We start from the raw sequence: 57,671 nt of genomic DNA on the forward strand, positions 1-57,671 counted from the left end.
CACCGAATTTTGCGGACAATACTGTCGCGATCGCTGCTGTCAATGTTGTTTTGCCGTGATCCACGTGGCCAATTGTGCCTACGTTGACGTGCGGCTTGGTGCGTTCGAACTTACCTTTTGCCATTTTATTCTTCCTTCAAAAAGAACGATTTATCAACATAATAAACCCCACCCCGGCAAGGGGAAGGGTTTTGATACTAATTACTTAGACTTGGAAGTGACGATTGCGTCGATCACATTCTTCGGTGCTTCAGAGTAGTGCTTGAATTCCATGGAGTACGTTGCGCGACCTTGAGTAGCAGAACGCAGGGATGTGGAATAACCAAACATTTCAGACAAAGGCACTTCAGCTTTGATGATCTTACCACCGCCGCCAGCGATTTCGTCCATACCTTGAACCATACCACGACGTGAAGACAAATCACCCATGACTGTACCAGCGTAGTCTTCAGGTGTTTCAACTTCAACCGCCATCATTGGTTCCAGAATAACTGGACTTGCTTTACGGCAGCCATCTTTGAACGCCATCGAACCCGCCATACGGAACGCGTTTTCGTTGGAGTCAACGTCATGGTAAGAACCGAAGAACAGAGTCACTTTAACGTCAACTACTGGGTAACCAGCCAATACACCGGAAGTCAGTGTTTCGCGAACACCTTTTTCAACTGCAGGGATGTATTCGCGTGGAACTGTACCGCCTTTGATCGCGTCAACGAATTCAAAGCCTTTACCTGGTTCTTGCGGTTCGATCTTCAGAACAACGTGACCGTACTGACCACGACCACCGGATTGCTTAACGAATTTACCTTCGATTTCTTCGCAAGTTTTGCGGATAGTTTCGCGGTATGCAACTTGTGGTTTACCAACTGTCGCTTCAACGTTGAATTCACGCTTCATACGGTCAACGATAATATCCAGATGCAACTCACCCATACCGGCGATAATGGTCTGACCAGATTCTTCGTCAGTACGTACGCGGAAAGATGGATCTTCAGCAGCCAGACGGTTCAATGCCAGACCCATTTTCTCTTGGTCAGCCTTGGTTTTTGGCTCAACTGCCTGAGAAATAACTGGTTCTGGGAATATCATGCGTTCCAGAACAACGATCGCTTTTTCATCACACAGCGTATCACCAGTAGTTGTGTCTTTCAGACCAACAACCGCAGCGATATCACCTGCCATCATTTCTTTGATTTCTTCGCGTTGGTTCGCGTGCATTTGAACCAGACGGCCGATACGTTCTTTTTTCTCTTTCACAGAGTTATAAACGCTGTCGCCAGAATTCAATGTACCGGAGTAGCAACGAATGAAGCACAATTGACCAACGAATGGATCCGTTGCAATTTTGAACGCCAGCGCAGAGAACTTCTCGTTATCTTCAGCTTTACGAACAACTGGCTCGTCATCTTCATTCACACCAGGAACTGGTGGAATATCCAATGGGGATGGCAGATATTCAACAACCGCATCCAACATCGCCTGTACGCCCTTGTTCTTAAATGCAGTACCGCACATCATAGGAACGATTTCGGACGCGATAGTACGCTGACGCAATGCCTGCTTGATATCGGCTTCAGACAAATCACCTTCTTCAAGGTATTTGTTCATCAGCTCTTCACTGGCTTCAGCAGCAGCTTCCACCATGTTTTCGCGCCATTTTTGCGCTTCAGCCAACAGATTTTCAGGAATGTCACGGTACTCGAATTTCATACCTTGAGATGCTGCATCCCAGATGATCGCTTTCATCTTAACCAAATCGATCACGCCTTCGAACAAGTCTTCAGCGCCGATAGGTACTTGCAGAGGCACTGGATTTGCCTTCAGACGAGCACGCATTTGATCGTACACTTTGAAGAAGTTCGCGCCAGTACGGTCCATCTTGTTGACGAATGCCAAACGTGGGACTTTGTACTTGTTAGCCTGACGCCATACTGTTTCTGACTGAGGCTGAACACCACCTACCGCGCAGTAAACCATGCACGCGCCATCCAGAACACGCATAGAACGCTCAACTTCAATCGTGAAGTCAACGTGGCCAGGTGTATCAATGATGTTGATGTGATGTTCTGGGAAGTTATTTGCCATGCCCTTCCAGAAACATGTCGTCGCAGCAGAAGTAATAGTAATACCGCGCTCTTGCTCTTGTTCCATCCAGTCCATGGTAGCAGCGCCATCATGCACTTCACCGATTTTGTGATTTACACCGGTGTAGAACAGAACACGTTCAGTTGTCGTCGTTTTACCTGCATCAATGTGAGCAGAAATACCGATATTACGGTAACGCTCAATGGGGGTCTTACGGGCCATAGATATTCCTAAATCTTTTAATGGACAAAACCGAGCGCAATTTTCTGTAAAAATCGCGCCCGGCCTGATTCAAAATACTTGCCAGAACCATTGCATAAAAGTCATACAACGGCTCCTTACTCTTACTCTTAGAAGCGGAAGTGAGAGAAGGCTTTGTTGGCTTCTGCCATACGATGCACTTCATCACGTTTCTTCATTGCACCGCCGCGACCTTCTGCGGCTTCCAACAACTCACCACCCAAACGTTGTGGCATGGATTTTTCGCTACGCTTGTTAGCAGCTTCACGCAACCAACGCATAGACAAAGCTAAACGGCGAACTGGGCGCACTTCAACAGGCACCTGGTAGTTAGCGCCACCAACACGGCGGGATTTAACTTCAACCAGTGGCTTGGCATTGTTAATTGCCAGCGCAAACACTTCCAGAGGATCTTTACCAGATTTTTGCTGGATGTGATCGAATGCACCGTAGATAATGCCTTCAGCAACAGACTTCTTGCCGGACAACATCAATACGTTAACAAATTTTGCTACTTCAACATTACCAAATTTTGGATCTGGCAATACGTCCCGTTTCGGGACCTCACGACGACGTGGCATTTCAATTCCTTTCAATCTTCAGTTGAGCCATGAGCAACATTTCACTCATTACTCGCGACAGACCATCATAGTCAGTCACTTACTCGGCTTATTCCAAACCGACACTGATCCGTAATAGTTTACGGAGATTAAATTACGAGATAATTACTTCTTCACTGCCTTAGCGCGCTTAGAACCATATTTGGAACGAGCTTGCTTACGGTCTTTAACGCCTTGTGTATCCAAAGCACCACGAACCATATGGTAACGAACACCTGGCAAATCCTTTACACGACCACCGCGCAGCAACACTACGCTATGTTCTTGCAAGTTATGGCCTTCACCGCCAATGTACGAAATAACTTCGAAACCATTAGTCAGGCGAACTTTGGCAACTTTACGCAAAGCCGAGTTAGGCTTTTTTGGAGTTGTCGTATAAACGCGGGTGCAAACGCCACGTTTCTGCGGGCTGTTTTCCAGCGCCGGCGATTTGCTCTTAACCACTGCAGAAACACGTGGTTGGCGAATCAGTTGATTGATGGTTGGCATCGTTTTTAATCCAACAAAATACAACGTTAAATACAAACCCGGAAACGGTTGCCCGGGAACTAAAAATCAATAATTGGTGCCTGATTTTGCAGGCTTTACTCGTTTCCGGCTTACTGACTGCTTGTTTTTTCAGCAAATTTTTTACCTAAAAAGCAAAAAAATAAAGCCGGAAAATACAAACCCAAAATCGAGAACTCGCAATTTTATGCGGTTAACAACAAACGTGTCAACGCATTTTATGTGGATAATCTGGTGTTGATCTTGCCAGCGCAGATCTATCAGAATAGGAAAATTCCCTGAAAGATCAAGGACAATGCAAATTTATCAGCATGCTCCGGCGCAAATTCTGCAGAGATGAAAGCCTGACCTGGCGTAATGCCATGCGCAGGCAGGGGACAAATCCTTTATATTAGTGCCCTTATCGGACGATGCGACTATAACAGCGCGCGTTCTTCACACTGATCATGCAAGTTTCTACATCATGCGTTCCTTGTTGCGCCCGGCGCCTATTTTTTTAATCGCCAGCTATCTGCTTCTTTCCCTCATTCCTTTTTTTTCGCTGCTGTTAGGTGTTGCGACGGAGAAGACTGCCCTGCTATTGAGCATGGAGCTGGCCTGCTGGATAGGATTTTGGGCTGTGCTTCAGCATCCTCGCTGGTTTCATTATTTGCTGCTGCCAGCTTTTTTAGCGTTTCCAGTGGAAATGTATCTGCGCCTGTATTTTGGGCAAGGCATCTCTACGCACCACCTTGGCATCATCGTTGAAACCAGCCCTAAAGAAGCACTGGAATTTCTGGGCAATAAAATCTGGCTCTTATTGCTGGTTGTTCTTGCAGTCTCGGCCTGGTGGTGGAGCTTACTGAGGATTGCGCAACAGCATCCGGCATTGCACTGGAAGCATGGTTCGCGCTGGCTGGCGATGGGATTATTACTGATCGGCATCGGCGCATGGTGGTATGGAGAGCATATCGGTTTTCAGGCAAACCAACCCGGCAAAGTAAAATCTGCATCAGCCAGCACATCAAGCCTCCCGAAAAGCAGCACCACACCCTCATCAGCATCGACCGACAGCACCGAAGATGAGGACGATGAAGAGCCGGATAACGCTTCGATCAGCTCGCCTGTCATTGCGGCGAGCAACGCGATGAACAAGAACAGCGTTGCCAGCAGGTTCCCGATCTTGGCAGACATTCATACCTTGCTGGCAAAACACGCCGCCAAATTGCCAACCTGGGCCAAAATTCCGTATGAGGAGGAAACATTCATCCGTAGCTGGCCTTTTGGTCTCGTCTTGCGAGGCATTGATTTTTGGAATGAACGCGACTACCTGGCGAGGCTATCAGAAAAAAGCCACAATTTTAAGTTTCAGGCGCACCTTGACGGCAATCCTGCACTGCCGCAAACCATTGTCATGGTCATCGGTGAGTCTTCACGTTACGATCGCTGGAGTCTGAATGGCTATGAGCGCGACACCAATCCACTCCTGAAGCAGGAGAAAAATCTGGTTGCACTGAGCGATGTTGTGACAGCGGTATCCGCAACGCGCTTGTCGGTGCCGGTGATTGTGTCCCGTAAACCGGCAGCACAGAGTTTGCAGGCAGGCTTTTCAGAAAAGTCTTTTTTAACAGCGTTCAAAGAAGCCGGCTTCAAAACTTTCTGGCTATCGAATCAGATGAGTTTCGGTCAGTTTGATACGCCGACCTCGGTATATGCGAACGAAGCAGATGTGACACAGTTTTTAAATCTGGGCGGCTTCACCAATCGCTCGAATTACGATCAGGTATTGCTGGAGCCGATGCAACATGCGTTGCAGGACGCCGCACCGAAGAAGCTGATTGTCTTGCACACGCTGGGCAATCACTGGAATTACAGTCATCGCTATCCACAGGAATATGACCGCTGGAAACCATCCTTGTTTGGCATTACCAATCCGGCTTACACCGATCTGAAAAACAAACTGGCGCTCAATAATAGCTACGACAATTCCGTACTGTATGTCGACTGGATGCTGTCCGAAGTGATACAGCAACTTAAAAACAGCGGGCAGATGACATCGCTGATGTACACCTCTGACCACGGACAGACTTTATATGACGGCAGTTGCAATCTGGCTTTTCATGGCCACAATACGCAATACGAATTCCACATTCCGGCATTTGTCTGGTATTCGGATCAGTACCAGACAATGTATCCGGGCAAAATCAGCCAGCTTAAGCGACACCAGCACGCCCGACTGTCCACTGAAAATATTTTTCACAGCCTGCTTGATATGGCGAATATCCGCTACCCGGACGAGCATCTGGATCGCAGCATACTCAGTAAGCAGTTATCACCCCATATCCGCTACGTTGATAGTTACGGATGGACTAATTACGATAACGCCAGCTTCAAAGGAGACTGCCGGGAAGTCATGGCCAACAAATCCAATGCGCCTGCCAAATCCAATAAAAAATAGCTTATTTTGGGGGAGTATAGGATATCAATTGCAGGTAGCCATGACAAAACAAGCACAATACAAGCAATACCATACATACTCACCCGTAGTATAAGAGTCGGTTAAAAGCCAATATCAGGCGATGGCGGGTAGCAGGATCAAATCCGAAAGTGACGCAATCGCCTGCTAGTGCAGCGCGCAGCAAGCGCTGCACAAACCTGGTATCCAGCCAAAAGCTGGCACATTCATTGCATTGATGACAGGTTCTCACTTACACTGCTGACATGTCTCGCGAGCTCCCACCCACCCTGACGCTAAGCCAACAGCCACAGTCATGCGCCCACGTTGCCGGGGCGTGGTTAGTGCATATGCTGTCAGATAAAAAAACGATGCAAGCCGTCAAACAGCAATTAAGGCAGATCGCCGGTCAGAAAGAGCTGCACTGGGATTTACGCCAGATCAGCGCGCTGGACCATATCGGCGCACAAATTTTGTGGCGTGCCTGGGGCAAAAAACGACCATTGCATCTGCAATTACAGCCTGTGCATGAAGGTATTTTTGAGCGCATAGAACAAGTCAGTCAACGCGGCGTTCCGCGCGAACCCAAACCACGCCTGACGCGCGTGATGCAGCTCGGTGGGCTGATGCTGGGCTTATTCCATCACCTGCACGGTTTTACGGCGTTACTCGGACAACTGATGCTTGATCTGCTGCGCTTGATTCGCCATCCGTTACGCGCGCCATGGAAAGAAATTTCCGCCAACATCTATCATACCGGTGCGCAGGCCGTGGGCATCACGGCACTGGTCGGGGTGCTGATCGGCGTGGTGCTATCGTATTTATCGGCACAACAATTACGCACGTTTGGTGGCGACTTGTTTATCGTCAATCTGCTGGGGATGAGTATCGTGCGTGAACTAGGCCCGATGCTGGCGGCGATTCTGGTCGCTGGACGTTCCGGCTCTGCAATCACGGCCCAGCTTGGCGTAATGCGGGTAACCGAAGAACTCGATGCCATGCGGGTCATGGGAATACCGCATGGTTTCCGGCTGATTTTGCCCAAAGTGCTGGCGCTGGCGCTGGCAATGCCGTTGCTGGTGATCTGGACCGACATCATGGCACTGATTGGCGGCATGATCTCTGCCCAAGCGCTGCTGGGCATGTCACCAGAATTTTTCATCTACAAATTACCGGAAGCCGTGCCACTGGTGAATTACTGGATTGGACTGGGCAAGGGACTGACATTCGGCATCCTGATTGCGCTGATTGCCTGCCACTACGGCCTGCGCATCAAGCCGAATACAGAAAGCCTGGGTCAGGGCACGACGAACTCGGTGGTCGTGGCGATTACTGTCGTGATTATTGCAGATGCGATTTTTGCGATCATCTTCAGCAAGACGGTGTACTGATGACGCCAGATCACATCATCGACATTCGCGGCTTACGAACGCAATTTGGGCGCACTGTGGTGCACGATCAGTTGCACCTGCAAGTCAGGCGCGGAGAAATACTCTCGATTGTGGGCGGTTCCGGCACGGGAAAAACCGTGCTCATGCGGCAAATGCTGGGGTTGGAAGCCCCCGCCCGTGGCACTATCGACGTGTATGGCGACGATATTCACTCAGGCAATGCTGAACATCTGGACTATCTGCGCAAACGTTCCGGCATGTTATTTCAGCATGGTGCCTTGTACTCTGCTCTGAGCGTGTTTGATAACGTCGCCCAACCCATGCGGGAACTTGGCACCTTGTCGGAAGAATTGATCACTGATCTGGTCTATCTGAAATTACATATGGTCGATATCGCCTTTGAACATGCGCGCAAAATGCCGGCCGATCTGTCTGGCGGCATGGTCAAACGGATTGCGCTGGCGCGTGCGCTGGCACTCGATCCCGAGCTGCTGTTTCTGGATGAGCCGACAGCAGGACTGGATCCGGACCGGTCGGACAGCTTTGTCGCGCTGATCCAGTCATTGCATCAGCAATTGCGGCTGACCGTCATTATGGTGACGCATGATCTCGATAGTCTGTTCGCACTGTCTGACAGAATCGCCGTTCTGGCAGAGAAAAAAGTCGTCGTCATCGGTACGCCTCAGGAAGTCGTACAGTTTCATCATCCGTTTATCGACAGTTTCTTCCGGGGCGGACGCGGTTTGCGCGCCATGGAAGTATTACCTCCCTCATCGCAGCAGGAAAGCTAAGTTATGGAAAACAGATCACATGCGCTGATGGCCGGATTTTTCACAATTGCGCTGATGAGCATGGCGATTGTGCTGGGAATCTGGCTGGGACGCGACAAGATCCAGCGTGTGCCTTATGAAATCGTCACCAACATGACCGTCTCAGGACTGAATCTGCAAGCGGCCGTGCGCTATAAAGGCATTAAAGTCGGTAACGTCACCGACATCAGTTTTGACCCCAAAGTACCGGGTCAACTGGTACTGCGGCTGGAAGTCATTCCCGACACGCCCATCACCAAAGCCACCTTTGCCACCCTTGGTTATCAGGGCGTGACCGGGATTGCGTTTATCCAGCTCGATGAAGACCTGCAAGCAGGTACCGGCGCAACATTATTGACGGCCGATGCCAGCGGACAGGCGCAGCGCATCAGCCTGCGCGCCAGCAGCCTGCAGACACTGGAGCAAAAAGGCATGGCGATTCTCAAGCAGACTGAAGATATCACCCGCAAACTCAATATCATGCTCGATCCGGATAACAAGCAATCCGTGGCGGCAGCGATTAACCATATCGGGCAAGCCGCCGCCGCATGGCAGACGGTTCCATCGCAACTGGCACCGACATTGAACAAGCTACCTGTATTGCTTGATCAGACCCAGTCCACGCTCAGCTCCGTCCAGCATCTGTCCTCAGAAGCCAATACGCTGGCAGCAAATCTGACACAACTGAGCCAGCGGGTGCAAGCGCAGGATGGCCCGCTGGTCAGGTTCAATATGGCGATTGACCAGATGACGTATAGTCTGACGCAAGAGACGTTGCCGCGCATTCAAAACGTCACCGGTGAAGCCCGCAGCAGCCTGCGTTCGCTGAACCGTGCAACCGACCAGTTGAGCGAACGCCCGCAAAGTATTTTATTTGGCAATCCGGCACCATTACCCGGCCCAGGCGAAGCTGGCTTTGTGGCTCCCCGCTAAATTAGAACGCTAAATTAGCACACTAAATTAGGCCGATAATTTAGCCCGACCAGTTGCTCCCTATAAGTTGCCCCGACAAGGATCATCATGCCCTTTCAAGCTCTGCCTCCTTTTTCAACACCGCCTCGCTGGTGTGCTGTCATTGCTTTCCTGTGCGCTGCGCTCATGTTGTCCGCTTGCAGCGGAAACCCCACTGCCCAGCGCCAGCAATATGATTTTGGCCTGTTGCCGGTACACACCGTCAGCGCACCTGCGGCGGCATCAACTTCAGCAGCCACCAGCGTGCAAATCAGTCTGGCAGAGATCAACGCACCAGCAGCGCTCGACAGCACCGCGATGCTGTACCGCCTGCAATACGATAACGGACAGCAATTAAAACCTTATGCTCTGCATCGTTGGAGCATGACGCCAGCGGCTTTACTATCGCAAAGATTAAAGGCGCAGATGGCGACCAGCGGTATTCAGGTAGCACAACAGGGCGAGGCTGCACAAAGCTGGCCGCTGCTGAGAATTGATCTGGATGAGTTTTCGCAGGTTTTTTCCAGCGCCAGTCACAGCAATGCGCATATCGATCTGCGTGCTTCGATCAGCAAAAACAATATACTGATCGCGCAACGCCGTTTTCAACAGCAAGTCAGCGCGCGCAGCGCTGATGCACCCGGTGGTGCCGCTGCCATGCAACAGGCCACTGACCAGCTGATTCAGGAACTGAACATCTGGATACGCAGCCTGCCTCTGAAATAAAAAGTACTCATGAGCTCCAGCAACACGCTTGTACCAGAAGAACTCGATCCTGCGATTTCTTTACATAGTTCGCCTTTTGCCAGAGCCAGTCTGGTGGCTTACCTGTTCCTGATTCTGTATGCCAGCTGGTATCCGTTCAGTGGCTGGCAAGCCAATAATCTGTCGGCATTACCCGATGTGATCCGTCAGTGGCCACGTTACTGGACTATGTTTGACGCCAGTATCAACGTCATCGGCTACATCCCTTTCGGTGTGCTGATTGTGTTTTCGCTCTACCCCCTGATTCCCCGCTGGTGGGCAGCACTACTCGCCGTCACCGGCGGTGTCTTGGTATCAGCAACAGCGGAGTTGGTACAGTATTTTTTACCCAGCCGCGTTACCTCGCTGCTGGATTTTCTGACCAATGCCTCAGGAGCCCTGATCGGGGCAGTACTCGGCGCTTTGCTGACACCGCTGATACTTGAAAAGGGACGTTTACAATTATTGCGCAAGCAATGGGTGCATCATGAATCGAGCCGGGAACTGCTGGTCCTGGGCTTATGGCCAATGGCGCAACTTTACCCGCAAGCCTATCTGTACGGTCTGGGGCAACTATTTCCAATATTGTCGCAATATCTGAGCGATTTTTTTGATATGGATATCGATATCAGTAGTTTTTTGCTGCGCGGGATGGAGCTCAATGCAGAAGAATACTTACTTTCAGAAACCATTATCACTGCCTGTGGTTGCACCGGCGCCATTCTGATCTGCCTGAGTCTGTTGAACCGGCATGCGCCAAAAGCAGCGCTGGCAACGCTATTGCTGCTCTCTTCTGTCACCGCCAAGGCGCTTGCCAGTGCATTGCTGTTCAAGCCGGAATATGCCTTTGCCTGGCTGACGCCCGGTGCGCGTGGCGGCCTGCTGATCAGTGTCATCATGCTGTATGGTTTTTCGTTTGCCCCCTCGCCAGTGCAAAAACGACTGGCATTGCTGATGCTGATGATGTCGTTGGCGGTGCTGAATCTGGTGTCAGAAAATCCGTATTTTGCCGTGACGATGCAGACCTGGGTACAAGGCAAGTTTCTGAACTTTAACGGCGCAGCGCAATTTCTGTCCTTGTTATGGCCATTCCTCGCGATCTGGGTGCTGCTGCGCAAGCGTCCTGTCATCTGAACGCCAGACAGACGAACATACATCCGCACACACATGCGAGCAAGTGAATCAGAGCAAGCGATGATCAAGTTGAAGTATCATTATGCCCTTCTGAAGACAATCTCATGTGCAGGCGAGTCATACCAACCTGCCAACCGCCTTATTAGCCAGCAAAGTCCATCATCATGTCCGACGCCCTTTATTTCAAAAAACATGTTTTTTTCTGCATGAACCAACGCGACGATGGCCGCCCATGCTGCACAGATCGCGGAGCGCAAGCGGCACAGGAACACGCCAAACGCCGTATCAAGCAACTCGATATGAACGGTCACGGCAAAATCCGCATCAATAAAGCCGGATGTCTGGATCGTTGCGATGAGGGGCCTGTGATGGTGGTGTACCCACAAGGAACCTGGTACACCTTTGTCGATCAAAGCGATATTGATGAGATTATTGATGTCGATCTGATCGGAGGCGGTATCGTAGAACGTCTGCAATTACCGAATACCTGATTTCGCCATGAATGCACAAACTGAACATTTTTTAATCTCCGGTGCCGCTGGTCATTTGCAATGCGCGCTGGATTTGCCTGACCCTGAAGTTTTTTCTGCTGTGCGCGGACTCGCGCTGGTTGCCCATCCGCACCCCTTATACGGTGGCACGATGGACAACAAGGTAGCGCAAACCCTGACGCGCACATTCACCGCGCTCGGTTATGCGGCAGTCCGGATGAATTTCCGTGGTGTCGGGCAATCCGAAGGCACACATGATGCGGGCATCGGTGAGACGGATGACATGGGCGCGCTGCTGGCACATATGCGGCAACGCTTTCCGTCGCTGCCACTGGCACTCGCCGGATTCTCATTTGGCACGTTTGTCCAGTCGCGCCTGCAACAAAGACTGACTGAACAAGGCATTCCTGCCGATCGACTGGTGTTGATCGGCGCTGCCGCAGGAAAATGGGCAATGCCCGATATTCCTGCCAATACCATCCTGATTCATGGCGAACAGGATGATACGATCCCGCTGTCAGCGGTACTCGACTGGCTGCGGCCACAAGATATTCCCGTCACCGTCATTCCGGGTGCGGACCATTTTTTCCATCGCCGCCTGCACCATATCAAGCAGTTGGTGATCAGCATGTGGGACAAGGACTGACCGTTTTCCTTCCGGACTGAGCCTGATCCATCGTCAGTCTGGCCTGCTTATTTTTTGCTTTTTTGTTTTTCCAGTTACCTTCAATGAAAAAAATCCTCGCTACTATTGCCGCTTCCATCGTGACGATGTCTGTCGCTATGGCGCAAAGCCTTCCCGCACCCAGTATTGCTGCCAGATCATGGCTGCTGCTGGATGCCACCAGTAATCAGGTGATTGCCGCTCAAGACCCGGGCTTACGTATAGAACCGGCGTCGCTGACTAAAATCATGACGGCCTATATGGTTTTTTCTGCGCTGAAAGAGAAAAAACTCGATCTGAACCAGAACGTGAATGTCTCACCACATGCCTGGAAAGTAGACTCCAGCAGTTCCAAGATGTTTATCGAACCGAACAAACCGGTGACCATTAATGAATTGCTGTACGGACTGATTGTGCAATCCGGCAATGATGCCGCCGTGGCGCTGGCAGAAGCCGTCGCTGGCAGCGAGGAAGCCTTTGTCGTACAGATGAATCGAGAAGTTGAGCGCATGGGTCTGAAGGCAACGCATTTTGCGAATCCTCATGGACTGCCAAGCAAAGACAATTACTCCACGGCGCAGGATTTATCTACGCTGGCAGCACGCCTGATCAGCGATCATCCTGAGTTTTATAAAACGTATTACAGCACAAAGAGTTATACCTATAACAAAATTACCCAACCAAACCGCAATCGTCTGTTATGGCTGGATCCCAGCGTTGACGGCATGAAAACCGGGCACACAGAAGCCGCAGGCTATTGCCTGATTTCTTCGGCGAATCGTCCGAATGGCAGCGGCTCGCGCCGCCTGATTTCTGTCGTGACTGGCACCGCCAGCGATCAGGTACGCGCGCAGGAAAGCTTGAAACTGCTGAACTGGGGTTATCTGAATTTCGACACCGTGAAGCTGTATGCAAAGGGCCAGGCAATTGCGACGCCTGAAGTCTGGAAAGGTTCGCAACCCCAGGTCAAAATTGGCTTTGACCGCGATCTGTATGTCACTTTGCCCAAAGGAACCGCAGCCAAACTGAAGCCAGCGCTGGAACGCAAAGATCCGCTGGTAGCGCCGATTGCACTCAACAGCAAGGTCGGCTCTGTCAAAATGATGCTGGATGGCAAGCCCATGGTGGAGTTTCCGGTGCTGGCACTGGAAAAAGTCGATCAGGCCAGTATTTTTGGCCGTGCCTGGGATTCCGTGCGCCTGATGTTCAAATAAGTCGTTACGGTAACCTGCGCATTCATCGCAGCCGACAACCATTCTGTCAGGAGAGCAAGGTGCAAACCTTGCTCTCTTTTTTTGTGCTGCCGTAACACCTGTCTGCGCTGCTGCATGTTGTATTACTTTGCGATGCTGGATGCGGATTTTGATCCGGTACTGATTCTGTCCGGATGTCGATAACGATTGTTGTCGTGAATGCTTTGCCGAATGTCTGATGAATGTCTGATGAATTTTTATTTACAAAAATAACAATTTTATGATATTTTTTTTACAAGGCGATATCCTCGCTGAGAAATACTTCATCCACCCAACTCCAAAAGATCAAAAGGAAAAACAATGAAATTACCATTCATGTCTGGTGCGCTGTGTGCTCTGGCCTGTATCAGTCTGTTGAGCGCTTGCGGCAATATGGAAACAGCCAGTTCGCAGCAAGGTGTGCTGGATGATAATAATTATGTGACTGGCAGCAATCTCCCTCAGCGCGGCAAGCGGGTGCAAACGATGACACCGGAGCAGGCAGAAGAGATGCGGCGCGGCGCGAATATTCCGGTTCAGGGGAAATAACATCCCGCTAGTCCGCCACAGGAACGCCGGCATCATTAAACTTCATGGGAATGTCGTTGACAGCACATCTGATATCCCTCAGAAAACCCATGCGACCTGACATGTATCGATGATGGATGGCGTTCGACATACAGCAAGATGAACAGCGGGAGCGCAGCAGTCGCTCCCGCTTTTTTTATCTCTATCCAATCCCATCTATGCTTTATTTGCATAAGCACCGGGGGCAATTCATGTAAAAATGAATTTTTGTTTTGATTCCGGATACTCATCATGAATGACCCACTTGTCTACCTCAACGGCGCCTTTACTCCATTGTCCGAAGCAAAAATTCCCGTTCTGGATCGTGGTTTTATCTTTGGCGATGGTGTGTATGAAGTCGTGCCTGTCTATGGACGGCATATGTTCAGAGCCGATCAGCATCTTGCCCGCTTGTTTCGCAGCCTGGCAGCAATAGGCATTCCGAATCCGCATACCAAGGAAGAATGGCTGGCGCTGATTACCAAGGTCATTGCCGCACAGGATGCGGAGGATCAGATGGTGTATCTGCAAGTCACGCGCGGCGTTGCCAGACGCGCGCATGCATTTCCGGCAGAAGTGGTGCCAACGGTGTTTATGATGAGTAACCCGATTGTATTGCCGTCCGCTGCGGCACGCGCCAATGGCGTGGCCTGCGTCTCAATGGAAGACAAGCGCTGGCTGCATTGCGAAATTAAATCGATCTCCCTGCTTGGCAATGTGCTGGCGGCGCAATATGCTGCAGAACATGAGGTGACAGAGAGCATACAGTTCCGCGATGGCTATCTGACGGAAGCGTCGGCATCGAATGTCTGGATCGTCAAAGATGGCGTATTGATGGGGCCGCCAAAGGATAATCTGATCCTGGAAGGCATACGCTATGGTTTGATCGAAGAGCTGTGCGCTGCGCATCAGATTCCGTTGCAGGCACGTCGTATCAGCCACGCCGAGGTGCTGGCAGCCGATGAAGTGATGTTGTCCTCGGCCACCAAAGAAGTTCTTGCGGTCGTGAAGCTGGACGATCACACTATTGGAAATGGTCTGCCCGGCCCCATATATCAGCAATTGTATGCAGCCTATCAGGTTGCCAAAGCCAGTCAATGAATGATGGCCATTCTGTCCGTTTCTGATGAGAATGCCGCGTCTGATTGGCATTCACGTCAAGAAAAGGACATCGTATGGAAATGAAACCGATTCCCCCTGAAGAAAGTCTGATCGAGTATCCAAGTGATTTTCCGATCAAAATCATGGGTGTCATGCATGAGACTTTTGCCCAGACCATCATCGAGGTGGTGAGCATTCATGATCCGACTTTCCATGCTGGCAAAGTCGACATGCGTCCCTCCACCAAAGGCACTTATCTGGCGCTGACAGTCACGGTGCGGGCAGTGAGCCGCGAGCAACTGGATAATCTCTATCGTGAGCTGTCGTCACATCCGATGGTGAAAATCGTTCTGTAACATGGCTCTGTAACATCGTTCCGCCACAATCAAGCGGCTGAAGCTGACCGGCTTCCGCCGCTTTTTATTGAGGATCAGATAAAGCTGTCCCTGCAAAGTATGGCGACGAAGATAGCAAGCGGCGCACTGAGCCTTCAGGAAACCAACAACATACCCCCCCCAGTATCATATTTACCCGCTTTAAATCTCATGTGTTCCAGCGATTATGAAGATTTTTGAGGGGGAGTATAGGTAATTCGCCGTTAAACACACAGCAACCCGATGATGAACTGGTCGCCATTGAGCCACGCTCTGACGAGTATCCGTTCACCATTCCACCACTATTCGGCCACTATTAAGCCCCATGTTGAGCCGCTATTGAGTCTCGATACCATCGCAACATTGCCGCACATCGCCGCACCTTGCACTTATTTTGCCGCCGCAATTTCAGCCAGCAACCATTCACGAAACGCCCTGACCTGGGGCTTTTTCAGCGATACCTCCGGATACACCAGGTAATACGACACCGTACTGGGCACCTCAATATCGAACAAGCGTTGCAACAAACCGGTCTCGATATCTGATTGCACGATCGCATGCCGTCCCAGCGCGATTCCCTGCCCGTCAACCGCTGCCCGTGCCAGCATGGAAGAGTCCTGAAAAACCAGACCACCAGTCGGCTCCTCGGCATCCACCCCCGCGGCGCGGAACCAGGGCTCCCACGGCTCACCGTCACAACGCAGCAAATACGATGCCGCCAATTCTTGCGGCGTTTGCGGTAATTGCCCGCCGTGATAGCGTGGACTAACCACCGGGTAATAACTATCCCCCATCAGCAATTCAGTCACCATTCCCGGATAATGCCCATTCCCGAAACGGATGCCAATATCCACCGATTCCCGCAGATAATCTGTCAGATGATTGCTCGATTCCAGACTGACTTCCAGGTCCGGGTAATGTTCAATGAATTTCCCCAGACGCGGTGACAGCCAGCGCGCCGCGAACGATGGCAGCGAAGTGATGCTCAGACGCTTTTGCTTGCTGTGTTTTTGCAAACGCTCAGCCGCCTCCGCGATATCCTGCAACGACTGACGGATCGCCGCCGCAAACTGCTCACCATCCGGCGTGATCGCCAGACGCTTGCCATGCCTGACAAACAGCGCCACATCCAGCTCGGCTTCCAACGCTCGGACCTGATGGCTGATCGCCCCATGCGTCAGATGGATTTCCTCTGCTGCACGGGAAAAATTCTGGTGTCTGGCTGCGGCCTCAAATGCGCGCAAGGCAGCCAGATTCGGTAATCGACGAAAATCGCTCATGCCACTCTACCTCATCAAGTCAGATGAAATTAATACCATATTTGTATGTGAAAAATATTAGCAAACAAATCGAAAATTACTCGTTTTGCTTTCCATTTTCGAGCGCCTACAATGGATTTATCGCAGCGCAACAATTGATTTTATCCTTATAAATCAACATATCACTGCATTCATTGCCAAAACGCAAGGAGCTTCAAAATGACAAATAATTTCGCAAACTCATCTTACACGATTGTTGCTGGCGCAGCTGTTTCCGGCACCCTGACACAGGCCAGCCGCATTCAGGTTGCCTGCGGTCGTGTCTGGCTGACCATTGCCGGCCAAGAGCATGATTTCTGGCTGCATGCCGGCGAAACCATGCTGGTACCCGCTGGTCGTCTGATCGTCATCGAAGCCGACAAACAAGCCAGTGCCATTGATATCGTTGCCGTAACCGCGCCGGTGTCGGCAGCCATCGCTGCACGTACACATGTGTCGCAGCCACAAAACATACTGGCAGCCACCTGGCAAAAACTGTCGCACAAACTGAGTCAGGCATTTGCCTGAAATGTGCTTGCAATGTGTCGGAATAGCGGCGGAGCAAAGCCTGAGAGCAATACCCTTTGCACATCATGTAAGCGGGAATACATCTGACAGATGCGTTCCCGCCGATACATGACTGTATGTGCAATGTGATGGATGTGATGTGACCTGCAATGTGCGTGCGTGACGTTTGTGATGTGCGTTTGTAATGTGCGTTTGTAATACGCACGGATACCACCCCAACAACTGGCACGCGTTCACGTTCGCGATCGCTCCGGCCAGCACAATCAACTGCCTGCAGGCGCAAGGGTGGTACACTAGCGCCCTATGCAAGCAGCTTCTACACCTTCGACCCTCCCGCGTATCGTGCACCGTGGCATTGAGCCTTATCAGCTCACGTTTGACGCCATGCGCGCCTTTACCGATGCGCGCACAGAACAGACCCCCAACGAATTCTGGATCGTAGAACACCCACCCGTCTTCACGCTGGGTCTGGGGGCCGATCAGTCACATGTACTGGCGGCACACGATATTCCCGTCGTGCAAACCGACCGGGGTGGCGAAGTCACCTACCACGGTCCGGGGCAGGTCGTGATTTACCTGCTGATGGATTTACGCCGCAGCCATCCTAAAGCCCGGCTATTTGCGCGCGAATTCGTCCACAAAATAGAACAGTCGGTCATTAATACACTGGCAGCGTATAATCTGGACAGCGAGCGAAAACAAGGCGCGCCGGGGATTTATGTCAGCAATGGCGACTGGAAAGGCGCCAAAATCGCCGCGCTGGGTCTCAAAGTGCGCGGCAATGGCTGTACCTATCACGGTGTTTCACTCAATGTAACAATGGATCTGGCACCTTTTTCCTGGATCAACCCCTGCGGCTATGCCGGACTCGCTACTGTGGACATGAATACTCTGGGCGTCAGCGTCACCCTCGCTGAAGTACAGCATGCCCTCGCAAAGAATTTACAAGAACTTTTGACTGCCTCCTGATTTTTCGATACCGCTTCATATCATGACAACCGAAAATACCACTGTTTCCTCCGGCGATGCCGCTACCAGCGCAGCCACTTACGACCCGACCGAAAAACAGAAAGGCGCCAGTAAAACCGCGCGCATCCCCATCAAAATCGTACCGATGGAACGCCTGCCCAAGCCAGACTGGATCCGCGTTAAAGCTGGCTCACCAACGACCCGCTTCTACGAAATCAAAGACATCCTGCGCGCCAACAAGCTCGTCACCGTCTGCGAAGAAGCTTCCTGCCCGAATATCGGAGAATGCTTCGGCAAAGGCACAGCGACCTTCATGATCATGGGTGATAAATGTACACGCCGCTGCCCATTCTGCGACGTCGGTCATGGCCGCCCTGATCCACTGGACGTGGACGAACCACTGAATCTGGCAAAAACTATTGCAGACCTGAAACTCAGCTACGTTGTCATCACCTCGGTTGACCGCGATGATCTGCGCGATGGCGGCGCGGCACACTTTGCCGAATGTATCGCCAAAATCCGCGAACTCTCACCAATGACCCGGATTGAAATCCTGACCCCGGATTTCCGTGGCCGTATGGATCGTGCCCTCGATATCCTGAACATGGCACCGCCGGATGTGATGAATCACAATCTCGAAACCGCACCACGCCTGTATAAAGAAGCCCGTCCCGGTTCCGATTACGAATACTCGCTGAGCCTCTTGAAACGCTTCAAAGAGCAGCATCCGGACGTACCAACCAAATCCGGCATCATGGTCGGTCTGGGCGAAACCGACGAAGAAGTGCTACAAGTCATGCGCGACATGCGCGCCAACAACGTCGACATGCTGACTATCGGCCAGTATCTCGCACCGAGCGGTCACCACTTGCCTGTGCGTCGTTATGTGCATCCAGACGTGTTCAAGATGTACGAAGAAGAAGCCTACAAAATGGGCTTCGCCCACGCCGCAGTCGGCGCGATGGTACGTAGTTCCTATCACGCGGATCAGCAAGCACATGGCGTCGGAACAGACGTTAAAAGCGTATAAAGGTACATCGTTAAGCTGATCGCTTCGCGCTATGCCAGAGACTGGCAATAATGCGCAAGTGCTGAGGCAAAGACAAAAATCCCCGGAATTTGACCGGGGCTTTTTTTTGACCAGCAAGTCTGTATGTTCCATCGCTTCAGCGTCGCAGCTGAACGAATCAACATGCATGACCGATGACGTGCTCCTATAGCTAGTCACTAGTTAACTGGAACTACTCGCCAGTAACCACTAACGTGATGCAGGAATCGGATGCGGTGTCTGCAATTGATCAAATACCAGCAGGGACAGTTGTGATAATTCAGCCTTGTCGATATTGCCGGACAAGGCATAACCGAACTCGCCATCAATCCAGTAAAACACGCTGACTTGCCCCTCTTTCATGTAACGAAAACCGGTATCTTTGTGATGCTTGTTTTCATTCGAGGCGTATAAGGTCAGACGAAGTCCAGCGGCATTCTGGTACATAAATTGAGCGACCGGCCCCGTCGTACCAGGTAACAGGCGCCCACCGACCAGATCAAAACCTTTACTACTGAGTTTGGGTGGTTTCAAGCTGCTGCCAAGACGTTTCGATAGCCATTTGACCAATTGCTCTTCCTGATCAGAACTGACCTCTACCGGACGCCGGACGTCCGGCGTGTACACCACGTGGGCAATGGCGGCACGATGTGGCAGACTGTCATTGCTGTTGTCCGACCGGCGTTGTTGTTCCTGCGCCGCGAGCACGGTGCGGTGCTCGTGCCAGTTCCAGCCGACGATGCCGCCGCCAGCAGAAAATAGTACTGCAAACATCAGTCCGGCGGCAATGCCTTGCCAGGACCAGAGAACAGAACGGTGTTGATGCGTGTTTTGGGTACCAGTTGTCTTCGCCAGACATACTTGCTGTAAAGCCGCTGGCACAGGCTCATCCAGTACGGCATCAAACAGCTGATGCAAACCCTCGGCTTGTGCCTGATAGGTGCGCACGCGCTGCTGTTCATGTGGATGTTCTTCCAGCCAACGCTCCAGCTCCTGGCTACGCTCCGGGGACAAGCGCTTGTCCACATACGCATGCAAGTCGCTTTCAGAAAAAGAAGGCAAAGTCATTTCACAACCTTTAATGTAGGCAAAGGAGTGACGGCGGGTGCGGCTGTCTGCGCAGCAATGCCATCCTCCATCAGCATACGCAATCGTTCCCGGCCGCGGCTCAGGCGCGACATGACGGTTCCCAGAGGAATATCGAGCACGCTGGCAATGTCCTGATATCCCATCTGTTCCAGCGACACCAAAAGCAATATTGCACGCTGTTCGCGTGGCAGCCGCTGCAATGCGGTGTGCAGATCACGCACTTCCAGCCTGTCGGTCTGCGTGGCACGTGTCGTCAACATGGACGAAGTAGCGCTGGTATCGGCATCCTCAAGCTCCACCAGCGCCAGACTGCCCTGGCGTAATTGGCTGATATGCAGATTATGCATAATGCCAAACAACCAGGCGCGCATCTCCCGCTCTGGCTGCCATTGCTGGCGCTTTTGCCAGGCGCGTTCCAGCGTATCCTGTACCAGATCGTCGGCCAGCGTTTTGTCTGCCACCAGCGCCCGTGCATAACGGCGCAGGCGTGGCAGGCAATCATGCATCAGCGTTGCGATGTCGGGCAGATCGCTCACATCACACCTTGGGAACGATATCAGTTGCGGACAACATGCCAGATTTCTTTCACATTATCGCCACTACGATCGCCCGGCTGTTTATCCTTGGAGAAAAAATAGAGTGGCTTGCCCTTGTAAGCCCACTGCTTAGTACCATCATCGCGGACAATCACAGAATAATCTCCCTGCGCTGTCGCATCTGGTGCAGCGGTCAATATGGGCCACAAACCGACACAAGCATCGACGCAGGCACTCTTACCACTGCCCGCCACATCTTTATCGAACGTATATAAGCTCAGTCCGTCCTGGCTGACCAGAATATCTCCGGATTTTTTCACCGGCACATCAGCTGCATATACCAGCGTGGTGATGCACAGCGTCGTCATCAAACTCAATATCAAAGTAGAAATTTTCATCATATCTCCGTATAGATTGGATATAAATCAGAGAGGCCACACTTCGCGCAGAAAGCATGGCTCTTGTCATCATTCATGTATCAGGGGGCCTGCTTATGGGTATACGCCAACATGACGAGGTTTATTCCATGCCTGATCAATATTTTTACCCTTCCTGGCTTGGTGTTGAGTCCAACGCCTCTGCCACTGCCGGAAACAGCGTGCCAATCGCCGTCGTTTCGCCATTAAAGCCCGCCAGAAGCGACGTCAACATAGTATTGAACTCTTATTTTCCCTCATGTTGATGCGTCGCCATCGAACCGGAGTTCGCGTATAGATGGGAATAAATGAGCATAGTGGGGGAATAAAACGTGGATAAATGCAGATAAATGTCCACATCGCGGTATAATCCAATTTCACGGGTCAAACTGACCCAGTGTCAAACAGATGTCCGATATGTTCCACTCCGCTGTCATGTGCTCTATCATCTCAGTAAGCGTTAACTAAAGACAAACAAAAACACGGCAAAGTACCCAATCCGTTATTGCCATTTGACGTGTTTCCATTTTCTGGCGATTCCTGGTCATGCATGTTGATGTAAGCATGTTGATCATTACTTCAGTTGATCCGCGCACTGCGACAGCGCACTGCAATACGCCGACTGGATCAGCTTACATCACTTATCTCAGCCCTGGCCATTTGCGTAATTCCGGCAAAACGAACGGATGAGAGCAACAGCATCACTGATTACTGGCACGATCAGCCTTATTTCTCACACGGATGATGTTTCATCCGTGAGATAGCAATGCCGGATGTCTGGCAGCGCAACACCTTATTAGGAATGTGAAAACACAATGGCAAAAGAAGAATTATTGGAAATGAGCGGTATGGTTGAAGAAGTCTTGCCGGATTCCCGCTTTCGCGTGAACCTGGAAAATGGTCACCAGTTGATTGCCTATACTTCAGGCAAAATGCGTCAGCATCACATCCGCATTCTGGCGGGTGACAAAGTGACACTGGAAATGTCTCCTTACGATCTGAGCAAAGGTCGTATCACTTTCCGTCATATAGAAAAACACAGCGGTGGCGGTGGTCAGCCACGTCGTCGTTACTGATCTGCGGCAGCGTGCACATCTGACTACGGGTATCGTCTGATACACATCTGATCAATATCTGATAACCAGCATGAATGGTGCATCAGTAGCATTGAACGTTCTGAATGACAGATAAAAAAAGCGAGGCATGTCCCTCGCTTTTTTTGCGCCCGTCATCTATCGAACACTACTGACAATATTGATATCGTCGATAGTACGAAACAAGCAGATTATTGCTCCGGGAAGCGCGGCAGTTTTTTAAAGTCTTTCGGCACCTGATATTGCGCCACATTCATCTGCATCGCCAGCAAAGTGTAATAGGCATTGATCCCCGTCAGATCAACCACTCCCTTTTTGCCAAAGCGTTTTTCCGCACGGGCAAACGTCACATCAGAAACCCGTTTGTTTTTATGTAGTTCAACCGAGAAATCGTAAACGATCTCTTCATCTTCACTCATACCCGTTGGCCGCCGTCCGTCTGCAATCGCGGCTGTAATCTCTGCCTTGATACCCGCTTTAATCGCAATCGGCTGATGTACGTACCATTCAAAATCCTGCGACCATTCGCGTGCCGTAATCAGGATTACCAACTCGCTCAGCGTCGTCCCCAGCGCTGACTGGTAACGCAGATAATCCCCCATCGCCCGTGCCTGGCTCATGACTTGCGGGCTGTGCATCAGCGGTTCAAACGGCCCAAATACCGGAACTTTGCGCGTCGCCAGAAATTCCTCGGCGGCTTTTTTCTGCTCTTCGGTATATTGCGCCGGTGGTATGGTCGGCAAACGCTCTGCGGCATGTACCGCCAGATTCATACTGATGGCGAATAACAGAGATGAAATGACACTGATCTTGATAGTTTTTTGATTCATGGATGTCTCCTGTGATATTTATTATTGATGTGGCATCATCATTACTGATACCGGTATTGCCAATGACTGCGTTGATATTCCCCTGCTTGTTATTGCGTACCTACTTACCTGCCTACTTGTTCAATCACGCTGCGCCTGACGGTGAACCCAGTCAATCACCCCTTGCGTACTACGAAAATCATCGACTGAACGACAGGCAATATGCGGATGTCTGGCTTGCAGCATTTTCGATAGCGCTGAGCCTGGTCCCAGTTCAAGTGCATACCTGATCCCAGCCTCATTCAATTGATCCATACATTCCTGCCACTCAATCACCTGCGTCAATTGCGCCAGCAAGGTCGCTCTGGCAGATGCCGGGCTGAAGACTTTACTGGCATTCACACCAGCGAGCACGCCAGTAGTCGCAGGAAGAAATTCGCTTGTCGCCAGATGCTGCCGGAAATCCTCTGCGGCTGAGATCATCAGCGGTGTGTGGGATGCGATGGATACTGGCAATGGCGTTAGCAGCAAGCCACGCACCCGTTGCGCTTGCAATAGTGGCATCAGCGCTTCAACATCCGTCGCCAAACCCGCCAGAATCATCTGGGTTTCGCCATTCACGATGGCGATATGCACGCCCGATCCTGCAAGCAGCTTGCTCATCGCTGCACGAGAAATACCAGAAACCGCCAGCATGCGATGAGGCATGCCGGCATTGACGCAAGCCTGCATACAACGAGCGCGATCAGCTGCCAGCCTGATCGCCACCTCCGGCGTCAAAGCAGCGCTGACACCATGTGCCGCCAGCTCGCCTATGCTGTAACCGGCAATCAGATCTGGTGGCGGCAATGCTGTACCTAATGCCAGCCAGTTCGCCAGTGTTGCCGCAACAATCAGCGGTTGCGCCAACACATTGGAAAACATCGCCGTGTCAGAGGACAGCACCGCCGTCAGGGACTCCCCAAGCCAACCATGCTGATCCATGTCCAGCAACATCCGATGGGCAACGCTGTGGGTCTGCGCCAGCGCGAACATCTGCGCGTGCTGTGCGCCTTGCCCGGGACAAAGAATGGCAAACGCTGACATCAGATCATTCCATTCACAGCATACTGCTCAACAAAATACACAAAACAAGTCGCTGCCAGTAAATCGGCGGCGCCGCCGGGAGAAAGACGTCTGGCAATAAATTCCTGATGACAATGCTCGGCCTGTGCCATCCAGTCAGGTTGCGCTGTTCCGCCGCGCTGTAAAAATCCGCCAGCCACGGTGCGGGTAAACGCAACACCCTCGGCGCCGCCACGATGATAGAGATTGGTGTCACTGATATGCGCCATCAGCAAAAACAAACTATCCACCTGCGCCTGCGGCAAACTGCGACCTTGATGCAAGCTCAGATGCAAGCGCGGTAACGCTAATTCGAACACGGAAGGAAAACCCAGTGCCGCTTCCTCTCTGGCGCCACTCGCAGCGAACTGGCGCGCAACCTGCTGGCCGTGGCTAGCGCCGGATACCGTGCCGGGTTCGCCCTTTACCACAGTATGTTTCAGCAGCGCGTCGCCCCAATAATGCAGCAAGGTCTGGCGCACTGCCGATGCATCGACAGTGCCGGCGAAGTGGGCAAGATGCGTAGCACTTGCCGCGCACAACATGCCAAGCGCAAAAATAGCACCGCGATGCGTATTGATGCCGGCTGTAGCGATCAACATGCGTTGCTCTGCCTGAATGCCGAGTTGTTTTAATTCGGTAAATTCCGCCTGCCGTATTCCCGCCATCGCCATCGCTTTAAAGTAATGACGCAAAGAAAACAAGCTACGCATGAAAGTTTCGGCATTCATGTCTGTATGGCTGCCGTTATCACGCAGAGATACCAGACCCGGCTTTGGGTACAACACCAGTTCTGCATGCAGGCTACGCAGCGCCAGTCGCGCCATGTGTAATGCCAGCAAATGCTGCTGTGTATGTAGTTGTGTATTTTGCTGTATATGCTGCTCTGAATATCGCCCCGCAGTGTCAGGTTCCGACGTGCGGTGGTTCTGCCGGATAGTCATCGCCCTATTCACTGATGTATTGATCGATGTATTTATTAATCGATCTGATGGCATCAGTGTTGCCGCATATCTGCCGCTGGACAGTGTAGGATCATGCATCAAAAAAAGCCTCGCTGTTCGTCATGCTATCTGCGCTATCTGCGCTATCTGCGCTATCTACGCTATCCGCGTTGTTCGCTGTATCCACTTTCACTTACTCAGGCTACTTAAGTTACCTAAGCTGCTGAATCTGACCAGGCTGCCCGACCGCTCGATGTATCCTTAGCATGCAACGCATACTAAGCACTAATGGCCAGTGTATGAATCAGATCGCGCTTTTCCATCAATCGAACCTGTTGCAGGTCTTTTACCAGCACTTTCTGATGATTGTCCGGATCGAGCACGCTATCGGACAACAACCATTCTTTCCAGGCAACCGCTTGATCCTGCGGGAAAATAATTTCTCCATCCAATGCCATCTGTTTCTGATACTGCACCAGCAATGCGAGACCAGTCACCAGATGTTCCTGATCCTGGGGACGAAACAATAAGTCCACATCTGAACTTGCACCGATATAGGTTTGGCCCGTCAGAAACTGCATCGCCAGTGAGCCATACACACGGAAGCGGATACCGGCGACGCTGGCTTCGATTTGTAACTGGCGCAGCGTTTCCTGCCATGGTGCCGGAGCCGCATTGATCACGCTATTGAGCGACAAGGCTGACTGATGTTCGAGGATATGCGCTATTTTTACGGTAGCGGCCACCTTAGGCTTATAGCCATCCTGCGGCGGTAAAGCAAAACCGATGCAGACTTCATCATCGCCAGCTGCTGCATCCCTGCGACGTACCACCGCTGGCCACTCCTGCTGCTGCCAGCACTGAAAAACCGCCATAAAACGGTCGTGATGCGGCGGCTGCCCAGCCATGATCGCGTCCCATGCCTGAGCAGAAAGCCATACCAGATCATGGCGCTGAAATTGTTCGGTCTGGTTCAATTCGGTAAAGCCTTTTTATACATGTACTTACATTCAGGAGGCGTCAGTCCTGAGATGATCTTCAGCGATCAACCCGATAACACTGGTGCCTGCAATACCGCCTGCACGACGCGCTCTGCCATCAGACGTCCACCGCGTTCGGCGCCGGTCTGCATGCGCCGGTCTTGTGGAGTGGCGCTGGCAAAAGCGGCGATCAGTTCGGCGGCAAGATCCTGTTCCCAGATGGATTGTACGCCACCCATACGTTCATAATTTTTCGGTCCCGGCGCAAATACCGGATTTGCTTGCGCCAGCTCAGTCAATTTTTCTTCAGGTACTTTGGTAATCCGGGCCATCGCTGGCAACCCCATCACGCGTATCGTGGCCTCTGGCAAGGCATAGCAGGCATCCGCCATCATCCCGCTGGTGATAAAGCCACCTGACAGTGCCTGATCATAAACCAAGGCAATGATCTTATGCCCGGATTGCCGCGCCAGTTCTATGCATTTGCCCAGATGCGCCATATAGCTGTTGATTCCGAGCATTTCATCACGATGTCGTAAGCGTTGTCCTACCGTATCTACCAGCAATAATATCGGTCGCTGCGGATGTTCACGTACCGTGGCCAATACCGCACGCGCCTGATCCAGCGCGATTTCCACACCAATCGGCGTGTGATCTGTCGTTCCTATGACGCTGATCGTTTGTCCATCCATCTGCGCAGTTCCCGTCAGGACAGATGCTTGTTCACTGATCTGGTACCCTTCTGGAAATAACTGTCCTGCCAGTGTTCTCCAATCCATCACACCGCTCCCTGTAATTGCTCGCCTGCGACCGGCGTATCTGCTGATAGTCCAGTCAGCGCATCCGCCATGGCGACAAATTCCGCCGCTTCCATCATGGCGACTTTATCTGCCTGTGGCACACCCATCGCTGTCCAGATATCCAATGGCTCGCGCAGATGGGCGGTACGTTCCAGACGTTGTTCCAGCATGTGTTGTTCTGCCTCCAGTGCTGCAAGACTGAGCGCGGCTGAACGATGACTCTGCGCATCTGAGATATTCAGAACACTCAACGCACTCAGCGCTGCGATAGTGGCTTGCCTGAAAGCGGCAATATCGTCTGCCACCAGCGCCTGACAATCCCCCATCAGATAGCGATGCTTGCCGCCGGTTGTCCGCCATACCAGCGCGCGGTCTTTGGCATCGAACTCTTCCACGCCGTTGGCTGTTTCTATGACTTCCGGACCTGACATGGCAAGACGTGCCTCTTCCGACATGATGACCACATTGGCGCAGCGTGCAACGATGCCCATGCCACCAAAACAACCATTGCTGCCACCATTGATGACTATCACCGGAATACCCGCCGCCCGCACATCGAATAGTGCGCGCATGACCTCAGAAACAGCGATCAGCCCGGCATTGGCTTCATGCAAACGCACACCGCCTGACTCTGCCAGCAAGATCACTGCCGCAGGTTTTTCCAGCACAGCTTTGCGCATCAGCCCAACGAGCTTGGCGCCGTGGACTTCACCCACCGCGCCGCCCATGAAGCCGCCTTCCTGCGCAGCAGCAAATACCCGCTGACCATCAAGATATCCTGTACCGATGATCACGCCATCATCAAACGATACCGGCGCATTCAATTGAGGCAGATGCGGGCTGGTCCATGCTGGCGATGGTGGCAGGATTTCATGAAAATCATCGATCCCTGCATGAATGCGCTGGCGCGCCGTGGCTTCCAGATAGCTGCTCATGGGGCTGACTCCAGACAAGCTTCGATGGCCTGATCCAGCCTCAGGCTGACGACCGCCGGTGTGGCCCCCATGTCATTGATGGCAATGCGCACATCAGCCAATTGCCAGCGTGCCTGAAAATCGTCCATCACTGCCTGCCAGATCGGTGCAAATCCTATCGCAGCCGTATTGACCTCAATCTCGCAGGCCGCCTGCAACTCTGCCCTGCTGACGAGGACTTCCAGATTGCCGGAACTGACGACGCCAACGAGCTGCGCAGCAGTAGGAATTCTGCGTTGACCCTGCTCAAAACGAAATACCAGCGTTTCCATATCTCTCCTTACCAATTTCTGAAGCGTTTCGGTGGCTGATACAGACCTTCCGATGCGCGGACCAAATCTTTCATGTTTTTTGCCGCCAACAAATCTCTGGTGGCATCGCGCTTGTCGATTCCCATGTCTTCTGCGCGACGGATAATGCCGCGATCGCGCAGGTTTTCCACCATACGTTTATCACGACCAAGCCCCACTGGCGTATATCCTGCAACGCCGCGAATAGCCTGCTCGCGCTCCTCGTCGGTACGGCACAGCAACAGATTGGCAATCCCTTCTTCCGTCAGAATATGCGTCACATCGTCGCCATAGATCATGACCGGTGGAATCGCCATCTTCGCCTGTTCGGCCAGTTGCCAGGCATCAAGTGTCTCGACAAACGCGGGCTGCATGTGTTCGCGGAAAGTCTCTACCATCTGCACCACCAGCTTTTGTCCGCGGGGAATGGTGTTTTTACCCTGACGCGCCTCACGACCGGCCTTCAGCCACGCCGGACTGGCATGGCGACGTCCGCGAGCATCTGCGCCCATATTCGGCGCCCCCCCAAAACCGGCAATGCGTCCCAATGTGGCAGTAGAGGAATTGCCTTGCAAATCAATCTGCAAAGTAGAACCGATAAACATATCGCAGGCATAATGCCCAGCCGCCTGGCTCAGTGCACGGTTACTCCGCATGGAGCCATCAGCACCCACAAAAAATATATCAGGACGAGCCCGGATATAGTCTTCCATCCCCAGCTCAGAGCCAAACGAATGCACTGATTCGACAAAACCTGCTTCGATCGCAGGAATCAGCGCCGGATGTGGATTGAGCGCCCAGTGACTGGCAATTTTTCCTTTCAGGCCCAACGATGCTGCATACGTCGGCAGCAGTAATTCTATGGCCGCCGTATCAAACCCGATACCGTGATTCAGGCGACGGACTTCGTATTCGGCATAAATTCCCTTGATGGCCATCATCGCCATCAATACCTGTATCTCGGAAATCAGTGCCGGATCACGGGTAAACAAAGGCTCTATGTAATGTGGCGTAGGTGCGGGCACCACAAAATTGACCCAGTCAGCCGGAATATCCACCCGTGGCAAAACATCGACGATTTCATTGACCTGCGCAATCACGATCCCGGATTTAAACGCAGTGGCTTCCACAATCGTCGGCGTGTCTTCGGTATTGGGGCCAGTGTATAAATTACCCTGCCGGTCGGCAGCCTGCGCCGCCACCAGCGCCACGCGGGGAGTCAGGTCGATGAAGTAGCGGGCATACAGTTCCAGATAGGTATGTATCGCACCGATATTGAGTTTGCCAGCCGAAGCCAGTTTAGCCAGACGCGTCGCCTGCGGACCCGAAAAAGAAAAATCCAGTTTGGATGCAATACCGTTCTCGAATATATCCAGATGTTCCGGCAACGCCAGTACGGATTGCAGAATATGCAGGTCATGAACGCGCGCGGGATCAAGCTGGGTCAGGATTTTCGCCAAAAAATCTGCCTGCTTCTGATTGTTTCCTTCCAGGCAAACGCGATCCCCGCTTTCCAACACTGCATGTAGTAAATCTCTGAGACGGCCAGCGGGCAACACCGTCCCCTGCAAATCATCGCCCAGCACCTGTATTGCACGCTGCAAACGCTGCTGGCGATTGGTTTGCAAGGTGTTCCAGCGACCTGATGGCGCCATTATTTCACTCCCATTAACATATCAGGAAATGCGGTAGCGATCTGCGGAAACACGCACAACAGAATCACCGCTACCAACATCAGCAACAAGAAAGGCATGACTCCCCAGACGATTTCCTTGAGCGGAATATCCGGTGCAATATTTTTGATGACAAAAATATTCAACCCGACCGGAGGATGTATCAAGCCCATTTCCATCACGATGGTCATCACCACGCCAAACCAGATCAGATCAAAACCAGCGACCTTCAATGGCGGCAGAATAATAGGACACATCATCAGGATGATCGACACCGGTGGCAGAAAAAATCCAAATACCACCACCATCAGCAAGATCACACTCAGTAGCATCCATTTGCTTAAATGCAGATCCACCACCCACTGCGCCGCCGATTGGCTGATATGCAGATAACTCATGACATACGAATATAGCAACGACATGCCGATGATGAATAACAGCATCGTCGATTCTTTGATGGTTGATGTGATGAATGGGGAAATATCCGCCGGTTTCCAGACTTTATAGACCACGGCAATCAAGCCCATCGCCATAAGCGCACCAAGTCCGGCTGTTTCTGATGGTGTGGCATAGCCACCATACAATGCGACCATCACACCGATCAGCAAAATAACAAACGGCAAAACGCGGGGCAACATCTCTACTTTTTGTGCCAGCGTAAAATGCTCTTCCTCCAGATACGCTGACGCCGTACCGTGCTGCTGATAAGCCTGGTATGCCATCGCATATTCACGACGGGCACGGTACACCGCATAGCCAGCAAATAACAGTACTAGCAAGACACCTGGGCCAATACCGGCCAGAAACAGGCGTCCAAGTGATTGTTCAGCTGCAACCGCGTACAAAATCATCGTAATCGAGGGTGGCAATAAAATCCCCAGCGTGCCACCTGCAGCGATAATACCCGCCGCAAACCCTGGTGAATAACCGCGCCTGCGCATTTCCGGAATACCAGCAGAACCAATGGCCGAGCAGGTTGCCGGAGAAGAACCTGCCATCGCTGCGAACATCGCACAGGCGAATACGTTGGCAATACCAAGACCACCAGGCACTTTATGTAACCAGGCATGAATCGCAGAATACAAATCCCGTCCTGCCGGAGACTTGCCTATCGCCGCTCCTTTTAAGATAAATAAGGGAATCGACAACAAGGTAATCGATGCCATTTCTTCATAGACATTTTGCGTGATCGTATCCAATGAGGCGGCAGGCATGAAAAAATACATGAAACCGGTCGCCACCACGCCCAGTGCAAATGCAATCGGCATACCGGAAAACATGACCACCAGAGTAACGATACCGTATAAAACACCCAAGGTTAATGGACTCATGCTGCACCTCGCTTGGCGGTGACGCTTGCCAGTACCTGCGTTACGATCTGCAAAGACAAGAGTGTCATTCCCGCCGCCATCATGGCGTACGGTATCCATAAGGGTGGTGCAAATGTGGATGACGTGGTCTGTCCATCAACCCATGCTTCGTGGAACAGCGTCCAGGATTTCCAGGAGAAAAAAGAGCAGAACGCTGCGCTGATCACATCGACCATCAGTAAACGTAAACGATTAATGGCTTTTGGCAAAATCGATGACAGCACTTCAATACCGATATGTCCACGATACGATTGCACATAAGCAGCAGAAAAAAACGTTACGCCAATCAACATGAAAACAGAAGCCTCATCCTGCCAGTCGGTCGGGATTTTGAACAAATAACGGGTGACCACGGAGTAAGTCAGAATCATGGCGGTCAGCAGCATCGCCACCATAGAAATACGCACGATCATCTGGTTGAGCCAGTTCAACATCCTTGCCAGCATACCCACTGTCGCATTATCCGGCAGCTGTGGTCCTTTTGCCGGTTTCAGTTCGAAACCGTGGCTCATAATAATTTCTCCGCCATTTTCAGTAATTTGGCACAGTTATCATTTTTATCGGCATAGTCTTTCCACGCCGTAGCACGGGCAATCGCCTGCCATTTTTTCACAGTAGCGGCATTCAGATCGACGACTTTTGCGCCTTTCTTTTCGTAGACATTGGCAACCGCTACATCATCCTGCTTGGCGGCCTTGATCGCAAAGGCTTCCAGATCAGCACCGACTGTCATGATGATGTTTTGCTGCTCCTTGGTCAGCTTGTCAAAAATCGCTTTCGACATCATCAGTGGTTCAAACATATACCAGTAACTCTGACCACGACCACTGGTCAGGAATTTTGATACTTCTTCGAGACGGAAAGAAATCAGGGAAGTCGACGATGTCATCGCAGCTTCCATCGCACCCGTCTGCATTGCGGCATAAATTTCGTTCGATGGCAGTGACACCACCGCTGCCCCAGCAGCCTTCAACACCAGATCCACCTCGCGCGAACCACCACGGATTTTCATGCCTTTGACATCATCCGGATCCACCACAGCCTTGGTACGAGATGCCACACCACCGGCTTGCCAGACCCAGCTGACGATGACAATACCTTTATCCAGCAACAGCTTGTTGAGTTCCTTGCCTACTTCGGCAGTTTTCCAGGCAGCACCAACCTCGTAAGATGGCACCAGACCCGGCATCAGCCCAATATTGACTTCCGGCACTTCGCCACCGGCATAGGACAACGGTACCAGCGACAAATCCAAGGCGCCCTTACGCATGGAAGAAAACTGTGCATTGGTTTTCATCAGTGATGAACCAGGATAAATTTCGAACTTCAGACTGCCGTTACTGCGCTTTTGCACTTCCGCCGCAAACATGCGGCACAAGCGGTCACGGAAATCGCCTTCCTCCAGGGTTCCGCCCGGAAACTGATGCGAAATTTTCAAGGTTTGTGCCTGCGCCCATGCTGTGAGCGGGGACAAAGACATCAGTGGTGCGAGGCTGAGTGTCTGTAAAACGCGTCTTCTGTTGAATTGATGCATGCTGGCTCCTAAGGATTTGCTAAATATGGCGAGGTCATTGCCCGCTTTTTTGTGCATATCTCTTGGCGATATCGCCTTTAAGTATGCTGAATCTTTTTTCTTGTATACAAGATCGCGTATTTTGCATTCAAAGTCAACTTGAATATATACTGTGCGTATGCAAAATTTTTGTAGTGAAGAAAAATAATGAAAAATCGTTCCACCAGCCTGCGTGAAGAAATAGAAGAACTGATTGCGATTGGGCAATTACCGCCGGGGCATCATCTGGATGAAACCGAATTGGCGGCACGCTTTGGCGTTTCCCGCACGCCCATCCGCGAAGCCCTGATACAGCTGGCGTCCATGGGGATTATCGAGATGCGCCCGCGCCGGGGGGCACAAGTCGCCACGATCAGCGCTCAGCAACTCGTTGAAATGTTTGAAGTGATGGCAGAATTTGAGGCTATGTGCGGTCGTATGGCGGCACGCCGCATGTCCAAAGATGAACAGACCGCATTACAGGCAGCGCACGATGACTGTATGACAGCAAGAGATGCCGACGACCCAGATGAGTATTTTTATAAGAATGAAGTGTTTCATGGCCTGATTTACAGCGGCAGCCACAATACGTTTTTATCGCAACAAGCCATGAACCTGCATCGCCGCTTGCGGCCATATCGCCGTTTGCAGCTACGGGTCAGGGATCGCGTTAAAACATCGTTCCATGAACATGATGGTGTCGTCAAAGCGATTATCAGCGGGGATGGGGAGGCCACGGCCAACCTGCTACGCAGCCACATCATGATACAGGGTCAACGCTTTGCTGATCTGATCGCGTCGTTACCGTCAGCCTAAACTTACCAGCGAGTGGACTCAGGCCGTATTGCGCGCTGCACCTTTATCGACATCAAAGAAATACGTCATGCGTTTGCGCGGACTCAGGTAATCATAAATCTCGGCAGGCAATTGTGCAGGCTTGAGGCTGGCAGTAATTTCCAGGATGGGTTCGTGCAATAAATCGACAATAATTGCTTCGTTTTTAGGAACGACAGGGTCGTAAATTAACACACTCGGGCGCAGGGGCTTGCTGGAATTGACGGCAATCACCATCCCAAACGTGCCGTCTGACAAACGGACGATCGTTCCCGGCGGATAAACACCCATGCAGCGGATAAACAGATTCAACGCCGTTAAGTCAAACTGCTTGCGCATGTGTCCAAACATGTGTGCCATGGCTTCAAACGGCGATAAGGAATCTACAGGATTGGGCCGGTTACACAAGTTATCGTAAGTATTGGTAATCGCAACGATTCTGGCCAGCGGAGAAATAGCATCCGCCTTCAGATGTTGTGGATACCCCGTGCCATCGCTGTATTCGTGATGCTGCATGATGATATCGATCACCGGTTTGGGTAGAGCGATTTTTTCCGCAATCTGCTTCCCGTAGTGACAATGTTGTTGCAACAGGTTTTGTTCAGCACGCGTGAGTTCAAATGCTTTATTGACAATCCGGTCCGGAATTTCGATTTTACCGATGTCATGAAACAGACACCCCATGCCCAGCAATTTAATATCCGATGCCGCAAACCCCAGTTCCTTACCCATCATCATCGTCAGGACTGCCGTATTCAAGGAATGATAATAAGTCTCTTCCCCGGCGATTTTGTCATTCATCAGGTGAATAGCGATATTCTTATCGACCAGCAAGGATTCCACCATTTGCTGCACCAGTTGGTCGGCACTGGCGATAGCCTCTTGTGGGCGTGAAAACAGATTTTTCGTGATGTTTTTTAAGGTTCCGGCCACCTTTGCCAGTTGTTTCTCACATTCTGCGATCGCATCACGCTCCTTAATCAGTCGCTCAATCCTGGCTTTCTTTTCACGGATTTTTTCCATTTCTTCGGGGCTGGGCTGAGCGATTTCCACCGACACTGGCGAACCTTCTGTGCGAGGCACAGGCGCCAGCGGCCGGCAATCTGACTTTGCAGGATTAACGCGTATGCTTTGCAAACCCAACTGGCGCAAGGCCTGTACTTCCTGTTCGGTCTTGATTTTAAAACTGTTCAGAGCAAACGAATGGTCTAACCAGGCAACATCCAGATGTACATACAAACCAACGCACAATTGCTCAACCGGGACAAGGACAGTGATGGGAGCGGGACACATGTTGCTCAATAAGAAATGATGATGTGTTCATTTTAGCAGGTGGTGCATGTTTTTCCGGCAAAACAGGGCTGCGCCAGCAAAGTCAACATTTGCCGTTTACAATCGTGAACAAGAGCTGCATCAGATACATCGCCAGAGGCAGCAAGTGACAAAAGCGGCAGCCTTCACCCCTGTTGGCGACTATTACCCCATGTAACCACTGACTTCCCTGTTTTCAGAAAGCATGAAAATGACGACATCTGTATCACGTTATAAATATTACGACTTTGTGATGGCAGCCTTCGTCACGGTGCTGTTGTGTTCCAATCTGATCGGCGCTGCCAAAGCTGCTCAGGTCACACTGCCCCTCCTTGGCACTGTGACCTTTGGTGCGGGCGTACTGTTTTTTCCGATTTCGTATATTTTTGGTGATGTACTGACCGAGGTGTATGGCTATGGACGCGACCGCCGGGTAATCTGGGCAGGATTTGGCGCGCTGGTTTTTGCCGCGCTGATGTCGGTTGTTGTGCTGTCACTGACACCCGCTGCCGATCCGTTCAACCGCGAATACCAGACGCATCTGGATGCTGTCTTTGGTAACACGCCACGGATTATTCTCGGTTCAGTCACGGCATTCTGGTGTGGCAGTTTCGTGAATAGCTATGTGCTGGCGAAAATGAAGATTGCGACCAGCGGCAAATATCTGTGGACTCGTACGATAGGCTCCACCATCTGTGGTGAACTGGTCGATTCCAGCCTGTTTTATATCATCGCGTTTTATGGCATATGGTCGGATAAACAATTAGTCACCGTGATGATTGCACAATACATCCTGAAAACCGGCTGGGAAGTCGTGATGACACCCTTCACCTACAAGGTGGTCGCTTTCCTGAAACGTAAGGAAAACGAGGATTATTATGACCGGGATACGAACTTCAGCCCGTTCAAATTACGTGCCTGAAACCAGAACAGCATCAGGCAGGATATGATGTCGGTTTTAGTATAGAAATGGTCATTTGTCATGGAAGGACTTTCGGATCAAGCACTGATACAGGTCGCACATTATTTTTCTGCACTGGCAGAACCGACCCGACTGCGCATACTCAACTGCCTGCGCAACAAGGAATATAACGTCGGCGATCTGGCTGAGCAATGTGCATGCTCACAGGCTAATGTGTCACGCCATCTTTCCACACTGGCCAAGCAGGGAATGGTCATACGGGAAGGTCGGGGAATCAGCGTGTACTACCGCATTGCAGATCCAGCCATCTATGCGTTGTGTGATCTGGTCTGCGGCAACGTGGCGCGCCAACTGGAGTCACAAGTTGCGCATCTGAACGGCATCAACGGGATCAAGCTGGTAACTCCAACCCAAATACCCACCAGTAATGGCATGTGATGCGCACAACCGCGCACTTTCCAGTTGATTGAACATATAGATACGCTGTATAAATTATCAGACTAAAATTAGTTAAATGCCATTAATTAACTTTTATGGCAACAACTTCTTTTACTCGCTCAGTATTTTCACCAGGACAACACATGGCAACGATTCATGTTAACGGAAACGGTCTTTATTTCTCCACACAAAACGAAATGTCTACCAACGTCACCCAGACCGCCAACTCGGGAACGTTCATTGGACAATACAGCCAACAGGTATGGACAGGGACGAATCTGACTTATAGCGCTGGCACGGCCATGCCAACCGGTGGCACACTCTTGTCGTTCAGCATGAAAGATGGTCAGGGTATTGAGCAATACAGTATCAGCGGCTTTTCTTATTCGATACAGGCAACAGATAATCTGAGTAACCTCAATAATTTTTTAAACAAAGTCATCTTTGGTAACGATACCTGGACGGGCACTGCTGGTAATGACATTTTTTTCTACGGCTTTGGGAATGATATCTATATCGGCGGGGATGGGATTGATACCCTGAACATGGGTCCAGGCAGTGCAACAGCATCGTCGAATTTCACGATCGCAGTCACCAACTATGGCTATGCGCTTACTTTCGCCAAGCAGGGTACCAACATATCCGGACAAGTAGTGGGACTCAGTGGCATCGACCGCCTGCAATTTTCAGACAAATCCTTCGCCCTTGATAAAGACGGTAACGCAGGTCAGGCATATCGACTGTATCAGGCGGCCTTTGACCGTACCCCGGACGCTGGCGGACTTGGTTACTGGATATCACATCTGGACTCAGGAGCAGAAAATCTGAAACAGGTCGCTTCTGGCTTTATCAACTCTGCTGAGTTCAAACAATTATATGGCGCTAATTTGTCCGATGCGGCCTATCTGACAGCTCTGTACCAGAACGTATTGCACCGTGCACCCGATCAGAGTGGCTTTGACTACTGGAATGGCAGAATCACAGCGGGTGCGAGCAGAGCGGATATTCTTGTGAACTTCAGTGAGAGTCAGGAAAACATTGCCCAGGTCATCGGACAAATTTCTCATGGCATGGAATACATTCCCTATACCGGCTGAGATACAGATATCTCAGATACACAGAGATAGAAATGTACCGATGCGCTGATGTTGCTGACGTTGCTGATCAGCGCACCGTGCTTATCTCGTTTCTCATACGCTCGTTTTCGTTCTTCACTTCAATGCCAGAAAGCAAATCATGACAGGCAACATCCAACGTATCGCCATCAGCACAGGAGGCGGTGATGCGCCAGGTCTGAATGCTGTCATCCGCGCCGTCGTACTGGCCGCAGAACAACGGGGTTGGGAATGCTTTGGCATACGTGAAGGATTCAACGGTATATTGCGGCCAGACCGCTATCCTGTGGATGGCATATTTCGCATTCATGCGGAACAGGTCAGAGATATAGGTCATCTCGGCGGTACGATACTTGGCACGACCAATCATGGAAATCCTCTGAAGTTTGCCACGACGATGCCTGACGGCAGCATACAGGAAGTGGATCGCACATCAGAGATTCATGCAGCACTCAAGCAGAGGCAGATTGATGCGCTGGTGTGTATCGGTGGTGATGGCACGCTGACCATCGCCCATGCCTTGCACCAGCAGGGATTGCGCGTCGTCGGTGTTCCAAAAACCATTGACAACGATCTCGACAAAACCTTCACCACATTTGGCTTTGATACGGCTGTCGCATTTGCAACTGAATGTGTGGATCGTCTGCATAGCACTGCTGCCAGCCATCAGCGCATCATGGTGGTCGAAGTCATGGGACGCTACGCCGGGTGGATCGCCCTACATGCGGGGATTGCCAGTAATGCCCACGCAATACTGATTCCTGAAATTGCCTACGATATTGACAAACTCGCCGCACATTTGAGCGCACGTGACCGCGCCGGTCATCACTACTCTATTGTGATCGCAGCTGAAGGAGCCGTTTCTACCCAGGGACAACAGGAAATACAGGAAACAGCAACCGCTGGTTATGTTGAGCGACTCGGCGGGATAGGTGAAAAAATTGCCCGGGAACTGGAACAAAAAACCGGTAAAGAAGCACGTGCAGTCGTGCTAGGCCATTTACTCCGTGGTGGCAGCCCGACGGCATTTGACCGCATATCTGCCCTGCGCTTTGGTACTGCGGCAGTACGTGCTCTGGATGAAGGTCACTCAGGCATCATGGTGGCACTAGCATTCCCGAACGTGAATTACGTCGCACTCGAAGACGTTGCGGGCAGGATGAAGGGAGTACCTCTTGATGGTGACACCTTACAAACGGCGAGAGATCTGGATATCTGCCTCGGCGATACATGAAGCCAGCCATACCAGAAATACGCGAGAACGCACGGCATCAATCACCCCGCATACTTTTATCTATTCAGTTGTAAAACCTATGAAAAAATTCATTTCAGTCGTCGCGCTGTTGATTATGCCAATGTTGGCAAATGCCGATAACAGTCATGTTGAAACAGACAAAGGAACAATCACAGCATTAGACATACCTCAGGATGCACCAAAATTTGAAAGCTATGTAGTCACTGAAATCTTTCAAGGCAAGCCAGCGTTACCAAAAACCAGCACAAGCCCTGCATTCAAAAACATGAGAACAAAAATCAGGGAGGGGGCAAAAACTGGCCCAAACTTTGCTGGTCATTACACGCTTATTTTTGTTGGCTGCGGAGCTGGTGCAATTTGCCTGCCTGCTATCGTCGATGCAAAAACGGGGAATGTATATAGTTCCGACTTCATAAACTCTATTGAGAATTTTAATATTGCTCCAGATATCGAAAACCACATCGTTGAATATCGAAAAGACAGCAGCTTATTAAGAGTGATTGGTTCAATTAACGAAAATACAGAATTGAGAGGAGTGTCATATTTTGTTTGGGAAAATAACAAATTCAAGAGAATTAGATTTGTTCAACATCCAAGCTAACACGCCAGGCGCTAACCCATCACACAAGCAGGACTGACTAAAGCGGGACTAACTAAAGCCAGCCCCTTCACTCAAACGACAGACCGGACAAAAGTCTCAAACTCTGTGGAAGTCACTGGTCGGGAAAAATAATATCCCTGCACTTCGGCACAGCCTTGTTCACTTAAAAATTCCAGTTGCTCCAGCGTTTCTACACCTTCCGCAATCGTCTCCAGACCCAGACTTTTTGCCATGCCAATCACCGCACTGACAATCGCCTTGTCTTCAGGATCGGTATGAATGTCACGCACAAACGACTGATCGATTTTAAGTTTATAGACCTTGAATTTTTTCAGGTAATTCAGTGAAGAATAGCCGGTACCAAAGTCATCAATCGACATTCTTACACCGCGTTCGTGCAGATTATTCATGATCGCGATGGCAGCATGCGGATCATACATGGCCACGCTCTCGGTCAGTTCCAGCTCCAGATATTCTGGGGCGACATTTTCTTGCTTCAAAATCTTGCTGACCATCGCTGGTAAATCCACATGCCGGAATTGCACTGCCGATAAATTGACCGCCATCGTGGCGACACCCAGACCAGCGTCAAGCCACAACTTCATCTGTGCGACAGCAGTACGCAATACCCATTCTCCAATACTCAGTATCAGGCCGCTTTCCTCTGCCACAGGAATAAATTCCGCTGGCGAGATCATGCCAAGCTCCGGATGCTGCCAGCGCAATAAGGCCTCTGCACCGATCACTTGTCGATCCATAATCGATAATTGTGGCTGATACAGCAGATACAGCTGATTTTTTTCCAGAGCATGTCGCAATGCGTTCACCAGCTCCAGATGTCGCGCCGATCGTGCCTGCATTTCTTGAGTGAAGAAGCGATAAGTATTACGTCCTTCACGTTTAGCACGGTACATCGCTGCATCAGCATTCTTGGACAGCATTTCCAGATCCTGTCCATCATGCGGGAAAATAGCAATGCCGATAGATGCGCTCACATTCAGATCATATTGACCTAACTGATAAGGCAAGCCAACAACGCGCATGATTTTTTGCACGACGCTTTCCGTTCCGCGCATGTCAAGGCCAGGCAACAACAAAATGAATTCATCACCGCCAAGCCGGGATACCGTATCGTCTTCGCGCAGTGCGCCACCCAGACGCTTCGCCAGCTCAATCAGCATTGCATCACCCAGACTGTGTCCAAGGGAGTCGTTGATATCTTTAAAGTGATCGAGATCCAGAAAAATCACTGCCAGAGAATCATGTGTGCGACGAGCAAGACTGATGGCATAACGGGCGCGCTCATCCAGCAACACCCGGTTAGGTAAGCCAGTCAACGCATCATAGTGCGCCAGATATTGTATGCGTGCCTCGGTCTGTTTTTTTTCTGTAATGTCTTCCTGTATTGCCAGAAAATGTGTCACTTGCCCACTCAGATCACGTACCGGAGAAATCTGAACCAAATCTATGTGGTCTTTGCCATCAATGTAGGTATTGGTCATCTCGCCTTTCCAGCTTTCGCCGCGCTTCAGATGTGCCCACATATCCTTATACACCGTTGACGGTGTTTTACCGGATTTGATCATGCTTGGCTTACGACCGACAACATCGGCGAATACTCCTCCGCTGTTACGTAAAAAAGCGGCATTCACATACTCAATATTGGCATTGGTATCCGTAATGACGATAGAATTCGAACTCTGTTCAACGGCCTGTGACAGCTTGCGCAGCTTGTCTTCTGCATGTTTTCGCTCAATCGCGATCGCAATAAAATGCGCTGCCATTTCGAGCAGTTTGAGATGAAACACCTGCGGCTTCGTCGGCACGTGGTGATAAATCGCAAACGCTCCCAATATCTGCTGAGAGGAAGAGAAAATAGGCTCAGACCAACAGGCGCCCAAACCAGCTGCTTTGGCCAGATCGGCATATTGCTCCCAATACGGGTGAGATGCGATATCTTCGACAACAGTACGCTGGCCGGTGAACATGGCATGACCACAAGAACCTACGCCTTCGCCAATTTTCTCACCATTAATGGCCTTACTGAAAAAGGCTGGAAAACTCGGTGTAGCTCCCAACCTGATGCGTTTGCCTTCACTATCCAGCAGGAGAATAGAACACAGGCTATCCGGAATCATCTGTTCCAGACGAAGTACGACATCATCCAGAATCTGGCTCAACGATGATGTACCAGTGATGCGCTCCAGCATATAAGCGCGCAATTCTTCGGAGATCAGCGACTGCTGACGCTCTTCTTCCATGGAAAACCGGTTCAAGGCATGGCTGATATCGACCGCCATTTCCAACAATAAATCCTGTGCAGCCGCATCGAAGGCATTTTCATGATCTGCATACAGATTGAAGGTACCAACCACCACGCCGTTTTTGTGCAGCGGCAAGGCGGCCGAGGCTTTCCAACCAAATCTGGCACCCCGGGCTGACCAGTGCGCCGTCGCTGGATTGGTTTGAAATTGCTGGCACCAGAAAGGTTCATTTTCCCGAAAAACAGTAGCGCTGGGGCCTTTGCCATCAGGATCATCGGCATGCACCGAAATCCTCAGATCATTCAGATAATCGGTTCCGTCACCAGCACTGGCAACAGGCTGCAGTTCCTGACTGGCTGGATCAAACATACCTATCCATGCCATTTTCATGCCACCAAACTTCACCACGTCACTACAGACTTTAGGAAATAATTCCTGTTCGTTTTTACTCCAGACAATCGCCTGATTACATTGACTCAATGCGCTATATAAACGTGTCAAGCGGCTGTTGTACTGGCTCACGTCAAGACGCTCACGATCTACCTGCGCAAGCTTTGACTGCAAAATCGAAATCCAGCCAAGAATACTGGACTGCATTCCCGAAGGAACCGCAATCGGCGAGTGAAAGTCGGCGCTGCCAAGTTTGATCAACACGCCATGTATCTGCTCAACATCTGCCCCCATAGTCAGATAAAACGAACGATACGCATGCCACAACATCGCTACCAGCAAAACACAAAATAGCACGAACACCCAACGCATATACAGCGCGTTATCCAGCGTCTGCGCTACTTGTGCCGCAGTCCGCTTTTCCATCAGCTCATGTGCCTCGGCAATCAATTGCATCAATGATTTTTTTGCCAGAAGATAGGTATTGTCATACAGCATATTATTGGCATACAGGCGGCGAAGATCATCGACGCCATCTGCACGCTCAATCAGTGCCATGGCATCGAATTCTATCTTCGTCAAGGCATCGGATTGCGCTTTGGCATCGGCTAATTTTTTGAGCTCACTGTCAGTAAATCCGGCCGCGCGCATTAAGTCGAGCAAGGCAATTCTTTGATGACTGGCGGGACGGGGTCGCTGATCATCTTTGAGCACCAGATCCCAGTACGCATGATGGTAGGCCACAGGACGGGCAATTTTGCCATCGCGGATGCCCAGAATTTCCTGATAATGCTGCTTGTAGACTACGTCCCCAGTGGCGACATAAATACGTACCATATTGGTCAGATCATCTGACGACTGCCGTAGTTCATCCGCCAAAATGTAGGACTGGTAACGCTGTTCATTAGCGCGATCGATCATTTTTTCTGATTGGACATAGATGCCAAACACAATAGAAAAAATGACGAACAGGCCAAGCGTAAGCCAGAAACTGCGAGAGTATCGGAAAATGCTGCTTAGAAAAGTCATTCTGAATTTGCCTTCAACAACTTACCCTCACACCAGAATATGTTTGCGCCAGCAAAAAATTAACAAAAATGTGATCTGAAAGAACTGACCACCATGCAGTTCATATAGCACTTCTGACTGACAACATTTTATGATAAAACAACGCGTCAGATGATGACCATCATGTGCTATTTACTGGTAATAAAGCAATACGCTATTGAGCGGTCACGGATAGTAGCGAGCCAAAATCAAACTACAATCTAATCACTGTTGAATCGCTACTCAATCCCTACTGATCCGCGATTGTGATCTTTTTTTATTACATGAATCTGACTTGTGCGGTGAGCAATATACTGCCACCACTCCCGTTTATGCTTGCACCTTCAATTTGGGATAAATACGCACCAGCAAAATACGTGGGCCATTCATTTTTTTGACGACCGCGTCAAAGTGTTCAAACTCTATTTTTTGACCTTCCTCCGGCAAATCTCCGAGTGCATGCATAATCAGGCCGCCAATTGACTCTACTTCGTCGCTATCAAGATCAATCCCGAGCGCCATACCTAAAGTGTATAAGGGCAAACTGCCTTTGCCGATCAGCGTACCGTCATCCAGAACAGACCAGTCATTTTCGTTCTGACGAAATTCATCACGAATTTGCCCAACCAATGCGCCCAACAGGTTATCCAATGTCAGGAAACCAACCGGCTTACTTCCTTTGTGACCCACAATCGCAAAATGGGGGGCACCACTACGAAAGCGGCGGAATAATTCCAGTGCAGGCATTGTCGGCGGCACAAATTCCACCTGACGCAGCAATGCACTCAGATCATCCAGCGTTTTTCCCGCCTGTTGCGCAAAGAATAGGTCTTTCAGGTGCAACATCCCTAAGACCGTTTTTTCATCCTCATCAAAATACGGGTAACGGCTGAAACGATTCCGTTTGGCGGTTGCCATATTTTCTTCAAGCGAAGCGGATTTATACATGGCGACCACTTCATTGATAGGACGCATCAGATCGGAGATTTCCAATCCGCCAAAGTCCAGCACTTGCGCCATGATGCTCCATTCATCGCGGGTTTCCTTGCTGCCGCTACGACTGCTGCGCAAAATCAGTTTCAGTTCTTCCGGCGAATAATGGCTGTCGCTGCCATGTACCGCATCCAGCCCTGCCAGCGCCAATACCTTGTTTGAACTCCAGTTTAATATCCAGATCGCCGGATACATCGCCCAGTAAAATGCGTACAGCGCGGGAGCTGTCCACAGCGATACTCGCTCCGGCATACGGATCGCAACAGATTTGGGAGCCAGCTCACCAACGACGATATGCAGAAAAGAGATCGTAAAAAATGCAAAGAAAAACGAAATACCGTGAATCAATTCCACAGAGGTGACGCCTGCCAGTTGTAGCAGCGGCTGCAATAAACGCGCAAACGCAGGCTCACCTATCCAGCCCAGCCCCAGAGATGCCAGAGTGATGCCGAGCTGGCATGCCGACAAGTAGGTATCCAGGTGTTGATGTACCTTGACCAGCAAACGACCACGCAAGCCAGATACTTTGGCGAGACTTCTGACACGGGTCTGACGCAACTTCACCAGCCCGAATTCTGCCGCCACAAAAAAACCATTCAACAACACCAGCAATAACGCTGCCACGACCAGAAAAAAATTATCCAACGTACAACCTTCTGAGAAAAAAACAAGCAACCTGCATCGGCTCGGAACACCCTCACACGCATCTCACGTCCGACTTCAGACGTGACGTCATCATCATGTCCCGATTACCTACGCATACAGTATGCACACTATGCCTACTGTAGACTAATTTGTCACTCACTGGTATCCGCACTTCAACGGAACTTTGCTTATTCTGTTACTGTCCGACCCATATAGGTCACTTCCGACCACTTCCGGCAATGACCGCTATCGACAGGCTGCAGCAGCATCGCTGGCGATGCCTTTGCAGTCCCTTATGCCGCCAACAGCGTCACTGTCGCGACAACCCCAGCGTCAACATCCTCTGAAAGGAGCATCGATTGTCACTAGATCAGGTACTCATCAACATAGAAAATCATCTGGCAGAACAACCTGCTTTGCGTTCAACCGAACATTTACAGGAGCTGATTGCCGTTCTGCGCCCGCCTCAGCCGACCGATTCAGCACGTGCGACCGACAACGTCCGCGCATTGTGCTACGTCCTGATGCGGCATCCATCCTGGCGACTGGCACTACGGCGCTATCTGATACAAGTGCTGACCTCACGCCATCTGGTGCACTTACTGACAGACACAGGGATTACGCTGAACGGCAATTTCTGGAGCGCAGCATGGCAAAGACTGATCAATAAACTACTGCCACCACTGGTCAACGACGATTACATCAAAGATATTTTCGGATTATTGTTTCATGATCCGCAAGATCATTTGTGGGTCAATGCGGTGGCTGACAATGTCTGGCAGGATCTGATGCGGGCGATCGGATTTCGGATTCCAAAGGCAAGACAAACCTACGCCATTATCACCAATGAAATGTTGAGTGCGGTGCAAGTATTATCGTACCGCATCACTAATATCGGCCTGGAAGCAGAGCTGGTGCGCAATTATCCGGCCATAGAACAATTTGAGTCCCCATTTCTGCGTCAGAACGACGCCATCAATGAATATGTGCTGTGCCAAAGCGAATGGCTCGGTGACCGCATGAAACAGCGTGAAGACAGCAAACACATTGAGGTATTGTTGACGCAGTGCGAAGCGATTGCTTCCCGCATACGCCGCACTGCGGCGGTACAAGGTGTGTCCATCAGCCTGACGCGTCTGCTGTTGCGTTTGACTCAAAGTATTGCCCGCCTGCGTTGCCTGTTGGCATTACTCGACAGCCGCGATAGCGAGACTGCGACCAAAATCGCCACCACATTACTCAAAGAACTAGTGAGTGCTGACAACCAACGCCATAGCCTGCGCCATCTGCTGCAAACCAATACCGAGCTGCTGTCGCTGCAAGTAACAGAAAGAGCGGGACGCAGCGGTGAGCATTACGTCACCGATACACGCGCAGAATGGATGAGTATGCTGCGCTCTGCGGTAGGTGCGGGGGTAATCGTCGGCTTCATGGCAACATTCAAAATTCTGTTTGCCACAATGGCGCTTGCCCCATTTGGCTACGCATTGCTGTACAGCCTGAATTATTCTTCCGGATTCATGCTGGTACATGTGCTGCACTTCACGATTGCCACCAAACAGCCCGCCATGACTGCGGCGCTGATTGCACGCGCTATCGATCAGGGAAAACAATCGCTGGATGAACTGGTCGAACTGATCGTGCGGGTATTACGATCGCAATTCATTGCCATCATCGGCAATATCGGACTCGCCATACCGACGGCGTATCTGATTGCCTGGATCTGGTACGGCATGAGCGGTCAGCATCTGGTGAATCCGGAAAAAGCGCAACATTTGCTGCATGACCTTGATCCGCTGGGCAGTCTGGCCTTGCCGCATGCTGCAATCGCGGGTGTCTGCCTGTTTCTATCCGGTCTCATTTCAGGCTATTACGACAACAAAGCCAGCTATGCCAATATTCCTGCCCGTTTACGTCAACTGGCGTGGCTGCGCTCCCTGCTGGGAGAAAAACGCTTGCTCAGTGTCACCACCTATATCGGCAATAACCTTGGCGCACTGGCTGGAAATTTCTTTTTCGGCATCATGCTCGGCAGCATAGGGCAATTAGGGAGTTTCTTTGGCCTGCCTGTCGACATCCGGCATATCACCTTTTCCAGCGCTAACTTCGCCTTTGCCTTAGTCGGACTGGAACACCAAATCAGCTGGCAGCTATGTCTGTACACGTTGGCAGGCATTCTGCTGATCGGGATTGTCAACCTTGGTGTCAGTTTCAGTCTGGCGATGCTGGTAGCGTTGCGCTCGCGACGCGTCAGTTTTGGTCAATGGCGGCATCTTGGCGCCCTGCTCTGGCGTCGTTTCCGCACCGGAGCCAGAGATTTTTTTCTGCCCGCACGACAAGTGAATGACAGGGAGCAACAAACTGACCAAGGAGCGGGAAAAGATCATACGGGCAACAAAGATCAGACGAATACGACGTCCGATGTGTGATGTTTATATGATGTTGGCTTGATATTTGCTTAATATCGACTTGAATTGGCTTGATACAGCGCAAGCCCATCGCAACTGCTGGTGCTCACTGTTCAGAGATGCGCCAGTTGGGGCGTACAATGCGCCGCTGGCTCCACTTGCCTTTCGTCTGTTTTTTTCTGACCACGATCACGTCATGACACAACAAAAACCCGCTACTTCCCGGATTTTCATTCCACACAGCTTGCTGGAGGACGTGCTGGCCATATTGACTGGCACGCTGTTTGTCTCCCTTGGCGTAGCGCTCTTTAACCAGGCAGGACTACTGACTGGCGGAACAGCCGGACTGGCATTTTTACTGCATTACAAGACGGGTATGTCATTCGGGCTGGTATTTTTTTTGCTGAATCTACCGTTTTACTGGCTGGCGTGGCGTCGCATGGGTTGGCAATTCACGCTCAAAACCTTCTGCGCAGTGGCAATGGTTTCAGTATTTTCCGGGCTACATCCCAAACTGGTGCATCTGGTGAATACCAGCGCACTGACACCATTCTATGTCGCGCTCATCGGTGGACTACTGATGGGCGTGGGCTTTGTTGTCCTGTTTCGTCATAAAGCCAGTCTGGGTGGCATTAATATTCTCGCTTTGTATCTGCAGGAAAAAAGAGGCTTGCGTGCAGGTACCTTTCAAATGGGCGTCGATGTGCTCATCGTCATGGCGTCACTGATGGTGGTTAGTCCAATGGCACTACTGGCCTCCATCATGGGGGCATTTGCGTTGAATCTGGCGATTATGCTGAATCATCGTCCCGGCCGCTATATGGCAATGTAATCACCTTATGACCGACTGCTCCGGCAGTCAGCCAGTTGAATGCAGACGCTGACGATAATCGCTGGGGGACATCTGCAAACGCTGCTGAAACACGCGGCGAAGTTGATCCCCGCTGCCAAAGCCACAACGCGCAGCGATCTGCTTCATCGACACTCGCTGCTCGGTTTTGTCCGACAGAAGCTGGCATGCCAGCTCCATCCTTGCGGACGTAATAAATTCTGAGGTAGTGACACCAGCCTCCAGATGAAACTGCCGGGTAAAATTACGCAAACTCATCCCCGCCATATCCGCCAGTTGCGCCACCGGCAAACGCTGATGCAGATGCGCCAATATCCATTCCTGTAATTGACGGATATTCGTCTGGGTCGTTTTCTGGCTGAGCAAATGGGTGCTGAATTGCGATTGCCCACCGGGACGCTTCAGATATACGACCAGATCACTCGCTACTTCGAGCGCCAGATCGTGACCACAATCGGCTTCGACAAAAGCTAACGCCAGATCGATGCCCGCCGTCACACCTGCCGATGTCCATAAATTACCAGCACGGATAAAAATAGCATCAGCATCCACAATCACCGAAGGAAATTCCTTTTGTAATTGTTCAGCCACACTCCAGTGCGTTGTCGCATGCTGGCCATCAAGCAAGCCCGTGCGTGCCAGAAAAAATGCACCGGAACACAAGGCAGCCAGACGATGCACTTTATGCCCGACATCAGCCACCCAATCGCTGATTGCGGTATTGACCTGCAGCGCCTCACGAATATGCCGCGAGCCGACAATAATCGCATCATCAGGCAATGCCAGCGTACTCAAGGCTTTGCTGGCATCCAGACTCATCAGGGTATCTGAGCGCACACTACCGACCTGCACAGAAGCAATTTTGACATCATAGGCAGCGGGCTTGCCCTTTTTCTGCAAATGAATATTGGCATATTCAAAGACCGACATCGGGCCTATCGCCTCAAGCGCTTTAAAGCCAGGATAGATGATGATGTCCACTTTTCTGGGCCATTGCGGTTGTATTGGTGTCGGCATAAAGTGTTTGCTATCAGTACAGAAATGAGGCGTATTTGCCCGGACATGATATTGCATGACATAACGGCAAATGTGGTGAATACGACATTGAGCTGCCCAATGCGAAAGGTAGCGTCCTGTCAGTGATCAGTTCTGCGTGATGTTTAGTGAATATCGGGTAAATAACTGCTTTATGTTTCATTGATGTTCAACTCTGCTCTACTTAACTCTTGCCTGATTAGCTTCCAGTTCTTCTGCACTTTTTTACATTTTTTGTCTTCTTGGCAGCTTCAGCATATGCTGGTACAGCGATATCATAGCAGCGAACATCAGAGCCTCAGCATATTGCGCCAATCTTCATGCAGATTACGCCAAACCCCATCATAAACTACGCGATAGATCAGTGAATCTAAGACAATCTGCAGCATTATTGATAAAGGACAGACATGAAAACCAAAGCCGCCATTGCCTGGAAAGCCGGAGCACCGTTGACGATAGAAGAAGTCGATCTGCAAGGACCACGCGCAGGTGAAGTCCTGATCGAAGTCAGGGCCACAGGCATCTGCCACACCGATTACTACACGCTGTCAGGCGCCGATCCTGAAGGCCTGTTTCCGGCGATTCTCGGCCATGAAGGTGCTGGCATCATCGTTGATACCGGCCCGGGTGTCACCAGCGTGCGCAAAGGCGATCATGTGATTCCTTTGTACACGCCAGAATGCCGTCAATGCAAATTCTGCCTATCACGCAAAACCAATCTTTGTCAGGCGATACGCTCGACTCAGGGTCGCGGTCTGATGCCAGATGCCACATCGCGCTTTTCGCTGGATGGCAAACCGCTGTTCCACTACATGGGCACCTCGACATTCTCTAACTACATCGTCGTGCCGGAAATTGCCGTCGCCAAAGTCCGTGAAGACGCGCCTTTTGACAAAATCTGCTACATCGGCTGCGGTGTGACGACCGGCGTCGGTGCTGTCGTATTCAGCGCGAAAGTGGAAGCCGGTGCGAATGTCGCCGTCTTCGGTCTGGGCGGTATTGGTCTGAACGTGATTCAGGCCGCCAAAATGGTCGGTGCCGACAAAATTATCGGTGTCGATATCAATCCTAAACGTCAGGAAATGGCACGTAAATTCGGCATGACGCACTTTGTGAATCCGAATGAAGTTGAAAACGTGGTGGATCACATCACGCAACTGACGGATGGCGGTGTCGATTATTCGTTTGAATGCATAGGCAATACCAAGGTCATGCGCCAAGCGCTTGAATGCTGCCACAAAGGCTGGGGACAATCCTTCATCATCGGCGTGGCGGAAGCCGGTGCAGAAATCAGCACCCGTCCGTTCCAATTGGTGACGGGACGGGAATGGAAAGGCTCCGCCTTCGGCGGTGCCCGTGGCCGCACCGATGTGCCGAAAATCGTTGACTGGTACATGGAAGGCAAGCTGAATATCGACGATCTGATTACCCATCGTCTGCCGCTGGAAAGGATCAATGAAGGTTTTGATCTGATGAAGAGCGGCGAATCCATCCGTTCTGTTGTGCTGTATTGATGATGGCGGACGTCACGATGAAGGCGCTGCCTGAAGGCGTGGAACTGCTAAACCAGCATGCGTGTTTTGGCGGGCTGCAGCAGTTTTATCGCCATGCATCAACAGAAATCGGGTTGCCGATGCGCTTTTCAGTTTTCCTGCCACCGCAGGCACTGACAGGCACGGTTTGCCCGGCGATATTTTTTCTGGCAGGTCTGACCTGCACCGAAGAAACCTTCATGATCAAAGCCGGGGCGCAACGCGTCGCTGCGCGTGAAGGCTTGATTCTGATCACGCCGGATACCAGTCCGCGTGGTGCGAATATTCCCGGTGACAGCGATGCCTGGGATTTCGGTGTCGGTGCGGGCTTCTATCTGGATGCCACCGAAGCACCGTGGAGTGCGCACTACCGCATGGAAAGCTACATCGTCCATGAATTACGTACGCTGCTGGGTCAGTTCTTACCCATCGACACAGAACGCCTCGGCATCATGGGGCATTCCATGGGGGGACATGGCGCACTGACACTGGCCTTGCGCCATCCCGGCATCTATAAAAGCCTGTCCGCTTTTGCACCGATCACTGCACCAACGCAATGTGCGTGGGGGCAAAAAGCATTCGCCGCTTACCTCGGCACCGATCAAGCGGCATGGGCGGCACATGATGCCAGCGCGCTGATGACACAGCAAAAGCGCGCTCCGTATCCGCAAGGCATCCTGATCGACCAGGGCGAGGCGGATCAGTTTCTCGCAACCCAGCTATACCCACATCTGCTTGCAGCAGCCTGTAACAAGGTAGGTCAAGCACTGAACTTACGTCAACATGCGGGCTATGACCACGGTTATTACTTCATCAGCAGCCTGATTGAAGATCATCTGTTGCATCATAAAAATCAACTGCTTGGTTAATCATTAGCATTCTGAAATTCATTCGCTGCATCATGACAGGAACAAACAATAGCTGAAATAACATCACCGATACGGCATAGCTGAACAACGATAAAACAAGAAATGATGGAAGGGCAGGAAGAAAATATCTTCCTGCCCTTTTTTGTATGCTATTGCGTGGAACAAGTGCTCTATTTCCGTCAGCAGAGCTTAAACTGCGGCGTAATTTGTGTAAAATTGAGCGACAACGTCGCGCAATTTCATGCGTGCCCACTACTAAACAGACACGACCAAGCTCCGACAATAGCACCAGTCTTCTGGTCACGCGCCGCGAACGTCGTGCAAGACAGATACAACAGACATAAGAAAGAAAACGATGAACAAAGTAGTCATCAGCGGAACTGGCCTTTTCACACCATCTGAATCCATTTCAAACGAAGAACTGATCGCCTGTTTTAATGCCTATGTGCAGCAATTCAATGCAGACAATGCGGCAGCCATCGCCAGCGGCGAAGTAACAGCACTCGAAGAATCCAGCGTCGGCTTTATAGAAAAAGCATCCGGCATCAAATCGCGTTTTGTCATGGACAAAGCTGGCGTACTTGATGTCAGCCGCATGGTGCCGCGCATTCCTGAACGCAGCGATGATCAACCATCTATTATGTGCGATATGGCCGTGGCCGCATCACGCGAAGCGCTGGAACGTGCTGGCAAGACCGCCGCTGATGTTGACGCCGTCATCGTCGCCTGCAGCAACTTGCAACGCGCTTATCCCGCCATCGCAGTAGAGGTTCAAAGCGCGCTCGGTATTGATGGCTATGGTTTTGACATGAATGTCGCCTGCTCCTCCGCCACGTTTGGTATTCAGGCCGCTGTCAGCGCCATCCAGAGCGGTCAGGCGCGCGCGGTACTGGTGGTGAGTCCGGAAATCACCAGCGGCCATCTGAACTGGCGTGACCGTGACAGTCATTTCATTTTTGGAGATGCATGTACTGCTATTCTGCTGGAGCGTGCTGATCTGGCAACGTCGGCATCCCAGTTCGAGATCGTCGGTCTGAAACTGACCACCAAATTTTCAAACAACATCAGAAATAACTTTGGCTTTCTGAATCGCGCCGATGAATCAGGCATTGGCAAGGCAGATAAATTATTCCGTCAACAAGGTCGCAAAGTATTCAAAGATGTCTGCCCTCTGGCGGCTGCCACAATTACCGCGACAGTAGAAGCTGCAGATATCCCCGTCACCAACGTCAAGCGTTTCTGGCTGCATCAGGCGAATCTGAATATGAATCTGCTGATCGCCCGCCTGATACTGGGCCGCGATGCAACACCAGAAGAATCGCCGACCATCCTTGATACCTACGCCAACACCTCATCGGCTGGTTCCGTGATTGCCTTTCACAAACACCACGAAGACCTGCAACAAGGCGATATCGGCGTGATCTGTTCGTTTGGAGCAGGATATTCCATCGGCTGTGTCGTGGTCAAAAAATTATCCTGATCCATTCTTCGCTGGATACTGAATTAAAAAAGCCGCTGGGTGCTGCTGCCCGGCGGCTTTTCTGTTGATTCAGATTTACTTCAGATTGACGGTTGCACAGCCTGCTCCTGTACAGGGATATGAAAGCTGATGCCAATCCGGTTCCAGGCGTTCATCAACGCAATCGCATAGACCAAATCAACGGTTTCCTGCTCATTAAAATGCTCATCCAAGGTACTTTGCACCTCATCCTGCGACCGATGCGTAGCCAGCTTCGTCACGGATTCTGCCAATGCCAATGCTGCACGTTCACGCGGGGTATAAAAATTGACTTCCCGCCAGGTCAGCAGGCTATTGATACGCTGAAAAGTCTCACCTGATACCAGCAAATCCCGCGCATGTTTATCCACGCAATACGCGCAGCCATTGATCTGCGAGACGCGCAAAAAGATCAGATCGATCAGTTGTGACCCCAGACTGGATTTCTCCAGTACCGCATTCACACCGCGCAACGCCTGCGCCAGACTGGCACCGGCAGCCGTATAGTTGACTCTGATATTCATTGTGACTCCTGTCATGATGGTGCAGACACCCTGTCTGCCTCTCTCAACAAGACGCTCAGAACACGTTGTTTGTGACAAATATCCTTCAAAAATTAAAAATCAGCGCGTCAACACCATCAACGATTCAACATTGCTCCTTTACTCGGTTTTTCCATTTCAGGACAGCAAAGCTCTGGCAACATTCTGTAATTTATCAGGATGTCGTACCGTGTAGATGGCCGTTAGTTGCTGACCGTTTGTATCAATCGATATCGTCGCATCCAGTCCATCCTCCACGTAACGTAACAGCCCCGGAATACCATTGATCATGGCGAACTGATAGCGACAAGCAGAACCGAATTGGCGTGCCGCGACATGGTACAAGCGGGCGATCCTGTCCGCGCCGTAGAGAATACGATTCACCGATACAACTTTACCGCCACCATCGGCCATCAGCAAAGCATCTGATGCCATTAACGCACGCAGGTCGGCCAAATTACCGGAATTCGCGGCCTGAACAAAGCGTTCTAGCACATTGCGATGCAGTTCATGATCGACCTTGAATCGTGCCCGCGGCAAGCTGACGCGCTCACGGGCACGGTGAACGAGTTGCCGGCAGGCGGACTGCGTCTTCCCCAACATATCGGAGATCGCCACATACTCAACATCAAAAATGTCATGCAACAGCAATGCGGCGCGCTCTTCTGGCGTAAGACGTTCCAGTAACAATAAAAACGCCATTGACACGTCACTCGCCAGCTCTGCCGCCCACTCAGGCGTCACCGGCTCAGACCAGACCAAAGGCTCCGGCAACCACGGTCCGCTATAAGTTTCACGCTCCCGTTGCAGCAAGCGCAAACGATCAATGGATAAACGTGTCGTCACTGTCACCAGCCAGGCTTGGGCATTGAGTATCTGCGCCACATCAGTTGCATGCCATCGTATATAAGCTTCCTGCAACACATCTTCGGCATCCGCTTTACTACTTAACATCCGGTACGCGATGCCATACAAGCGTCCACGGTGAAGATTAAATTCGTTCAAACTATTATTCTGCATAGAGGTATTACTCCTAACTGTTGCCTCAGTCCTGTATCTTTGACTTTATGCCAGTAGACGCTGGCCGCGCGTCATTTGTGACAGCAAGCGCAATATCGCGGCTGTCTGTGCCAGATCATGCCAGCGTCAGTATTATCCGCGCGCAGAGGATGATTTGTTACTATCCTGCTATGGACATTTTGTAGCTCAATCACCTTCCTGATGGCGCGACACCTTATGCAAGCAGATCATACAGGCCCAGAATCCGGTCTCAGTTCCCCGGTAGCGGCACAATTGCTGGCGCAGCATGGCACCAATGAGTTACCGACGGCAAAGCCGCAAAATGTCTGGCGCATTGCATGGAAAGTGATTACCGAACCCATGCTGCTATTGCTGATTGCCTGTGGAGTCATCTACCTGCTGCTCGGTGACCGGCAAGAAGCGCTGGTGTTGCTGGTATTCGTGTTTGTGATTATCGGTATCACCTTCTTTCAGGAACATAAAACTGAACGGGCGCTGGAAGCCTTACGTGACTTGTCGAGTCCACGTGCGTTGGTCATCCGCGACGGCATACCACAACGGATTGCCGGACGCGATGTAGTCAAAGGAGATGTGCTCGTGCTGGCAGAGGGCGATCGGGTGGCAGCTGATGCAGTATTACTGTCCTGCCTGAATCTGAGTATGGATGAATCCCTGCTGACTGGCGAATCCGTGCCCGTTAGCAAAGCACTCGCAGAAAATGAGCCGACCGTCATGGGACAAGCAGGAGGCGATGGTCTGCCATTCGTGTTTTCCGGTTCATTGGTTGTGCAGGGAAAAGGCATGGCGCGTGTGATTGCCACAGGTGCTGAGACGGCCATTGGTCATATCGGACAGGCATTATTTGCGGTACAGGAAGAACCCACCCGTGTTCAGCGGGAAACCGCACAGGTCGTACGCGTAGTCGCGATCGCCAGTATTTTGCTGGCAGTCTTGCTGGCCTGCTGGTATGCCATCAGCAGGCATGATGTGCTGAGTGGTGTGCTGGTTGGCATTACGTTTGCAATGGCAGTCATTCCGGAAGAATTACCCGTGGTGCTGATGTTGTTTCTGGGGATAGGTGCCTGGCGCATCGCCAGACAACGAGTGCTGACGCGCCGGATTCCTGCCATAGAAATGCTGGGAGCCACCACTGTCCTCTGTGTCGATAAAACCGGCACCCTGACGCAGAACAAAATGGCCGTCACACAGTTATATGCACAGGGACAAGTGTTCAATTGCCATCCGACATCGCTGTCTTTACCGTTATCACAACTGCCAGAAGAATTCCATGAAGTGATCGAATACGGCATCTTGTCCAGCCATCGCGATCCTTTTGATCCGATGGAAACGGCGATTCTTGCCTGCGGCGAGGCAAGTCTGAAAAAAACCGAACACCTGCATGGCGACTGGACATTAGTCAGCGAATATCCTTTGTCTAAAGAGTTGCTGGCCATGTCGCGGGTATGGACCTCAAAGGATCTGGCGCAACTGGTGATTGCTGCCAAAGGCGCGCCGGAAGCGATTGCCGATTTATGTCATCTTGATCCGGCCGCACTACAAACCATTACCGCAGAAACCGATCGCATGGCGGCGCAGGGATTGCGTGTGCTAGGTGTCGCCAAGGCACAATTTTCTACCCGCGACTCTGGCAAACAACTTCCAGCCATTCAAGCCACAGCAGAGCATCTGCCACCAATACAACACGATTTTGAGTTTGAATTCATCGGCTTGATCGCACTGGCTGATCCTGTTCGCGACGGCGTGCCAGCCGCGATTGCAGAATGTCAGTCGGCAGGAATCAGAGTCGTGATGATCACTGGCGACTATCCGGCAACCGCCAGCAACATCGCAGCGCAATGCGGCATTGTTTCACCGGAAAAAGTCATGACCGGGTCGCAAATCAATCAGCTCAGCGATACCGAACTACAAAATGCAGTCAAGACTGTGTCGGTATTTTGTCGTGTTGCACCAGAACAAAAACTACGTCTGGTGAATGTGCTGAAAAGCGCTGGCGAAATCGTTGCCATGACGGGAGATGGCGTCAACGATGCTCCGGCATTGAAATCCGCGCATATCGGCATCGCCATGGGCAAACGCGGTACCGATGTGGCACGGGAATCCGCATCCATGGTCTTGCTGGATGATGATTTCTTTTCGATTGTCGCGGCGATCCGTTCGGGACGCAGAATTTTTGATAATCTGCGCAAAACCATCGCCTTCATTATTGCTGTACATGTCCCGGTCGTGGGCATGTCTCTGATTCCTGTGATGCTGGGCTGGCCTGTCGTGTTAATGCCGGTGCATATTCTTGTACTGCAACTGATGATCGACCCTACCTGCTCGCTGGTATTTGAAGCAGAAACGGAAGAGCCTGACAGCATGCGCAAACCGCCGCGTGCCACCGATGCCAGTATCTTTGACCGTCGCGTGGTGTATATGGCCGGAATACAGGGACTCGTGCTGCTGGCAACGGTCCTGCTGGTATTCAAAGGCAGCATGGAATGGGGATACAGTGACCATCAGGCACGTGCACTGGCGCTGACCTCGATGGTCGCGGGCAATATCGGTCTGGTGTTTATTCATCGCTCTTTGTCGCGCAATTTCTGGCAATCGGTATTGCTGCCAAATCCGGTGATATGGTGGGTCATCGGCAGTACCTGTACGCTCATGGCGCTGGCACTGAGCATGCCAGCATTACATCAACTGTTTTATTTTGAAGCACTACAACTCAAGCCATTACTGGCCACGCTGGCAATCACACTGATGAGCACAGGTCTGCTGGTCGCCATCAAATATGGCTACCAGCAACCGGTATCAGGTCACTCAATCGTCAGATAGGCGTTTCGTCGAACGAGCTGCTCAATTCACAGCAACAATCAGGCTAATGAGGTATCAGTATGAACATCCGTTATCGCAAGACCTTCACGCGATAACATGAAGATACGATCAAAGCGATGAAAGCGATCAAGGCCAGAAGGATGACCTGATCGCAATGGAAGTTGCAAAACAGTCGAAGTTGCAGAAGCAAGGGAGCTGGTAACGAGCGCGATGTGGGCTGATGCAATCGCTGTCAACCAGCGTTATCCATATTAAGCAGCCAGTGCTTTTTCCAGTAGTGTATGCAGCTCGCTAAAAGAAGGTTCGCCGACATAGCGTTTTAAAATCACGCCTTTTTTATCGATCACATACGTCGTTGGCGTCAGTTTGACATCGCCAAAACTCTGAGCCAGTTTCCCCTGGACATCCAGCGCCACATGAAACGGCAACTTGCGGGTTTCGGTGTA

Annotated in this window: 54 protein-coding genes (1 of these 54 running past the window's edge); 28 read left to right on the forward strand and 26 right to left on the reverse strand. The window is 51.2% G+C overall.

Annotation, left to right across the window (positions count from 1 at the left end; genetic code table 11):
- From ACO0LB_RS11665 to rpsL, 4 genes are all read right to left on the reverse strand, one after another.
- A partial coding sequence (locus ACO0LB_RS11665; RefSeq protein WP_229827326.1) for a GTP-binding protein occupies positions 1 to 124 on the reverse strand: 124 nt, incomplete at its 3' end.
- 77 nt (positions 125 to 201) lie between these two features.
- Entirely contained in the window at positions 202 to 2,307 is a 2,106-nt protein-coding gene (fusA, locus tag ACO0LB_RS11670) for an elongation factor G (RefSeq protein WP_423049270.1), read from the reverse strand.
- 128 nt (positions 2,308 to 2,435) lie between these two features.
- Positions 2,436 to 2,906: a 30S ribosomal protein S7 gene (rpsG, locus tag ACO0LB_RS11675; protein WP_162039546.1), complete on the reverse strand. Its 471-nt coding sequence runs from the start codon at positions 2,904 to 2,906 to the stop codon at positions 2,436 to 2,438.
- A gap of 144 nt (positions 2,907 to 3,050) precedes the next feature.
- The gene (rpsL, locus tag ACO0LB_RS11680; protein ID WP_186886132.1) at positions 3,051 to 3,434 is read right to left on the reverse strand and encodes a 30S ribosomal protein S12; all 384 of its coding nucleotides are present in this window, start codon (positions 3,432 to 3,434) and stop codon (positions 3,051 to 3,053) included.
- A 481-nt stretch (positions 3,435 to 3,915) separates the two neighbouring features.
- On the opposite strand from rpsL, the gene ACO0LB_RS11685 reads away from it, so the two are divergent.
- The 12 genes from ACO0LB_RS11685 to ACO0LB_RS11740 all read left to right on the forward strand — a co-directional run bounded on the left by ACO0LB_RS11685 (position 3,916) and on the right by ACO0LB_RS11740 (position 15,326).
- A complete protein-coding gene (locus tag ACO0LB_RS11685) occupies positions 3,916 to 5,889 on the forward strand; it encodes a phosphoethanolamine transferase (protein ID WP_423049271.1) in 1,974 nt (657 codons plus the stop codon).
- 263 nt (positions 5,890 to 6,152) lie between these two features.
- The gene (locus tag ACO0LB_RS11690) at positions 6,153 to 7,277 is read left to right on the forward strand and encodes an MlaE family ABC transporter permease (protein WP_423049272.1); all 1,125 of its coding nucleotides are present in this window, start codon (positions 6,153 to 6,155) and stop codon (positions 7,275 to 7,277) included.
- On the forward strand, positions 7,277 to 8,068 hold the full coding sequence (locus tag ACO0LB_RS11695; RefSeq protein ID WP_423049273.1) for an ABC transporter ATP-binding protein: 792 nt from the start codon (positions 7,277 to 7,279) through the stop codon (positions 8,066 to 8,068). The genes ACO0LB_RS11690 and ACO0LB_RS11695 overlap by 1 nt, the downstream gene beginning before the upstream one ends.
- A gap of 3 nt (positions 8,069 to 8,071) precedes the next feature.
- Positions 8,072 to 9,019, forward strand: a complete 948-nt coding sequence (locus ACO0LB_RS11700) for an MlaD family protein (protein WP_423049274.1) — start codon at positions 8,072 to 8,074, stop codon at positions 9,017 to 9,019.
- A gap of 87 nt (positions 9,020 to 9,106) precedes the next feature.
- On the forward strand, positions 9,107 to 9,763 hold the full coding sequence (locus ACO0LB_RS11705) for an ABC-type transport auxiliary lipoprotein family protein (RefSeq protein WP_423049275.1): 657 nt from the start codon (positions 9,107 to 9,109) through the stop codon (positions 9,761 to 9,763).
- A 9-nt stretch (positions 9,764 to 9,772) separates the two neighbouring features.
- Complete coding sequence (locus ACO0LB_RS11710; RefSeq protein ID WP_423049276.1) at positions 9,773 to 10,915, forward strand: VanZ family protein; 1,143 nt, start codon at positions 9,773 to 9,775, stop codon at positions 10,913 to 10,915.
- Between the two features lie 164 nt (positions 10,916 to 11,079).
- Positions 11,080 to 11,406 carry a (2Fe-2S) ferredoxin domain-containing protein gene (locus ACO0LB_RS11715; protein WP_423049277.1) on the forward strand — a complete coding sequence of 109 codons (327 nt, stop codon included), beginning with the start codon at positions 11,080 to 11,082 and terminating at the stop codon, positions 11,404 to 11,406.
- Positions 11,407 to 11,413: 7 nt separating this feature from the next.
- Positions 11,414 to 12,052, forward strand: a complete 639-nt coding sequence (locus ACO0LB_RS11720) for an alpha/beta hydrolase (protein ID WP_423049278.1) — start codon at positions 11,414 to 11,416, stop codon at positions 12,050 to 12,052.
- Positions 12,053 to 12,135: 83 nt separating this feature from the next.
- A complete protein-coding gene (locus ACO0LB_RS11725) occupies positions 12,136 to 13,284 on the forward strand; it encodes a D-alanyl-D-alanine carboxypeptidase family protein (RefSeq protein WP_423049279.1) in 1,149 nt (382 codons plus the stop codon).
- Between the two features lie 339 nt (positions 13,285 to 13,623).
- On the forward strand, positions 13,624 to 13,851 hold the full coding sequence (locus ACO0LB_RS11730; protein ID WP_423049280.1) for a hypothetical protein: 228 nt from the start codon (positions 13,624 to 13,626) through the stop codon (positions 13,849 to 13,851).
- 270 nt (positions 13,852 to 14,121) lie between these two features.
- Entirely contained in the window at positions 14,122 to 14,970 is an 849-nt protein-coding gene (locus tag ACO0LB_RS11735) for a D-amino acid aminotransferase (protein ID WP_423049281.1), read from the forward strand.
- A gap of 74 nt (positions 14,971 to 15,044) precedes the next feature.
- On the forward strand, positions 15,045 to 15,326 hold the full coding sequence (locus ACO0LB_RS11740) for a DUF493 family protein (protein WP_423049282.1): 282 nt from the start codon (positions 15,045 to 15,047) through the stop codon (positions 15,324 to 15,326).
- A gap of 407 nt (positions 15,327 to 15,733) precedes the next feature.
- Here ACO0LB_RS11740 and gcvA read toward each other — a convergent pair whose 3' ends face one another.
- On the reverse strand, positions 15,734 to 16,624 hold the full coding sequence (gcvA, locus tag ACO0LB_RS11745) for a transcriptional regulator GcvA (RefSeq protein WP_423049283.1): 891 nt from the start codon (positions 16,622 to 16,624) through the stop codon (positions 15,734 to 15,736).
- A gap of 198 nt (positions 16,625 to 16,822) precedes the next feature.
- Between gcvA and ACO0LB_RS11750 the strand changes: the two genes are divergently transcribed.
- From ACO0LB_RS11750 to lipA, 3 genes are all read left to right on the forward strand, one after another.
- Positions 16,823 to 17,170, forward strand: coding sequence for a DUF2917 domain-containing protein (locus ACO0LB_RS11750; RefSeq protein WP_423049284.1), 348 nt, complete (start codon positions 16,823 to 16,825; stop codon positions 17,168 to 17,170).
- 303 nt (positions 17,171 to 17,473) lie between these two features.
- On the forward strand, positions 17,474 to 18,139 hold the full coding sequence (gene lipB / locus ACO0LB_RS11755; RefSeq protein ID WP_423049285.1) for a lipoyl(octanoyl) transferase LipB: 666 nt from the start codon (positions 17,474 to 17,476) through the stop codon (positions 18,137 to 18,139).
- 22 nt (positions 18,140 to 18,161) lie between these two features.
- The gene (lipA, locus tag ACO0LB_RS11760; RefSeq protein WP_423049286.1) at positions 18,162 to 19,169 is read left to right on the forward strand and encodes a lipoyl synthase; all 1,008 of its coding nucleotides are present in this window, start codon (positions 18,162 to 18,164) and stop codon (positions 19,167 to 19,169) included.
- A 228-nt stretch (positions 19,170 to 19,397) separates the two neighbouring features.
- Here lipA and ACO0LB_RS11765 read toward each other — a convergent pair whose 3' ends face one another.
- Genes ACO0LB_RS11765 through ACO0LB_RS11775 form a run of 3 tightly spaced genes read right to left on the reverse strand, consistent with a single transcriptional unit; the run spans position 19,398 to position 21,213 of the window.
- Positions 19,398 to 20,255: an anti-sigma factor family protein gene (locus tag ACO0LB_RS11765; RefSeq protein WP_423049287.1), complete on the reverse strand. Its 858-nt coding sequence runs from the start codon at positions 20,253 to 20,255 to the stop codon at positions 19,398 to 19,400.
- Entirely contained in the window at positions 20,252 to 20,782 is a 531-nt protein-coding gene (locus ACO0LB_RS11770) for an RNA polymerase sigma factor (RefSeq protein ID WP_423049388.1), read from the reverse strand. The genes ACO0LB_RS11765 and ACO0LB_RS11770 overlap by 4 nt, the downstream gene beginning before the upstream one ends.
- A 50-nt stretch (positions 20,783 to 20,832) precedes the next feature.
- The gene (locus ACO0LB_RS11775; protein WP_423049288.1) at positions 20,833 to 21,213 is read right to left on the reverse strand and encodes a hypothetical protein; all 381 of its coding nucleotides are present in this window, start codon (positions 21,211 to 21,213) and stop codon (positions 20,833 to 20,835) included.
- A gap of 830 nt (positions 21,214 to 22,043) precedes the next feature.
- Between ACO0LB_RS11775 and infA the strand changes: the two genes are divergently transcribed.
- Positions 22,044 to 22,304: a translation initiation factor IF-1 gene (gene infA / locus ACO0LB_RS11780; RefSeq protein ID WP_423049289.1), complete on the forward strand. Its 261-nt coding sequence runs from the start codon at positions 22,044 to 22,046 to the stop codon at positions 22,302 to 22,304.
- Positions 22,305 to 22,513: 209 nt separating this feature from the next.
- Here infA and ACO0LB_RS11785 read toward each other — a convergent pair whose 3' ends face one another.
- From ACO0LB_RS11785 to dctP, 11 genes are all read right to left on the reverse strand, one after another.
- Complete coding sequence (locus ACO0LB_RS11785) at positions 22,514 to 23,095, reverse strand: carboxymuconolactone decarboxylase family protein (protein ID WP_423049389.1); 582 nt, start codon at positions 23,093 to 23,095, stop codon at positions 22,514 to 22,516.
- A gap of 177 nt (positions 23,096 to 23,272) precedes the next feature.
- On the reverse strand, positions 23,273 to 24,217 hold the full coding sequence (locus tag ACO0LB_RS11790; RefSeq protein ID WP_423049290.1) for an ACP S-malonyltransferase: 945 nt from the start codon (positions 24,215 to 24,217) through the stop codon (positions 23,273 to 23,275).
- Complete coding sequence (mdcB, locus tag ACO0LB_RS11795) at positions 24,217 to 25,179, reverse strand: triphosphoribosyl-dephospho-CoA synthase MdcB (RefSeq protein WP_423049291.1); 963 nt, start codon at positions 25,177 to 25,179, stop codon at positions 24,217 to 24,219. Before mdcB ends, ACO0LB_RS11790 begins: the two co-directional genes overlap by 1 nt.
- 278 nt (positions 25,180 to 25,457) lie before the next feature.
- Positions 25,458 to 26,156, reverse strand: a complete 699-nt coding sequence (gene mdcG, locus ACO0LB_RS11800; RefSeq protein ID WP_423049292.1) for a malonate decarboxylase holo-[acyl-carrier-protein] synthase — start codon at positions 26,154 to 26,156, stop codon at positions 25,458 to 25,460.
- A gap of 68 nt (positions 26,157 to 26,224) precedes the next feature.
- A complete protein-coding gene (gene mdcE / locus ACO0LB_RS11805) occupies positions 26,225 to 26,938 on the reverse strand; it encodes a biotin-independent malonate decarboxylase subunit gamma (RefSeq protein ID WP_423049293.1) in 714 nt (237 codons plus the stop codon).
- Positions 26,938 to 27,894: a biotin-independent malonate decarboxylase subunit beta gene (locus ACO0LB_RS11810; RefSeq protein WP_423049294.1), complete on the reverse strand. Its 957-nt coding sequence runs from the start codon at positions 27,892 to 27,894 to the stop codon at positions 26,938 to 26,940. The genes mdcE and ACO0LB_RS11810 overlap by 1 nt, the downstream gene beginning before the upstream one ends.
- Complete coding sequence (gene mdcC, locus ACO0LB_RS11815) at positions 27,891 to 28,205, reverse strand: malonate decarboxylase acyl carrier protein (protein WP_423049295.1); 315 nt, start codon at positions 28,203 to 28,205, stop codon at positions 27,891 to 27,893. Before mdcC ends, ACO0LB_RS11810 begins: the two co-directional genes overlap by 4 nt.
- Before the next feature lie 8 nt (positions 28,206 to 28,213).
- Entirely contained in the window at positions 28,214 to 29,878 is a 1,665-nt protein-coding gene (mdcA, locus tag ACO0LB_RS11820) for a malonate decarboxylase subunit alpha (RefSeq protein ID WP_423049296.1), read from the reverse strand.
- Positions 29,878 to 31,227, reverse strand: coding sequence for a TRAP transporter large permease (locus ACO0LB_RS11825; protein WP_423049297.1), 1,350 nt, complete (start codon positions 31,225 to 31,227; stop codon positions 29,878 to 29,880). The genes mdcA and ACO0LB_RS11825 overlap by 1 nt, the downstream gene beginning before the upstream one ends.
- The gene (locus ACO0LB_RS11830; RefSeq protein WP_423049298.1) at positions 31,224 to 31,778 is read right to left on the reverse strand and encodes a TRAP transporter small permease; all 555 of its coding nucleotides are present in this window, start codon (positions 31,776 to 31,778) and stop codon (positions 31,224 to 31,226) included. The genes ACO0LB_RS11825 and ACO0LB_RS11830 overlap by 4 nt, the downstream gene beginning before the upstream one ends.
- Entirely contained in the window at positions 31,775 to 32,800 is a 1,026-nt protein-coding gene (gene dctP / locus ACO0LB_RS11835) for a TRAP transporter substrate-binding protein DctP (RefSeq protein WP_423049299.1), read from the reverse strand. The genes ACO0LB_RS11830 and dctP overlap by 4 nt, the downstream gene beginning before the upstream one ends.
- A gap of 186 nt (positions 32,801 to 32,986) precedes the next feature.
- Here dctP and ACO0LB_RS11840 point away from each other — a divergent pair, with 186 nt between their 5' ends.
- Positions 32,987 to 33,634, forward strand: a complete 648-nt coding sequence (locus ACO0LB_RS11840; protein WP_423049300.1) for a GntR family transcriptional regulator — start codon at positions 32,987 to 32,989, stop codon at positions 33,632 to 33,634.
- A gap of 18 nt (positions 33,635 to 33,652) precedes the next feature.
- Here the strand turns inward: ACO0LB_RS11840 and ACO0LB_RS11845 are convergent, their stop codons facing one another.
- Positions 33,653 to 34,945, reverse strand: coding sequence for an HD-GYP domain-containing protein (locus ACO0LB_RS11845; protein ID WP_423049301.1), 1,293 nt, complete (start codon positions 34,943 to 34,945; stop codon positions 33,653 to 33,655).
- Between the two features lie 229 nt (positions 34,946 to 35,174).
- Between ACO0LB_RS11845 and ACO0LB_RS11850 the strand changes: the two genes are divergently transcribed.
- The 5 genes from ACO0LB_RS11850 to ACO0LB_RS11870 all read left to right on the forward strand — a co-directional run bounded on the left by ACO0LB_RS11850 (position 35,175) and on the right by ACO0LB_RS11870 (position 39,294).
- The gene (locus ACO0LB_RS11850; protein ID WP_423049302.1) at positions 35,175 to 35,885 is read left to right on the forward strand and encodes a queuosine precursor transporter; all 711 of its coding nucleotides are present in this window, start codon (positions 35,175 to 35,177) and stop codon (positions 35,883 to 35,885) included.
- 60 nt (positions 35,886 to 35,945) lie between these two features.
- Positions 35,946 to 36,323 carry an ArsR/SmtB family transcription factor gene (locus ACO0LB_RS11855; protein WP_423049303.1) on the forward strand — a complete coding sequence of 126 codons (378 nt, stop codon included), beginning with the start codon at positions 35,946 to 35,948 and terminating at the stop codon, positions 36,321 to 36,323.
- A 143-nt stretch (positions 36,324 to 36,466) separates the two neighbouring features.
- A complete protein-coding gene (locus ACO0LB_RS11860) occupies positions 36,467 to 37,420 on the forward strand; it encodes a DUF4214 domain-containing protein (RefSeq protein ID WP_423049304.1) in 954 nt (317 codons plus the stop codon).
- 139 nt (positions 37,421 to 37,559) lie between these two features.
- On the forward strand, positions 37,560 to 38,672 hold the full coding sequence (locus tag ACO0LB_RS11865; RefSeq protein ID WP_423049305.1) for a 6-phosphofructokinase: 1,113 nt from the start codon (positions 37,560 to 37,562) through the stop codon (positions 38,670 to 38,672).
- Positions 38,673 to 38,751: 79 nt separating this feature from the next.
- A complete protein-coding gene (locus ACO0LB_RS11870) occupies positions 38,752 to 39,294 on the forward strand; it encodes a hypothetical protein (RefSeq protein ID WP_423049306.1) in 543 nt (180 codons plus the stop codon).
- Positions 39,295 to 39,365: 71 nt separating this feature from the next.
- Here ACO0LB_RS11870 and ACO0LB_RS11875 read toward each other — a convergent pair whose 3' ends face one another.
- Positions 39,366 to 42,869, reverse strand: a complete 3,504-nt coding sequence (locus ACO0LB_RS11875; RefSeq protein ID WP_423049307.1) for a bifunctional diguanylate cyclase/phosphodiesterase — start codon at positions 42,867 to 42,869, stop codon at positions 39,366 to 39,368.
- Between the two features lie 456 nt (positions 42,870 to 43,325).
- Entirely contained in the window at positions 43,326 to 44,633 is a 1,308-nt protein-coding gene (locus tag ACO0LB_RS11880) for a hemolysin family protein (protein WP_423049308.1), read from the reverse strand.
- 359 nt (positions 44,634 to 44,992) lie between these two features.
- On the opposite strand from ACO0LB_RS11880, the gene ACO0LB_RS11885 reads away from it, so the two are divergent.
- Both ACO0LB_RS11885 and ACO0LB_RS11890 read left to right on the forward strand, forming a co-directional pair.
- Complete coding sequence (locus ACO0LB_RS11885) at positions 44,993 to 47,062, forward strand: site-specific recombinase (RefSeq protein WP_423049309.1); 2,070 nt, start codon at positions 44,993 to 44,995, stop codon at positions 47,060 to 47,062.
- Positions 47,063 to 47,237: 175 nt separating this feature from the next.
- Positions 47,238 to 47,873, forward strand: a complete 636-nt coding sequence (locus ACO0LB_RS11890; RefSeq protein WP_423049310.1) for a YitT family protein — start codon at positions 47,238 to 47,240, stop codon at positions 47,871 to 47,873.
- 27 nt (positions 47,874 to 47,900) lie between these two features.
- Here the strand turns inward: ACO0LB_RS11890 and ACO0LB_RS11895 are convergent, their stop codons facing one another.
- Positions 47,901 to 48,908: a GlxA family transcriptional regulator gene (locus ACO0LB_RS11895; protein ID WP_423049311.1), complete on the reverse strand. Its 1,008-nt coding sequence runs from the start codon at positions 48,906 to 48,908 to the stop codon at positions 47,901 to 47,903.
- Positions 48,909 to 49,333: 425 nt separating this feature from the next.
- Here ACO0LB_RS11895 and ACO0LB_RS11900 point away from each other — a divergent pair, with 425 nt between their 5' ends.
- The 3 genes from ACO0LB_RS11900 to ACO0LB_RS11910 all read left to right on the forward strand — a co-directional run bounded on the left by ACO0LB_RS11900 (position 49,334) and on the right by ACO0LB_RS11910 (position 52,807).
- Positions 49,334 to 50,440: an S-(hydroxymethyl)glutathione dehydrogenase/class III alcohol dehydrogenase gene (locus ACO0LB_RS11900; protein WP_423049312.1), complete on the forward strand. Its 1,107-nt coding sequence runs from the start codon at positions 49,334 to 49,336 to the stop codon at positions 50,438 to 50,440.
- A 17-nt stretch (positions 50,441 to 50,457) separates the two neighbouring features.
- Entirely contained in the window at positions 50,458 to 51,327 is an 870-nt protein-coding gene (gene fghA / locus ACO0LB_RS11905; RefSeq protein WP_423049313.1) for an S-formylglutathione hydrolase, read from the forward strand.
- Positions 51,328 to 51,682: 355 nt separating this feature from the next.
- Positions 51,683 to 52,807, forward strand: a complete 1,125-nt coding sequence (locus ACO0LB_RS11910; protein ID WP_423049314.1) for a beta-ketoacyl-ACP synthase III — start codon at positions 51,683 to 51,685, stop codon at positions 52,805 to 52,807.
- An 80-nt stretch (positions 52,808 to 52,887) separates the two neighbouring features.
- On the opposite strand, the gene ACO0LB_RS11915 is transcribed toward ACO0LB_RS11910, so the two are convergent.
- Together ACO0LB_RS11915 and sigJ are read right to left on the reverse strand one after the other, a co-directional pair.
- Positions 52,888 to 53,349: a carboxymuconolactone decarboxylase family protein gene (locus ACO0LB_RS11915; RefSeq protein WP_423049315.1), complete on the reverse strand. Its 462-nt coding sequence runs from the start codon at positions 53,347 to 53,349 to the stop codon at positions 52,888 to 52,890.
- Between the two features lie 156 nt (positions 53,350 to 53,505).
- Positions 53,506 to 54,387 carry an RNA polymerase sigma factor SigJ gene (sigJ, locus tag ACO0LB_RS11920; protein WP_423049316.1) on the reverse strand — a complete coding sequence of 294 codons (882 nt, stop codon included), beginning with the start codon at positions 54,385 to 54,387 and terminating at the stop codon, positions 53,506 to 53,508.
- Positions 54,388 to 54,603: 216 nt separating this feature from the next.
- On the opposite strand from sigJ, the gene ACO0LB_RS11925 reads away from it, so the two are divergent.
- A complete protein-coding gene (locus ACO0LB_RS11925) occupies positions 54,604 to 57,225 on the forward strand; it encodes a cation-translocating P-type ATPase (RefSeq protein ID WP_423049317.1) in 2,622 nt (873 codons plus the stop codon).
- Between the two features lie 251 nt (positions 57,226 to 57,476).
- Here ACO0LB_RS11925 and ACO0LB_RS11930 read toward each other — a convergent pair whose 3' ends face one another.
- On the reverse strand, positions 57,477 to 57,671 hold the final stretch of the coding sequence (locus ACO0LB_RS11930; protein ID WP_423049318.1) for a TlpA disulfide reductase family protein. Its footprint extends 327 nt past the window's final position; the window shows 195 of its 522 coding nt (coding positions 328-522); its start codon lies off the right edge, out of view — the gene reads right to left on this strand; its stop codon occupies positions 57,477 to 57,479.

It is taken from the genome of Undibacterium sp. SXout7W, assembly GCF_049339385.1.
In the GTDB taxonomy this organism is placed as follows: domain Bacteria; phylum Pseudomonadota; class Gammaproteobacteria; order Burkholderiales; family Burkholderiaceae_D; genus Undibacterium.

Excerpts from the sequence above, each read along its gene's own strand:
- fusA (WP_423049270.1), bottom strand. The coding sequence starts at position 2,307 with ATGGCCCGTAAGACCCCCATTGAGCGTTACCGTAATATCGGTATTTCT.
- rpsG (WP_162039546.1), bottom strand. The coding sequence starts at position 2,906 with ATGCCACGTCGTCGTGAGGTCCCGAAACGGGACGTATTGCCAGATCCA.
- rpsL (WP_186886132.1), bottom strand. The coding sequence starts at position 3,434 with ATGCCAACCATCAATCAACTGATTCGCCAACCACGTGTTTCTGCAGTG.
- ACO0LB_RS11685 (WP_423049271.1), top strand. The coding sequence starts at position 3,916 with ATGCGTTCCTTGTTGCGCCCGGCGCCTATTTTTTTAATCGCCAGCTAT.
- ACO0LB_RS11690 (WP_423049272.1), top strand. The coding sequence starts at position 6,153 with ATGTCTCGCGAGCTCCCACCCACCCTGACGCTAAGCCAACAGCCACAG.
- ACO0LB_RS11695 (WP_423049273.1), top strand. The coding sequence starts at position 7,277 with ATGACGCCAGATCACATCATCGACATTCGCGGCTTACGAACGCAATTT.
- ACO0LB_RS11700 (WP_423049274.1), top strand. The coding sequence starts at position 8,072 with ATGGAAAACAGATCACATGCGCTGATGGCCGGATTTTTCACAATTGCG.
- ACO0LB_RS11705 (WP_423049275.1), top strand. The coding sequence starts at position 9,107 with ATGCCCTTTCAAGCTCTGCCTCCTTTTTCAACACCGCCTCGCTGGTGT.
- ACO0LB_RS11710 (WP_423049276.1), top strand. The coding sequence starts at position 9,773 with ATGAGCTCCAGCAACACGCTTGTACCAGAAGAACTCGATCCTGCGATT.
- ACO0LB_RS11715 (WP_423049277.1), top strand. The coding sequence starts at position 11,080 with ATGTCCGACGCCCTTTATTTCAAAAAACATGTTTTTTTCTGCATGAAC.
- ACO0LB_RS11720 (WP_423049278.1), top strand. The coding sequence starts at position 11,414 with ATGAATGCACAAACTGAACATTTTTTAATCTCCGGTGCCGCTGGTCAT.
- ACO0LB_RS11725 (WP_423049279.1), top strand. The coding sequence starts at position 12,136 with ATGAAAAAAATCCTCGCTACTATTGCCGCTTCCATCGTGACGATGTCT.
- ACO0LB_RS11730 (WP_423049280.1), top strand. The coding sequence starts at position 13,624 with ATGAAATTACCATTCATGTCTGGTGCGCTGTGTGCTCTGGCCTGTATC.
- ACO0LB_RS11735 (WP_423049281.1), top strand. The coding sequence starts at position 14,122 with ATGAATGACCCACTTGTCTACCTCAACGGCGCCTTTACTCCATTGTCC.
- ACO0LB_RS11740 (WP_423049282.1), top strand. The coding sequence starts at position 15,045 with ATGGAAATGAAACCGATTCCCCCTGAAGAAAGTCTGATCGAGTATCCA.
- gcvA (WP_423049283.1), bottom strand. The coding sequence starts at position 16,624 with ATGAGCGATTTTCGTCGATTACCGAATCTGGCTGCCTTGCGCGCATTT.
- ACO0LB_RS11750 (WP_423049284.1), top strand. The coding sequence starts at position 16,823 with ATGACAAATAATTTCGCAAACTCATCTTACACGATTGTTGCTGGCGCA.
- lipB (WP_423049285.1), top strand. The coding sequence starts at position 17,474 with ATGCAAGCAGCTTCTACACCTTCGACCCTCCCGCGTATCGTGCACCGT.
- lipA (WP_423049286.1), top strand. The coding sequence starts at position 18,162 with ATGACAACCGAAAATACCACTGTTTCCTCCGGCGATGCCGCTACCAGC.
- ACO0LB_RS11765 (WP_423049287.1), bottom strand. The coding sequence starts at position 20,255 with ATGACTTTGCCTTCTTTTTCTGAAAGCGACTTGCATGCGTATGTGGAC.
- ACO0LB_RS11770 (WP_423049388.1), bottom strand. The coding sequence starts at position 20,782 with ATGCATGATTGCCTGCCACGCCTGCGCCGTTATGCACGGGCGCTGGTG.
- ACO0LB_RS11775 (WP_423049288.1), bottom strand. The coding sequence starts at position 21,213 with ATGATGAAAATTTCTACTTTGATATTGAGTTTGATGACGACGCTGTGC.
- infA (WP_423049289.1), top strand. The coding sequence starts at position 22,044 with ATGGCAAAAGAAGAATTATTGGAAATGAGCGGTATGGTTGAAGAAGTC.
- ACO0LB_RS11785 (WP_423049389.1), bottom strand. The coding sequence starts at position 23,095 with ATGAATCTGGCGGTACATGCCGCAGAGCGTTTGCCGACCATACCACCG.
- ACO0LB_RS11790 (WP_423049290.1), bottom strand. The coding sequence starts at position 24,217 with ATGTCAGCGTTTGCCATTCTTTGTCCCGGGCAAGGCGCACAGCACGCG.
- mdcB (WP_423049291.1), bottom strand. The coding sequence starts at position 25,179 with ATGACTATCCGGCAGAACCACCGCACGTCGGAACCTGACACTGCGGGG.
- mdcE (WP_423049293.1), bottom strand. The coding sequence starts at position 26,938 with ATGGATTGGAGAACACTGGCAGGACAGTTATTTCCAGAAGGGTACCAG.
- ACO0LB_RS11810 (WP_423049294.1), bottom strand. The coding sequence starts at position 27,894 with ATGAGCAGCTATCTGGAAGCCACGGCGCGCCAGCGCATTCATGCAGGG.
- mdcC (WP_423049295.1), bottom strand. The coding sequence starts at position 28,205 with ATGGAAACGCTGGTATTTCGTTTTGAGCAGGGTCAACGCAGAATTCCT.
- mdcA (WP_423049296.1), bottom strand. The coding sequence starts at position 29,878 with ATGGCGCCATCAGGTCGCTGGAACACCTTGCAAACCAATCGCCAGCAG.
- ACO0LB_RS11825 (WP_423049297.1), bottom strand. The coding sequence starts at position 31,227 with ATGAGTCCATTAACCTTGGGTGTTTTATACGGTATCGTTACTCTGGTG.
- ACO0LB_RS11830 (WP_423049298.1), bottom strand. The coding sequence starts at position 31,778 with ATGAGCCACGGTTTCGAACTGAAACCGGCAAAAGGACCACAGCTGCCG.
- dctP (WP_423049299.1), bottom strand. The coding sequence starts at position 32,800 with ATGCATCAATTCAACAGAAGACGCGTTTTACAGACACTCAGCCTCGCA.
- ACO0LB_RS11840 (WP_423049300.1), top strand. The coding sequence starts at position 32,987 with ATGAAAAATCGTTCCACCAGCCTGCGTGAAGAAATAGAAGAACTGATT.
- ACO0LB_RS11845 (WP_423049301.1), bottom strand. The coding sequence starts at position 34,945 with ATGTGTCCCGCTCCCATCACTGTCCTTGTCCCGGTTGAGCAATTGTGC.
- ACO0LB_RS11850 (WP_423049302.1), top strand. The coding sequence starts at position 35,175 with ATGACGACATCTGTATCACGTTATAAATATTACGACTTTGTGATGGCA.
- ACO0LB_RS11855 (WP_423049303.1), top strand. The coding sequence starts at position 35,946 with ATGGAAGGACTTTCGGATCAAGCACTGATACAGGTCGCACATTATTTT.
- ACO0LB_RS11860 (WP_423049304.1), top strand. The coding sequence starts at position 36,467 with ATGGCAACGATTCATGTTAACGGAAACGGTCTTTATTTCTCCACACAA.
- ACO0LB_RS11865 (WP_423049305.1), top strand. The coding sequence starts at position 37,560 with ATGACAGGCAACATCCAACGTATCGCCATCAGCACAGGAGGCGGTGAT.
- ACO0LB_RS11870 (WP_423049306.1), top strand. The coding sequence starts at position 38,752 with ATGAAAAAATTCATTTCAGTCGTCGCGCTGTTGATTATGCCAATGTTG.
- ACO0LB_RS11875 (WP_423049307.1), bottom strand. The coding sequence starts at position 42,869 with ATGATCGATCGCGCTAATGAACAGCGTTACCAGTCCTACATTTTGGCG.
- ACO0LB_RS11890 (WP_423049310.1), top strand. The coding sequence starts at position 47,238 with ATGACACAACAAAAACCCGCTACTTCCCGGATTTTCATTCCACACAGC.
- ACO0LB_RS11895 (WP_423049311.1), bottom strand. The coding sequence starts at position 48,908 with ATGCCGACACCAATACAACCGCAATGGCCCAGAAAAGTGGACATCATC.
- ACO0LB_RS11900 (WP_423049312.1), top strand. The coding sequence starts at position 49,334 with ATGAAAACCAAAGCCGCCATTGCCTGGAAAGCCGGAGCACCGTTGACG.
- fghA (WP_423049313.1), top strand. The coding sequence starts at position 50,458 with ATGAAGGCGCTGCCTGAAGGCGTGGAACTGCTAAACCAGCATGCGTGT.
- ACO0LB_RS11910 (WP_423049314.1), top strand. The coding sequence starts at position 51,683 with ATGAACAAAGTAGTCATCAGCGGAACTGGCCTTTTCACACCATCTGAA.
- ACO0LB_RS11915 (WP_423049315.1), bottom strand. The coding sequence starts at position 53,349 with ATGAATATCAGAGTCAACTATACGGCTGCCGGTGCCAGTCTGGCGCAG.
- sigJ (WP_423049316.1), bottom strand. The coding sequence starts at position 54,387 with ATGCAGAATAATAGTTTGAACGAATTTAATCTTCACCGTGGACGCTTG.
- ACO0LB_RS11925 (WP_423049317.1), top strand. The coding sequence starts at position 54,604 with ATGCAAGCAGATCATACAGGCCCAGAATCCGGTCTCAGTTCCCCGGTA.